The organism is Pseudomonas fluorescens, from assembly GCF_001648775.1.
Classification (GTDB): Bacteria; Pseudomonadota; Gammaproteobacteria; order Pseudomonadales; family Pseudomonadaceae; genus Aquipseudomonas; species Aquipseudomonas fluorescens_M.
Window position 1 is genome coordinate 461,374 of record NZ_LVEJ01000010.1, and the last position, 57,671, is coordinate 519,044.

45 protein-coding genes and 1 pseudogene (2 of these 46 only partly in view) are annotated in these 57,671 nt (G+C 60.5%); 35 read left to right on the plus strand and 11 right to left on the minus strand.

The window, feature by feature from the left end:
* Together zapE and A8O26_RS12140 are read right to left on the minus strand one after the other, a co-directional pair.
* On the minus strand, nucleotides 1–1,042 hold the 5' portion of the coding sequence (gene zapE / locus A8O26_RS12135; RefSeq protein ID WP_064118210.1) for a cell division protein ZapE. Its footprint begins 77 nt before the window's first position; 1,042 of the gene's 1,119 nt are visible here — the first part of the coding sequence; its start codon is at nucleotides 1,040–1,042; its stop codon lies beyond the left edge, outside the window.
* Nucleotides 1,043–1,064: 22 nt separating this feature from the next.
* Nucleotides 1,065–1,403, minus strand: a pseudogene (locus A8O26_RS12140) (nuclear transport factor 2 family protein).
* Between the two features lie 148 nt (nucleotides 1,404–1,551).
* On the opposite strand from A8O26_RS12140, the gene A8O26_RS12145 reads away from it, so the two are divergent.
* Nucleotides 1,552–2,604 (plus strand): aldo/keto reductase, encoded by a 1,053-nt coding sequence (locus A8O26_RS12145; RefSeq protein WP_064118211.1) that lies wholly within the window; start codon nucleotides 1,552–1,554, stop codon nucleotides 2,602–2,604.
* Between the two features lie 154 nt (nucleotides 2,605–2,758).
* On the opposite strand, the gene speB is transcribed toward A8O26_RS12145, so the two are convergent.
* Nucleotides 2,759–3,718 carry an agmatinase gene (gene speB, locus A8O26_RS12150; RefSeq protein ID WP_064118212.1) on the minus strand — a complete coding sequence of 320 codons (960 nt, stop codon included), beginning with the start codon at nucleotides 3,716–3,718 and terminating at the stop codon, nucleotides 2,759–2,761.
* A gap of 36 nt (nucleotides 3,719–3,754) precedes the next feature.
* Nucleotides 3,755–4,846, minus strand: a complete 1,092-nt coding sequence (locus A8O26_RS12155; protein WP_064118213.1) for a polyamine ABC transporter substrate-binding protein — start codon at nucleotides 4,844–4,846, stop codon at nucleotides 3,755–3,757.
* Nucleotides 4,847–4,945: 99 nt separating this feature from the next.
* Here A8O26_RS12155 and A8O26_RS12160 point away from each other — a divergent pair, with 99 nt between their 5' ends.
* The 4 genes from A8O26_RS12160 (at nucleotide 4,946) to A8O26_RS12175 (ending at nucleotide 8,587) form a co-directional block, all read left to right on the plus strand.
* Nucleotides 4,946–5,839: a LysR family transcriptional regulator gene (locus A8O26_RS12160; protein WP_064118214.1), complete on the plus strand. Its 894-nt coding sequence runs from the start codon at nucleotides 4,946–4,948 to the stop codon at nucleotides 5,837–5,839.
* 132 nt (nucleotides 5,840–5,971) lie between these two features.
* Nucleotides 5,972–7,438, plus strand: a complete 1,467-nt coding sequence (locus A8O26_RS12165; RefSeq protein ID WP_064118215.1) for a nucleobase:cation symporter-2 family protein — start codon at nucleotides 5,972–5,974, stop codon at nucleotides 7,436–7,438.
* Nucleotides 7,439–7,505: 67 nt separating this feature from the next.
* On the plus strand, nucleotides 7,506–7,979 hold the full coding sequence (locus tag A8O26_RS12170; protein ID WP_064118216.1) for an LEA type 2 family protein: 474 nt from the start codon (nucleotides 7,506–7,508) through the stop codon (nucleotides 7,977–7,979).
* Between the two features lie 56 nt (nucleotides 7,980–8,035).
* Nucleotides 8,036–8,587: a GNAT family N-acetyltransferase gene (locus A8O26_RS12175; RefSeq protein ID WP_064118217.1), complete on the plus strand. Its 552-nt coding sequence runs from the start codon at nucleotides 8,036–8,038 to the stop codon at nucleotides 8,585–8,587.
* Between the two features lie 126 nt (nucleotides 8,588–8,713).
* Here A8O26_RS12175 and A8O26_RS12180 read toward each other — a convergent pair whose 3' ends face one another.
* Nucleotides 8,714–9,637 carry a carbon-nitrogen hydrolase family protein gene (locus A8O26_RS12180; RefSeq protein WP_064118218.1) on the minus strand — a complete coding sequence of 308 codons (924 nt, stop codon included), beginning with the start codon at nucleotides 9,635–9,637 and terminating at the stop codon, nucleotides 8,714–8,716.
* A gap of 84 nt (nucleotides 9,638–9,721) precedes the next feature.
* Here A8O26_RS12180 and A8O26_RS12185 point away from each other — a divergent pair, with 84 nt between their 5' ends.
* On the plus strand, nucleotides 9,722–10,630 hold the full coding sequence (locus A8O26_RS12185) for a LysR family transcriptional regulator (protein ID WP_064118219.1): 909 nt from the start codon (nucleotides 9,722–9,724) through the stop codon (nucleotides 10,628–10,630).
* A 4-nt stretch (nucleotides 10,631–10,634) separates the two neighbouring features.
* Here the strand turns inward: A8O26_RS12185 and A8O26_RS12190 are convergent, their stop codons facing one another.
* Nucleotides 10,635–10,889, minus strand: a complete 255-nt coding sequence (locus A8O26_RS12190) for a hypothetical protein (RefSeq protein ID WP_038363082.1) — start codon at nucleotides 10,887–10,889, stop codon at nucleotides 10,635–10,637.
* A gap of 154 nt (nucleotides 10,890–11,043) precedes the next feature.
* On the opposite strand from A8O26_RS12190, the gene A8O26_RS12195 reads away from it, so the two are divergent.
* Complete coding sequence (locus A8O26_RS12195; protein WP_016982860.1) at nucleotides 11,044–11,361, plus strand: DUF883 family protein; 318 nt, start codon at nucleotides 11,044–11,046, stop codon at nucleotides 11,359–11,361.
* A gap of 182 nt (nucleotides 11,362–11,543) precedes the next feature.
* Here the strand turns inward: A8O26_RS12195 and A8O26_RS12200 are convergent, their stop codons facing one another.
* Entirely contained in the window at nucleotides 11,544–12,584 is a 1,041-nt protein-coding gene (locus tag A8O26_RS12200; protein WP_064118220.1) for an Ldh family oxidoreductase, read from the minus strand.
* A gap of 228 nt (nucleotides 12,585–12,812) precedes the next feature.
* Between A8O26_RS12200 and A8O26_RS12205 the strand changes: the two genes are divergently transcribed.
* Nucleotides 12,813–17,630 (plus strand): dermonecrotic toxin domain-containing protein, encoded by a 4,818-nt coding sequence (locus tag A8O26_RS12205; protein WP_064118221.1) that lies wholly within the window; start codon nucleotides 12,813–12,815, stop codon nucleotides 17,628–17,630.
* 56 nt (nucleotides 17,631–17,686) lie between these two features.
* Here A8O26_RS12205 and A8O26_RS12210 read toward each other — a convergent pair whose 3' ends face one another.
* Nucleotides 17,687–17,956 carry a PepSY domain-containing protein gene (locus A8O26_RS12210; protein WP_064118222.1) on the minus strand — a complete coding sequence of 90 codons (270 nt, stop codon included), beginning with the start codon at nucleotides 17,954–17,956 and terminating at the stop codon, nucleotides 17,687–17,689.
* Nucleotides 17,957–18,108: 152 nt separating this feature from the next.
* On the opposite strand from A8O26_RS12210, the gene A8O26_RS12215 reads away from it, so the two are divergent.
* Nucleotides 18,109–19,110, plus strand: coding sequence for a FecR family protein (locus A8O26_RS12215; RefSeq protein ID WP_064118223.1), 1,002 nt, complete (start codon nucleotides 18,109–18,111; stop codon nucleotides 19,108–19,110).
* Between the two features lie 53 nt (nucleotides 19,111–19,163).
* Here the strand turns inward: A8O26_RS12215 and pvdQ are convergent, their stop codons facing one another.
* Nucleotides 19,164–21,509: a bifunctional acylase PvdQ gene (gene pvdQ / locus A8O26_RS12220; protein ID WP_064118224.1), complete on the minus strand. Its 2,346-nt coding sequence runs from the start codon at nucleotides 21,507–21,509 to the stop codon at nucleotides 19,164–19,166.
* Between the two features lie 244 nt (nucleotides 21,510–21,753).
* On the opposite strand from pvdQ, the gene A8O26_RS12225 reads away from it, so the two are divergent.
* On the plus strand, nucleotides 21,754–22,131 hold the full coding sequence (locus A8O26_RS12225) for a hypothetical protein (RefSeq protein WP_064118225.1): 378 nt from the start codon (nucleotides 21,754–21,756) through the stop codon (nucleotides 22,129–22,131).
* Between the two features lie 18 nt (nucleotides 22,132–22,149).
* Here the strand turns inward: A8O26_RS12225 and A8O26_RS12230 are convergent, their stop codons facing one another.
* Nucleotides 22,150–22,338: a hypothetical protein gene (locus A8O26_RS12230; RefSeq protein ID WP_064118226.1), complete on the minus strand. Its 189-nt coding sequence runs from the start codon at nucleotides 22,336–22,338 to the stop codon at nucleotides 22,150–22,152.
* Nucleotides 22,339–22,495: 157 nt separating this feature from the next.
* On the opposite strand from A8O26_RS12230, the gene A8O26_RS29940 reads away from it, so the two are divergent.
* The 6 genes from A8O26_RS29940 to A8O26_RS12255 all read left to right on the plus strand — a co-directional run bounded on the left by A8O26_RS29940 (nucleotide 22,496) and on the right by A8O26_RS12255 (nucleotide 29,967).
* Nucleotides 22,496–22,636 (plus strand): hypothetical protein, encoded by a 141-nt coding sequence (locus A8O26_RS29940; protein WP_007918111.1) that lies wholly within the window; start codon nucleotides 22,496–22,498, stop codon nucleotides 22,634–22,636.
* 273 nt (nucleotides 22,637–22,909) lie between these two features.
* Nucleotides 22,910–24,157, plus strand: a complete 1,248-nt coding sequence (locus tag A8O26_RS12235; RefSeq protein WP_064118227.1) for an MdfA family multidrug efflux MFS transporter — start codon at nucleotides 22,910–22,912, stop codon at nucleotides 24,155–24,157.
* 11 nt (nucleotides 24,158–24,168) lie between these two features.
* The gene (locus tag A8O26_RS12240; RefSeq protein WP_064118228.1) at nucleotides 24,169–25,299 is read left to right on the plus strand and encodes an acyl-protein synthase; all 1,131 of its coding nucleotides are present in this window, start codon (nucleotides 24,169–24,171) and stop codon (nucleotides 25,297–25,299) included.
* 1 nt (nucleotide 25,300) lies between these two features.
* Nucleotides 25,301–27,697: an acyl-CoA reductase gene (locus A8O26_RS12245; RefSeq protein ID WP_064118229.1), complete on the plus strand. Its 2,397-nt coding sequence runs from the start codon at nucleotides 25,301–25,303 to the stop codon at nucleotides 27,695–27,697.
* A 42-nt stretch (nucleotides 27,698–27,739) separates the two neighbouring features.
* Nucleotides 27,740–29,041, plus strand: a complete 1,302-nt coding sequence (locus A8O26_RS12250) for a phenylacetate--CoA ligase family protein (RefSeq protein WP_064118230.1) — start codon at nucleotides 27,740–27,742, stop codon at nucleotides 29,039–29,041.
* Nucleotides 29,029–29,967, plus strand: coding sequence for a GNAT family N-acetyltransferase (locus A8O26_RS12255; protein WP_064118376.1), 939 nt, complete (start codon nucleotides 29,029–29,031; stop codon nucleotides 29,965–29,967). Before A8O26_RS12250 ends, A8O26_RS12255 begins: the two co-directional genes overlap by 13 nt.
* Before the next feature lie 50 nt (nucleotides 29,968–30,017).
* Here the strand turns inward: A8O26_RS12255 and A8O26_RS12260 are convergent, their stop codons facing one another.
* Nucleotides 30,018–30,545 carry a hypothetical protein gene (locus A8O26_RS12260; RefSeq protein WP_064118231.1) on the minus strand — a complete coding sequence of 176 codons (528 nt, stop codon included), beginning with the start codon at nucleotides 30,543–30,545 and terminating at the stop codon, nucleotides 30,018–30,020.
* A 382-nt stretch (nucleotides 30,546–30,927) separates the two neighbouring features.
* On the opposite strand from A8O26_RS12260, the gene A8O26_RS12265 reads away from it, so the two are divergent.
* The 19 genes from A8O26_RS12265 to A8O26_RS12355 form a co-directional block, all read left to right on the plus strand.
* Nucleotides 30,928–32,919, plus strand: coding sequence for a methyl-accepting chemotaxis protein (locus A8O26_RS12265; RefSeq protein WP_064118232.1), 1,992 nt, complete (start codon nucleotides 30,928–30,930; stop codon nucleotides 32,917–32,919).
* 231 nt (nucleotides 32,920–33,150) lie between these two features.
* Nucleotides 33,151–33,597 (plus strand): DUF411 domain-containing protein, encoded by a 447-nt coding sequence (locus A8O26_RS12270; RefSeq protein ID WP_064118233.1) that lies wholly within the window; start codon nucleotides 33,151–33,153, stop codon nucleotides 33,595–33,597.
* Nucleotides 33,597–34,031: a YqaA family protein gene (locus tag A8O26_RS12275; protein WP_064118377.1), complete on the plus strand. Its 435-nt coding sequence runs from the start codon at nucleotides 33,597–33,599 to the stop codon at nucleotides 34,029–34,031. The genes A8O26_RS12270 and A8O26_RS12275 overlap by 1 nt, the downstream gene beginning before the upstream one ends.
* Before the next feature lie 87 nt (nucleotides 34,032–34,118).
* Nucleotides 34,119–35,168, plus strand: a complete 1,050-nt coding sequence (locus A8O26_RS12280) for an alpha/beta fold hydrolase (protein ID WP_064118234.1) — start codon at nucleotides 34,119–34,121, stop codon at nucleotides 35,166–35,168.
* 13 nt (nucleotides 35,169–35,181) lie between these two features.
* Nucleotides 35,182–36,135, plus strand: a complete 954-nt coding sequence (locus A8O26_RS12285; RefSeq protein ID WP_064118235.1) for a D-2-hydroxyacid dehydrogenase family protein — start codon at nucleotides 35,182–35,184, stop codon at nucleotides 36,133–36,135.
* A 620-nt stretch (nucleotides 36,136–36,755) separates the two neighbouring features.
* Nucleotides 36,756–38,342 carry a glycogen synthase GlgA gene (gene glgA / locus A8O26_RS12290; RefSeq protein ID WP_064118236.1) on the plus strand — a complete coding sequence of 529 codons (1,587 nt, stop codon included), beginning with the start codon at nucleotides 36,756–36,758 and terminating at the stop codon, nucleotides 38,340–38,342.
* Between the two features lie 18 nt (nucleotides 38,343–38,360).
* Nucleotides 38,361–40,163 carry a malto-oligosyltrehalose trehalohydrolase gene (gene treZ / locus A8O26_RS12295; RefSeq protein ID WP_064118237.1) on the plus strand — a complete coding sequence of 601 codons (1,803 nt, stop codon included), beginning with the start codon at nucleotides 38,361–38,363 and terminating at the stop codon, nucleotides 40,161–40,163.
* Complete coding sequence (gene malQ, locus A8O26_RS12300; protein ID WP_064118238.1) at nucleotides 40,160–42,238, plus strand: 4-alpha-glucanotransferase; 2,079 nt, start codon at nucleotides 40,160–40,162, stop codon at nucleotides 42,236–42,238. The genes treZ and malQ overlap by 4 nt, the downstream gene beginning before the upstream one ends.
* Nucleotides 42,235–45,003, plus strand: a complete 2,769-nt coding sequence (locus A8O26_RS12305) for a malto-oligosyltrehalose synthase (protein ID WP_064118239.1) — start codon at nucleotides 42,235–42,237, stop codon at nucleotides 45,001–45,003. The genes malQ and A8O26_RS12305 overlap by 4 nt, the downstream gene beginning before the upstream one ends.
* Before the next feature lie 27 nt (nucleotides 45,004–45,030).
* Entirely contained in the window at nucleotides 45,031–45,345 is a 315-nt protein-coding gene (locus tag A8O26_RS12310; protein ID WP_064118240.1) for a DUF2934 domain-containing protein, read from the plus strand.
* Between the two features lie 227 nt (nucleotides 45,346–45,572).
* Nucleotides 45,573–47,732, plus strand: a complete 2,160-nt coding sequence (gene glgX, locus A8O26_RS12315) for a glycogen debranching protein GlgX (RefSeq protein WP_064118241.1) — start codon at nucleotides 45,573–45,575, stop codon at nucleotides 47,730–47,732.
* A gap of 1 nt (nucleotide 47,733) precedes the next feature.
* Complete coding sequence (locus A8O26_RS12320) at nucleotides 47,734–48,732, plus strand: hypothetical protein (protein WP_064118242.1); 999 nt, start codon at nucleotides 47,734–47,736, stop codon at nucleotides 48,730–48,732.
* Nucleotides 48,729–49,487, plus strand: coding sequence for a PIG-L deacetylase family protein (locus A8O26_RS12325; RefSeq protein WP_064118243.1), 759 nt, complete (start codon nucleotides 48,729–48,731; stop codon nucleotides 49,485–49,487). Before A8O26_RS12320 ends, A8O26_RS12325 begins: the two co-directional genes overlap by 4 nt.
* On the plus strand, nucleotides 49,484–50,083 hold the full coding sequence (locus A8O26_RS12330) for an SAM-dependent methyltransferase (protein WP_064118244.1): 600 nt from the start codon (nucleotides 49,484–49,486) through the stop codon (nucleotides 50,081–50,083). Before A8O26_RS12325 ends, A8O26_RS12330 begins: the two co-directional genes overlap by 4 nt.
* The gene (locus A8O26_RS12335) at nucleotides 50,080–50,739 is read left to right on the plus strand and encodes a glycosyltransferase (RefSeq protein ID WP_064118245.1); all 660 of its coding nucleotides are present in this window, start codon (nucleotides 50,080–50,082) and stop codon (nucleotides 50,737–50,739) included. The genes A8O26_RS12330 and A8O26_RS12335 overlap by 4 nt, the downstream gene beginning before the upstream one ends.
* Nucleotides 50,740–50,920: 181 nt before the next feature.
* Entirely contained in the window at nucleotides 50,921–51,679 is a 759-nt protein-coding gene (locus tag A8O26_RS12340) for a PIG-L deacetylase family protein (RefSeq protein ID WP_064118246.1), read from the plus strand.
* A 214-nt stretch (nucleotides 51,680–51,893) separates the two neighbouring features.
* Nucleotides 51,894–54,848 (plus strand): hypothetical protein, encoded by a 2,955-nt coding sequence (locus A8O26_RS30065; RefSeq protein ID WP_216637707.1) that lies wholly within the window; start codon nucleotides 51,894–51,896, stop codon nucleotides 54,846–54,848.
* Between the two features lie 657 nt (nucleotides 54,849–55,505).
* Nucleotides 55,506–55,865 carry a DUF6124 family protein gene (locus A8O26_RS12350; protein ID WP_064118248.1) on the plus strand — a complete coding sequence of 120 codons (360 nt, stop codon included), beginning with the start codon at nucleotides 55,506–55,508 and terminating at the stop codon, nucleotides 55,863–55,865.
* Nucleotides 55,866–56,208: 343 nt separating this feature from the next.
* A protein-coding gene (locus A8O26_RS12355; protein WP_064118249.1) for a hypothetical protein crosses the window boundary here: on the plus strand, nucleotides 56,209–57,671 show its 5' portion. It continues 757 nt past the right edge of the window; the window shows 1,463 of its 2,220 coding nt (coding positions 1–1,463); the start codon lies at nucleotides 56,209–56,211; the stop codon falls past the right edge of the window.

A 57,671-nucleotide genomic window follows, 5' to 3' on the forward strand; every position in this document is an offset into this window, starting at 1 on the left:
CCTCGGTGTACAGCGCGTCCATCGGCACCTGCGCCTCGACATACAGCGGCACCTTGCGGTCGTAGCACTCGTCGACCAAGGCAATGAAACGCCGCACCCCGTCGTCGTGAACGGACAACTGCGGCAACTCACGATCCCCCGCCACCACGCGTTCGGCGCCATCTTCGGTTCCGCGCGCGATGCGCCCTTCGCGCTTCTGTGCGCTGAGGTTGGGGACGTCGCTCAACAGAATAGCGCGGTAGGTGTCGCACAGCGTGATGAAGTCCATCGCGGCGAAAGGTTGCTCGCAGAGATCGGCGTAGCGACACCACAACACCGTTTCGCTGGCCTGCACCACGTGCAATTGTCGATGGCCGACCGACACCGCTTCAGCGTGAGCCGATTGTCCCGCCGTCAGCGTTTCAAAGACTTGCTGTAACGCGCTGGCCGAGCCCGCTGTGGCAACAAAGTAGCGTTGTTCCAGCGCGCCCGGATGCAGCCGATGATCCTCGGCGCCGTTCACCGCGACCACTTGCATGTGCGCCTTGATCGCGGCAATCGCCGGGACAAACCGGTCACGGTTGAAGCCATCGGCATACAAATCATCCGGCGGCAGGTTGGAGGTGCAAACGATCACCACGCCTTCATCGAACATCACCTGAAACAGGCGACCGAGAATGATCGCGTCACCGATGTCGTTGACGAACAGTTCATCGAAACACAGCACCCGCACTTCGCTGGCGAGTTCTTTAGCCAGTGCGCGCAACGGGTCGGCAATCCCGCTGAGCTGAAACGAGCGCTGGTGCACCCAGCCCATGAAATGGTGGAAATGCTGCCGTCGCGCCGGCACCCGCAGGCTCTGATAGAACTGGTCCATCAGCCAGGTCTTGCCGCGTCCGACCGACCCCCATAGATAAACGCCGGCGACCGATCGGGCACCGGCGTGCAGGGCTTCATGGCATTTTTGCAACGCCCAGACTGCGTGTTCCTGGGCTTCATCCTGGATGAAGCCCTTGTGCTGAACGGCGTGTTGCCAGGCGCTGAGAGGAGAGTCGAAAGTCATGCGCGGCAGTATGCCACGATGCCTACAGAGAAATATCCAGCCGGGCGATTTTGCCTTGGTTGTTGAGGCGCAACGTGTAGCGCAATTGCGCCGGGCTGCCGGGAAACGTCCCGCTGATCAGGCCGTGCACCAGCACTTTGCCGGTGCGCTGCTACACGTCGAGCACTTCGACCCGCAGTTGATAGCGTTGCGCGGTGTCTTGCATCCATTGCGCAATGGCTTGCGGGCCGATCTGATCCTGGCCTTCATCGAACACGTTGGCATCCTCGGCAAAAAAACTGCCGACGCGACGGGTATCACGCGCGTTGGCCGCGTCAAGGTACGCAGCGATCGCCGGGGCCAGTGCAGAGCCTGGTGTCAGAAAATGGCAGGAGTCTGGCGCCGGTGATGAGCAGGTTTGACCGTTGAGCGGCAAGCGTCTTGACAGCGAATATTATCGGCATAATCTTGGCGAAATATTTCGACCGTAATTTTATCAAACCAGACGAATTTCCATTGAGGACGTTGCCATGCATTACAAGGTTTTCGGCCGCAAAACCGGTCTGCGTGTTTCTGAACTGGCGCTCGGCGCCGGCAACTTCGGCACCGGTTGGGGCCACGGCGCCGAACGTGACGAAGCCAAACGCATCTTTGATGGCTTCCTCGAGGCCGGCGGTAATTTCATTGATACCGCCAATGGCTATCAAGGCGGGCAGTCGGAATCGATGCTCAGCGAATTCATCGCCCCGGAACGTGATCGCCTGGTGATTGCCACCAAATACAGCATGGGCACAACCCCGGCCGACGGCATTTCCCACACTGGCAACAGCCGTAAAAACATGATTCGCGCGGTTGAGGAAAGCCTTAAACGCCTGAACACCGATCACATTGATTTGTTCTGGGCGCACGTGACCGATGGCGTGACGCCGATGGAAGAAATCCTGCGTGGTTTTGATGACCTGGTGCGCGCCGGCAAGATCCACTACGCCGGTTTGTCGAACTTCCCGGCGTGGCGCGTTTCCCGCGCTGACGTGTTGGCAGAACTGCGTGGCTTTGCGCCGATTGCAGCGATTCAAGTCGAATACAGCCTCGCCGAGCGCACTGCCGAGCGCGAATTGCTACCGATGGCTGAAGCACTTGGCCTGGCGGCAACCCTGTGGTCACCTTTGGCCGGCGGCTTCCTCACGGGCAAATATCGCGGCGGCGATGACAACAATCGTGCGAGCAAACTCGGCATGTTGGTGCATGCGGAAAAAAGCGCCCGCGAAACCGCCCTGCTCGATACGTTGCTGGCCGTAGCCGCAGAAATCGACGCCAGCCCGACCCATGTCGCCATCGCCTGGCTTCGCGAAAAAGCCCGACGCTCGACTACCGCGCTGATTCCGATCCTCGGCTCGCGCACCCGCGAACAACTCGACGCCACCCTCGGCGCACTCGAGGTGCAACTGAGCGAACAACACATGGCGCGCCTTGAAGACAGCAGCAGCGTGCCGGCCGGTGTACCGCACGAGACGATTGCCAGTGCCACACCGCGCTTTACCGGCCCGCAAACGCTGGACCTGCCGATCATCCCGGCCGCCTGAATCGAGGCCTTCGAAAGCGGGCTCCTGCAAGGGATCGAGGACCCCATGTGGGAGCGAGCCTGCTCGCGAAAGCGGTCTGTCATTCAACAGCGATGGCGCCTGAATTGACGCCTTCGCGAGCAGGCTCGCTCCCACAGGGGTTATGTTGTGCTGATTAAATATCGACCTTGTGTCTGGCGGCGTACAGGCAGAGCATTTCCATCGCCAGGGTGGCCGCTGCCAGCGAGGTGACGTCGGCGTGGTCGTAGGCCGGGGCGACTTCCACCACGTCCATGCCCACCAGGTTGATTCCGCGCAAACCACCAAGAATCTCCAGCGCTTGCACAGTGCTCAAGCCACCGCAGACAGGCGTGCCGGTGCCGGGCGCGAAAGCCGGATCGAGACAGTCAATGTCGAACGTCAGGTACACCGGGTTATCGCCGACCCGCGCACGAATCGCTTCGACAATCGCGTCGCAGCCGCGCCGATGCACTTGCCGGGCATCGAGCACCTGAAAGCCCATATGATCGTCGTTGGTGGTGCGCAAACCGATCTGCACCGAACGCGCCGGATCGACCAGGCCTTCGCGCGCTGCGTGCCAGAACATGGTGCCGTGATCGACCCGCTGGCCCGCCTCGTCCGGCCAGGTGTCGCTGTGCGCGTCGAAGTGGATCAGCGACAGCGTGCCATGTTTGCGCGCATGGGCCTTGAGCAGCGGGTAGCTGATGAAATGATCGCCACCGAAGGTCAGCATCGCGCTGCCGGCGTTGAGAATGTGCTCGGCATGCGCTTCGATGCTTTGCGGGATGCTCTGCGGCGAGCCGTAATCGAAATCGCAGTCGCCGTAATCGATCACCGCCAGATGATCGAACGGGTCAAACGTCCATGGCCAGTGGCGTTCCCAGGCGATCCCGGTGGACGCGGCGCGAATCCCGCGAGGCCCGAAGCGTGCGCCCGGGCGATTGCTGGTCGCGGTGTCGAACGGCACGCCGCTGACCGCGACATCAACGCCGCGCAAGTCGCGGCTGTAACGCCGGCGCATGAAACTGGTGATCCCGGCGTAGGTGCTTTCAGCGGCGGTGCCGTAAAGGCTGTCGCGGGTCATGGCCTGGTCGTTTTGCATTGGCACGTCCATCGGTGTGCTCCTGTTGTTATTAGCGGTTATTGGCGGTTATTGGCGGCTACGGAAAGTGGTCCACAAACGAGTGCGCTGACGCATGTCCTTGAGGCTCATGCTGCGATCGGCATACAGCCGCTCACGCACCTCGGCCGGCGGATAGATGTCCGGATCGGTGCGCACCGCTTCATCCACCAACGGCGTCGCTGCCTGATTGGCGGTGGCGAAAAACAGCGTGTTGGTCAATTCGGCGACCGAGTCCGGGCGCAGCATGAATTCGATGAACGCCCGCGCGGCTTCGGGGTGCGGCGCGTCTTTGGGGATGGCCAGATTGTCCTGCCAGATCAATGTGCCTTCGCGGGGGATGCGGTACGCCACTTCAAACGGCTTGTTGGCCTTGCGCGCCTGATCGGCGGCCATGCTCGCGTCGCCGTTATAGGTCAGCGCCAGGCACACATTGCCGCTGGCCAGGTCGTTGATCTGCCGCCCGGTGGCGACGTACAGCACCGAGGGCTGCAGTTTCTGCAACAACGCCTCGGCAGCGGCCAGATCATTCTTGTCAGTGCTGTAGGGATCTTTACCGAGGTAATGCAGGGCCAGACCGATGACTTCCTGCGGCGAATCCAGAATCGCGATGCCGCAATCCTTGAGCTTGCTGGCGTATTCGGGCTTGAACAGCACATCCAGACTGTTCAGCGCAACGCCGGGCAAGCGCTGTTGCACCGCTTCGACGTTCATGCCCAGGCCCAGCGTGCCCCACGTGTAAGGCACGCCATATCGGTTACCGGGGTCGACCGCCGCGAGCTTCTCCAGCAAGTCCGGATCAAGATTGGCGTAGCCCTTGAGCCCTTCGTGCGGAATGTCTTTCAAGGCGCCGGCCGCCAGGCCACGGGCCAACACGCTGGAGGACGGCACCACCACGTCATAGCCACTGCCGCCGGTGAGCAGTTTGGTTTCCAGCACCTCGGAGGTGTCGAACGTGTCGTAACGCACGTGGATGCCGGTCTCCTGCTCGAAACGCTGCAGGGTTTGCGGCGGCACATAATCGGCCCAACTGTAGAGGTTGAGGGTTTTGTCCTCGGCCTGGGCCTGGAGAGCCACCGACAACAACAGCGCGGGGAAACACAGCTTGAACACGGGAGCCATGACGAACACCTGACCGGAGGAAGTGGTTGCAGGATGCGCCGTCGGATACAGTAGAAAAATACCTTAATTTTTATCCTGACTTTATCGCGGAGTAATGTGATGTTGGGTCAACTCCACGACATCGATTTGCAGTTGTTGCGCCTGTTTGTGCGGGTGGTCGAGTGCGGTGGGTTCAGTGCGGCCCAAGGGGATCTAGGCCTGAGCCAGTCGAGCATCAGCCAGCAGATGGCCAAGCTGGAAACCCGATTGGGTTACCGATTGTGCAGCCGCGGCAAGGCCGGTTTCAGCGTCACGCCCAAGGGTGAGCAGTTGCTGATCGCGGTGCGCTCGCTGTTTGAATCGATCGAAACCTTTCGCCATCAATCCAACGGCGTCGCCGGGCGTCTGATCGGCGAAGTGCGTTTGGGCATTTCCGAGGCGGTCGATCAATCGGTGCTGCAACGCGTCGCTGAGGCGATCCGGCGCTTTCGCGAGCGCGACGAATCGGTGCGCATTGAGCTGATCAGCGCAATGCCCGGGGAAATGGAACGCCTGCTGCTGCAACAGCGCCTGGATCTGGCGATCGGTTATTTCTCGCAAGTGCAAAGCGCGTTCGACTACCGCCAGTTATTCAGCGAAACCCAACATTTGTACTGTGCGCCGGGCCATCCTCTGTTCACTGATGAGACGCCCAGCGATGCGGCGCTGGAGGCGTGTGACCGGGTCGATCATCCGTACCGGTTCTTACGCAGTGACGAGCCGTTTCAGGGCAAGGTCTGTTCGGCGCGGTCGGAACAGGTTGAAGGCACCCTCACCTTTATTTTGTCCGGCAAACATGTCGGTTATCTGCCCGATCACTATGCGCGTAGCTGGCAGGACAAAGGTTTGCTGCGAACGGTGCGTGAGGGTGTGTTGAGTTTTGAGGTGGCGTTTCATCTGGCCCGACACCGGGCGCAGGTGCCGGGGGATGCGCAGAAAGCGTTTGAAGAAGATCTGCTCAGCGCATTTGCATGAATCGATTTAGCGCCCGACACCTGAAAAACCTGACCTTTCAGGCAATTATTGCTCGTTGCCCTCGCCGCCCTCTTCCGGCATCCTGCGCCTCCATTTTCTGACCCGGCCCCGCCTCGCGGCACGCAAACCACCATGACCGCCTCTGAAAAAGCCCCGCGCAACAACGACCTGATCTACGGCCTCAACGACCGTCCGCATCTCACCGCCACCGTATTCGCCGCGCTGCAACACGTGCTGGCAAGCTTCGTCGGCATCATCACCCCGACCCTGATCATGGGTGGCGCCCTCGGCCTGCAAAGCGAAATTCCGTACCTGATCAGCATGGCGCTGTTCGTCTCCGGCCTCGGCACTTTCGTTCAGGCCAAGCGTTTCGGCCCGGTCGGTTCGGGACTGCTGTGCCTGCAAGGCACCAGTTTTTCCTTTATCAGCGTGATTCTCAGCGCCGGTTTCATGGTCAAGGCGCGCGGTGGCGGCACCGATGAAATTCTCTCGACGATCTTCGGCGTGTGCTTTTTCGCCGCTTTCATCGAAGTGGTACTGAGCCAGTTCATTGGCAAATTGCGCATGCTGATCACCCCGGTGGTGACCGGCACGATCATCACGTTGATGGGCCTGTCGCTGATCAAAGTGGCGATGACCGACATCGCCGGCGGTTTCGGCGCGCCTGATCTGGGGGCTGCCAGCCACGTGTTTCTGGCGGCACTGGTGATCGGCACCATCGTGGTGCTGAACCGCGTCGACGTGCCGTTCCTGCGCCTTGGCGCGATTGTCATCGGTCTGACCCTCGGCTACGTGGTGGCATGGTTGATGGGCACGGTGGATTTCGCCTCCATGCCTGAGGTGCCGCTGGTCAGCGTGCCAGTGCCGTTCAAGTACGGCTTCAACTTCGATTGGGTGGCATTCGTGCCGGTGGCGGTGATTTTCCTCGTCTCGCCGCTGGAAGCTGCCGGTGATCTGACCGCCAACTCGATGATTTCGCGGCAACCGGTCAAAGGCCCGCTGTACATTCGCCGGATCAAATCCGGGCTGCTTGCCGACGGCCTCAACTCGGCAATGGCGGCAGTGTTCAACAGTATGCCGATGGTGACTTTCGCGCAGAACAACGGCGTGATTCAGCTGACCGGCGTGGCCAGCCGCTACGTCGCCTTCTTCATCGCCGGTTTGCTGGTGCTGCTGGGCTTGTTCCCGATGATCGGCGCGGTGCTGCAACTGATGCCGAAACCGGTGCTCGGTGGCGCCGAGCTGGTGATGTTCGGCACCGTCGCCGTGGCCGGGATCAAGATCCTCGCCGAAGCCGGCCTGCATCGGCGCAACATGCTGATCGTGGCGATTTCGCTGGGCATGGGCCTGGGCATCGCTGCCGTGCCGGAAGTCCTGCGCGAGCTGCCGCAAGCGTTGCGCAACATCTTCGAGTCGCCGATCACCGTCGGTGCGTTGTGCGCTATCGTGCTGAACATCTTTCTGCCGGAAGAATTCATCGAGCTGGAAGAAGACGACTTCGACCCGGAAGCTTCTATTCTTCAAGTCATGGAAAACCCGGATATGCCGGCCAAAGGTGAACCTGCCCAAGCGACGGCTGTCGCACAGTTGAACCGCTAACGTCTGGCCTTTAATAGAAAGGGCTGAGCCGGCAACGGTTCAGCCCTTTTTTGTTGAGAGACTGTTTATGCGCCGTGTCCAAGCCGTCATTCTGTCGTTACTGCTGTTGTCGCTCAGCGCCTGCGCGCTGTTTCCCAACCGTGATCCGGTGAACATCAACGTGGTCGGCCTCGAACCTTTGCCGAGCCAGGACCTGGAAGTGCGTTTCGCGATCAAGTTGCGCGTGCAGAATCCCAACGAAACCGCCATCGATTACAACGGCATCGCCCTGGATCTGGAAGTCAACGGCCATTCGCTGGCGTCGGGTGTCAGCGACCAGAGCGGCTCGATCCCGCGTTTTTCCGAAAGCATCGTCAGCGTGCCGGTGAGCATCTCGGCGTTCTCGGTCCTGCGCCAGACCCTCGGCCTGAGCCAGACGCAAACCCTCGACAACCTGCCCTACGTGTTGCGCGGCAAACTCGCCGGTGGCCTGTTCGGCACCATGCGTTTTGTCGACAGCGGCAAGCTCAGCCTGCCCAAGGCCAGTGCCGCCACCTGGTAAAAATCCGTTAGTCTGCCTCGTTCCTTAAAGACATTCATGAGGGAAGCTGCAGGTTTATGGAAGACACACCGACGCTGTACACCGAACGACTGATCCTGCGCCCGATGCAACTGGCCGATGCCGAAGCCGTGCAGCAACTTTTTCCGTACTGGGAAGTGGTGCGATATTTGAACGCTGCCGTGCCATGGCCGTACCCGGACGATGGCGCCCTCACCTACTTGCGCGACATTGCCTTGCCGGCCCTGGCGGCGGGCAAGGAATGGCACTGGTCGATTCGCCTGAAGAGCGCACCTGAGCAACTGATCGGCAATATCAGCCTCATGGATCAACCGGACAACCACCGGGGATTCTGGCTGGCACCGGCATGGCAAGGTCAGGGTTTGATGAGCGAAGCAGCAGCGGCGGTGAGCGATTACTGGTTCAACGTGCTTGATCGCCCGCTGATGCGCGTACCGAAAGCGGCGCCGAACACCGCCTCGCGCAAACTCTCGGAGCGAGCCGGGATGCGTTTGATTCGAACCGATGAGGACAATTTCGTCAGCGGCCGCTTCCCACGGGAAATCTGGGAAATCACCCGCGAAGAATGGCTGCAACAACACAAAACTTAAGCTTGTGACGAACCCCTGTGGGAGCGAGCTTGCTCGCGAAAGCGGCATATCAGTCAACACAAATGTTGAATGTGATGACGCCTTCGCGAGCAAGCTCGCTCCCACAGGTTCTCTATCAGGCTTGAGTCATGTGTTGAAACGCACTCCCGGCTTGGCGCGCTCATCTACTGACAGCTCAAACACGTCCGGTCGCGCATAGTGGCCGACCACATCGTAGTCATACCGCGCACGCACCAGCTCATCGGTATCGATTTCTGCCGTCAGCAACCCCGCCTCACCGCGCAACGGTCCCGCCAGCACATCGCCCATCGGCCCGACGATCACGCTGCCGCCGGCAATCAGCGGCCGATCCGCCGGCCAATTGGCAATCTCCACACCCAGCTCATTCGGCGAAGCCTGCACCTGGCAGGCACTGACCACAAAGCAACGACCCTCATGGGCGATATGGCGCATGCTGACCTGCCACATCTCGCGTTCATCCACGGTCGGCGCGCACCAGACTTCGATGCCCTTGGCGTACATCGCCGTGCGCAGCAGCGGCATCATGTTTTCCCAGCACACCACCGCGCCCAGCTTGCCGACCTGGGTCTCCAGCACCGGCAGTGTCGAGCCGTCGCCCTTGCCCCAGATCAACCGCTCGGTGCCGGTCGGCATCAACTTGCGGTGCTTGGCGAGCAGCCCGGCCTGCGGATCGAAATACAACGCTGTGCAATACAAAGTGCTGCCAGCACGTTCGATCACGCCGATGACCAGATTGGCCCCGGTGCGCGCCGACAAACCGGCCAGCGCTTCGGTTTCTGCGCCCGGCACATCAATCGCATTGGCGAAATAACGCGCATAGGCCTCACGTCCCTCGGGCAAGCGATAACCCAGCTGTGTGCCGAAACCCTCGCCTTTCGGGTAGCCACCGAGCAAGGCCTCCGGCATCACCACCAGCGCGGCCGCGGATTCACGGATAGCGTTCTCCCAACTCAGAATCTGTTCCAGGGTTTCGCCCTTACCACCGGGCAAGGCGCCGATCTGCAGCGCAGCAACAATTGATTTAGGCATCACGTTCACTCCATCAGATTCCGGTGTTGCTGATTCTCCGGCGCCACGCGATCATGAATAAAGCCCCGAACGCTGCTGAATGATATGAGCCAAATGAATATCGCAACCGTCGACCTCAACCTGCTGAAAGTCTTTGAAGCGCTGCATGAAGAATCCAGCGCCAGCCGCGCCGCCCTGCGCCTGGGCGTCACGCAATCAGCGGTGAGCGCGGCGTTGCGTCGTTTGCGTGAGGTCTATGGCGATCAACTGTTCGTGCGCACCGGGCGCGGACTGGCGCCGACGCTTAAAGCCAATCAGTTGAAACCGGTGGTCAGCGAGGCGCTGAACAAATGCCGGCAGAGTCTGGCCATGGTCGATCCGTCCACCCAGCACTACGACGGTCGCTCGGTGACGATCGGGCTCTCCGACGACTTCGAAATCGCCTATGGCCGGCGCTTGATTGAGGAAATCGCCCACCGTGCGCCGAAACTGCGGCTGATCTTCCGCCAGACCCACAGCCAGATCGTCGCGCGGGCATTGATGGAGCGCAGCATCGATCTGGCAATCACCGCTGGTGGCTTTGCCGAGCGTTTGCTCAGCCGTCAGGTGTTGGGCGAAGGCGGATATGCGTGTTTGCTCGACCCGGCGAGCCTGGCGCCCGGACAACAACAGATCAGTCTGGAAGAATTTGTCGCCCGCGAGCACCTGCTGGTGTCGTCCGGCGGTTTTATCGGCATCACCGATGAAGGTCTGGCGGCGCTGGGTTTGAGTCGGCGGGTGTGTGCGTCAACCAGCCATTTTGCCGCGTTGCCCTACCTGCTCAAGGGCAGTGCGGCGGTGGCGACAATTCCGGCGCATGCCGCCGAAAGCATCGCGGCCCTCAGCGGCCTGGCGCTGCTGCCCTGCCCGCTGCAATTGCCGCGTTATCCCATCGAGCTGGGCTGGCGCACCAGCGCGCCGATCGATCCGCTGGTGGTCAAGGTCCGCGAGGCGATTGCCGCGACGTTCAGCTGAGGCGTTACTTGTTGGCGGCCATCAGCCGATTGACTTCACTGCGCACCATGTTGGCGAATTCCGGCGGCGACATGCCGTCCAGCTCGGCACGAACCCATTCCGCCCATTTGCCCTTGCGCTTGGCGCGCTCGCCGAACAACCGCGCGGCTTCGCCTTTGGCTTTGCCCAGATTGTTCTGCCAGAGTTCGAACAGACGGGATTTCTCGTCTTCCAGCGCGGCGCGCTCTGCGAGGGATTTGTCGGCCAGATTGAAACTCATGGGGAATTATCCTGCTGCGTAAAATGGCGACATCTTACACGCTCGGGGTAAATCTCCGGCGCAGGTTTTTCTTTCTGGCCTAAATTCAGTGCAACTTTTCAGCAAGCGTCACACTCCATTGTTCACTGTCCATTCAACTGCAAGGAGTCACCCAATGGCCCGGAAATCCGCCGTGCAAGCCGCCGAAGACCAAATCAAGGATCAAGCCTTCAGCGAACTTCAGGCTCTGATCGAAGAGTCGGACAAACTGCTCAAGAGCAGCGCCTCACTGGTCGGTGAGGAAGCGGAAACCTTGCGCGGACAAATCGCCCTGAAACTGCAACAGGCGCTGGACTCGGTGTCGAGCGTACGCGATCGCACCAAACCGGCGGTTGATGCGACCGAAAGCTACATCGGCGGCCACCCGTGGCAGACCGTGGCGATCTCGGCCGGTTTCGGTCTGGTGGTCGGCTTGTTGCTCGGCCGTCGCTGAGTCAGGCGCGCACAAAAAAGGCGAACCCAACGGGTTCGCCTTTTTCATGCCTGCAAGGTTCGAACAGCTTAGTGCTTTCAAACCTCAGTTCAGCTCAATCTTTGACGTTGGCGCACCTCGTCCATTCACCTCAATCAGTCCCCTCTCCCTCCGGGAGAGGGTCAGGGTGAGGGGCTTTTAATTCATACACCCGCGAGCTCACGCAAACTCGCCAGTGTCGCCGCATCCAGCACAATCCCTTCAGCCAGCGATCTGGCGCGCTGCCAATGGCGACGATCCCCCGGCAGCCGCTTGAGCCCGACCCCGTGCATCTGCCGCACCAGCTCTTCGCTGCGTTCGGCGAAACTCTGCCCGGCGGCCTTGCTCGGATCGATCACGATCAGCAACTGCCCGGTCCACGGGGTTTTTGCGCCAGGATGATTCGACCAGTCAAACTCGAACGAGAAATTGCCACCGGTCAGCGCCGCTGCCAACAACTCCACCATCATCGACAACGCCGACCCCTTATGCCCGCCAAACGGCAACAGTGCGCCACCTTCCAGAATGGCTTTCGGGTCCTGGGTCGGCTGACCGAGGCTGTCGACGCCCATCCCCGCCGGCAGTCGTTCACCCTTGCGCGCGGCGATTTGCACATCGCCATGGGCAATGGCACTGGTCGCCAGATCGAACACGATCGGCGCGGCGCCGGCCCGCGGCGCGGCAAAGGCAATCGGGTTGGTGCCGAACAGCGGCCGGTCGGCGCCATGCGGCACCACACAAGTCATGCTGTTGACGACACTGAGCGCCACCAGCCCTTCCTCGGCGAACGGTTCGACGTCCGGCCACAGGGCCGCGAAATGGTGTGAGTTGCGAATCGCCAACACGGCGATGCCGGCGTTGCGCGCCTTCTCCACCAGCAATGGCCGGGCAGCAGCCAATGCCGGCTGGGCGAAACCGTTACCGGCATCGACACGGACAAAACCCGCCGCGACATCTTCGACCTGCGGCACGGCGTGGCCATTGACCCAGCCGCTTTTCAGGGTGGACACGTAACCGGGAATGCGAAAGACACCGTGGCTGTGAGCGCCATCGCGCTCGGCGTTGGCGCAATTGGCCGCCAGCACCTGAGCCACTTCGCTGGAAGTGCCGTGGCGCAGAAAAATCGTTTCGAGCAATTGCTTCAGCGCGTCGAGCGACAGCGCCGGCGAGACAGCAGCAGAGACATGATCGTGAGGCGCAGACATCTGAAGCTCCAGAATGATTATTGGAGGGAACAACAGCGTACGAACAAACGGCAAACCGATTAACCATGCCCGACCCGCCGGCTGTCAACCTTTCGATGTTGCCGGGAGCGCCACGCCTCTGCGCTTTGCAGGACGCGTGCGGTAACTATCTACCACCTGCGTCGCCCTCTCGCACCCTAGCCTTGCGTCTTATTTCTCGCGCCGGAACGCGCCTACCGAGACTCGAAGATGCCTGAGCCTATTGCGCCACTGCTGTTTCCCGAAACGCTGAATTTCCCCGGCCTGTGGAAGGCGCTGGGTAAAGCCCACAACCTCAACGACAGCGATTTCGACTGGCTGACCAACGTCACACTGGCCACCCACGCGCTGCGCATCGAGCAAACCCCGCCGATGCTCGCGCAAGCGATCTGGATCAACGCCGGCAGCCAGCCCCCCATCAACCTGGCCGGCAGTTTTGTCCTGTGCGGCGACAGCGACGATAAAGCCGCTTTCCTCTACACGCCCTACGACGGCATCAAAAAATACGAAAGCTTCGACACCCTGAAAACACTGTTTGAGGTGCGCTTGAGCAAAGCCGAGGAAGACGACGATCTGTTAGCGTTTCTCGCGCTGTCGCAGCGCAGGCAGGTCGCTGAGCAAAGCGCCCTGTCGCTGACGTACGAAACCCTTGAAGGGGATATTTTCGATAGCCAAACGGCTGCGATTCGCGCGTGTCAGCAATTGAATGCCGAAGCGCTGCTCGCCGAGCTCAAGCAATTGCCGGCGCTGACAGCCCTGTTGGAAAAACTGCTGGATGACGCTTTGAACAGCGCTTTTACCAACCTGCACCAAGCGCAAACCCGCATCAGCTTTTACACACCGGATGCGGACTCGACGCTGAGCCGCCAATGGCACGATTCAAAAAGCCTCAGTGAGGGATTGTTGATGCTTTACCGCCATCGAAACTGGCCGGTTAAACAGTTACACGAGTTTTCTAATCCCGCACATGTCCCCACCGCGGGTGACCAGCAGATCTGGGCAGAGGCACTCAAGCAGGTGTCGGACAAACTGTTGGTGTTGTTGTTCAGCGAAATGGAACGTTACTGGAACGCGCCCTGCGCGGCAGGATCGCCACGGCGCGTGTTTTTTGCCGAAGTGTTGCTGGAGCAGGCGCGCGCCGAACTGATGCTCAAGCGCGAAGCCGAGATCATCGACGCCCGCCAGTTCGCCACGCTGCATCAAATGATTCGCCCGGCGGCGTTGTCCAGCCGCCGGCCAACCATCGAAAACGTGCGCCTGTGGGAATATCAGGCCAACTATGTCGAACTGGCGGGTTCGTTGATGATCAGCCATGCCGATGCCTGTCTTTACACCCCGAGCCACGGCCTGCAAGTGCTCAAGGACTACAACGACCTGAAAGCCACTGTGTTGAGCAAATTCAAGGCGGCCGGCCATCAGGACGAATTTTATGCTTTGTTGAATCTCGAAGAGCGCAAACGCTTTATTGGTTTTGACCGACCCCATGTCACCGGCGAAAGCCTGGGCGGCGAGATCTTCAAAGTACTGTTCGAAGCCATCATCACCAAACAGCGGCAGAACATCGAATACGCCTTGCAGATGTTCCGGCACAGCGACGGCGCGGTCGATATCCATGCGATGTTCGACAAGGCCCTGGATATTCGCGCCATGGTCCATGAGCGGTTGATGGCACTGGATGCCGGTGAGCGCTGGTCGACGCGGCCAGTGCTGGCGGGCGTGCAACAGCCCTCGGCAGTGCTGGCGCATAAAGCACAAGAGGTCGAACGTTCCTGCAAGGGCATCGACGCGTTACTGACCGGTTCATTCCGCAGCCAGCCAACCACCCGGGCCAGCGAGCAGCGCAGTTTCCTTGAGAACATGAAGTCACGGCTGGCCCATTCTCTCTTTGTCGGTGTCACCCAGGAAGCCGCGTTGCGCGTCCTCAGTGGTTCACTCAACGCCGCTGAGCGGGCGATCGTCAACACGGTGTTTCATCCTGAGCAATCCAGTCGTGACAATCGCGGCTCGCTCAACGGTTTTCGCCCCGATGCCTGGTCACTCACACTGCAAAACCCTGGCACCCCCCCCCCCTTGCCGTTGGCCCACTGCGTCTTGCTCACCGAACGCGGTGGCCTCGACGACACTCACTCGGGCAAGGCCATCCTGTGGAGTCCTGCGCGGGGCCTCGAGGTATTTGCCAGCATTAACGCTGCGCGGCGGGCGCTCGAGCGGCGGCTCGAGGACAGTGTCGGACGCCTGTCGCTGGTCGAAAATCTGCTGCCCAGTGACCATCAGCCGCACCAGCAATACACCTTGGGCGCGCTGCGTCTGATTGAAGAGAATGTGCTGCACGAACGCATGCAGTCGGCCATCGAACATTTTCTCGCCCGCTGCGACACACTTCGCCAGCGTTTTCAAGGCCACCCCGGGCTGACCTCAGCACTGGCGACCAGCAAAAGAGCCACGGTGGATACCAACCTGCTGCGCAGCATCAATTTTGCGCAAGCCCTGCAGCAACAACAGTCGCTCCCGGCCTGGCTGGGCATGGCCCCGGTGGCGGAACAGCAACTGCATCTGGAACTGCTTGAGCAGTGGCGCCATAGCGTGGTCGAGCACAAAGACTATTTGAGTGATCTGCCCTCGCTCGCCGAGCACGTCAGCCAGACGCTGAAGTCGTTGCTTGGCGCTCGATTCAAGGGCAGTGATCTTGATCCCGAAGACATCCAGATCACGCCTGATCTGGCGCTGGCCGGCCCGGCTCGGACGCTGCCGGAATTTGCCCTGAACCATATCAATATCGCTCAGGGCACGGGGTTCTCTGTCGCCTCAAAGACCCGTAAAAAACTACCGACGGGGCTGGATCAAGGCGCCGTCCGGCAACTGTTGCTGTCATTGGCAATCCCGACGACGTTCGCGCAAAAAATCGTCGCGGCACTCTCTGATGGCTCATCACAGGCCATAGCGCGCAAGCAACGGTTTATTCGCCAGTTGCCTTGGCAACTGCTGCAACACGCGCATGGATTGAAGCTGCAGCAGAAACTTTCGGGCAGCGCCTTCGATTTCCTCAGTCAGGTGCTGGACATCCCCGATGGCATCGCCCGCGCGACGGTCGCTGGCGCACATGCCATTGCTTATCCGTTGTCGTTGATCAAGACCGCAGGCTCGACGGCAGTGGAAACGTTGGGCTTGTATTTGATTGGCCCGGGCAGTGGTCATCACGGCCCACTGACTTTGTACGCACCGTATGCCGAGCAGATTTTTCGCGAGTTCGCCGACGAAGCGAGCGTGATTGCGGCGGTGAACACACCGGGCAGTTTTCAGGATCTGGTCATCCGGCGCTTACCGCTGGACCAGCAGTCAGTGTTCCGTGGCTTGTTTCAGTCGACCGCAGGCGAGCGCAGTGAAATGACCCTGGCCGGCAACGCGATCACCGGCAATCTGTTGCAGCGTTTCTTCAGTGACAACCTCAAACTGCTCCCGCAATTATTGGGCTGCCAGTTGCAAAGCAGCGCTCAAGCCGATTGGGAGGCGGCAAAAAACCTCTTCAGCCATGGCGCCAATCTGATCGCCGGCCTGCTGCCCGGCAAAATTTCCTACGTCACGTTTCTTTGGCAGGCTTACAAGGACTTCAAGAATTCGGCGGAAAACCTGCAGGATCATCACTGGTCGCAAGCGCTGAAAACCTTTATCGCCGGTGCCGTGCAAATGATCAGTCTGGGCAGACTGGCAAACCAGGCAATCACCGAGCAAACCCTGCAAACAACAGCAACCCCTACGGTCACGATTGAAGAAAGCGACGCGATGCCAGCGTCCTCTGCATTGGTTGCTCCAAGCTGGTCACAGATTCGCCCGACCTCACCGCTGCGCACCGAGTTGCAGGGCCTTGAAGCAACGGACGTGGCCCTTGAGAACTTCAAGCGCGACGCCAGAACCGGCACTTATGAGGATCCGCTCAACAAGCGCAGCTATGCCGCCATTGCCGGCAAGGTCCACCGCGTCGAACAACCGGGGGCCGTGTGGCAGATCGTCAAGGACGAACAACCCGGCCCGTCACTCCGGCAAAACGGTTCGCGGCTGGTGCTGGCGCCCGACCGACATGCCGTGCACCACGGCAAAGCCGTGTCGAAACTGTATCGGCGCTACAGCGTCGAGCAGGATCGCCGGACGCTGTTGAACATCGAGGCAACGGGCATGGCGCAAATACGCCAGATGCACCCCGCCAAGGCGCAGATGATTCAGCACTCCATCGACCTTGCGCGCCTCTACGCTTTCAACAGCCTGCACAACCTCGCACAACTCAAGGCCAACGTGCCCGGCACACGTCTGGATGGTTTTCTGCGGGTGTTTTTCGGAGTGGATAGTGTTGAAACCGGTTTATTGAGCAAGCTCAAAGAAGTGATCGTACCGATCTGCAAAGCACTGGTGGATCCCGACGATGATCTGATGAACACCGAACGTTTCGTGGTCGGCTCCAACATTTTCGCGTCATCTATCATTGCGTTCGTGCTGATGAATGATCATCGGAAAATGGTGCATTTCACCGAACACTTTTTCGATCCCCAACTGGATGTGTACAAAGGGATGCTCGCTGAACCCTTCGACGTTGATGGTCATGCCCGCGCAGCGACACTGATCCACGAGTTCGCCCACCAGTTTGCCAACGCTGAAGATTTTGCTTCGCTGGAGTCGCGGCGGCCGTTTGCCGACCTGATCACCACCCTCACGTTGTATGGGGTGAGTATTCAGCACGATCTGCAACGTTTTCAGTCCGCGGCGCTGTCGCTGACGACTCCGCGCCAGGAACTGTTTGCGCGCTGGATCAGCAAGAAACACGCCTATGTCAGCCTGGAGAAGATTTCCGGGGCGAAAGACCTCAGCAAACAAATTCTGTCACTGACCCGCAGCCCGACCATGGAAGACGCCCGCGACGCCTTTCTCGATCCGGATAGAGCCGACGCGCGCATCGAGGTGATTTTGCGCAATGCCGACTCCATCGCTCGCCTCATCTGCGAGATGGGCCGACAACTGGATCCGGTGCCGGCGCCCTGAATCCAGGCAAAAAAAAGCGCAGGTCTGAACCTGCGCCTTGCGCGTGTCATGGGTGATCAGTCTTTCTGATCCCGCAGCACGTTGCCCGAAGCGCCATCGATGCGGAACTCGTAGACAACGCCATCGGCCTTGCGCCCCTCGCCTTTCCAGTAACCGTTGTTGTCCGCTTCGATCTCGTAGACTTCGGTGTAACCGGCCTTGGTCTTGACGATTTCGATGGCTTTTTCGATGGTGATCCAGCCCGCGCCCGGCTTGTCCGCCATGGCTGTACCGGCGCTGAGCAAACCGGCTGAGATAATCAGCGCGGTGAAGGTCTTTTTGATCATTTTTTCACTCCATTTATGGATAGTAGTCATTCGCGTCCTGTTTTTTGGGCGCCAACGGAGAAAATAAGTTCCACTTTGATGGGTAATTGCCATGACACAGGTTCTCGGCAACTTCCTGCAAAGGTTAGAATGTGCGAAATCAGGACGAGTCAATGACCCAAGACACTCTCTCGGAAGCCGAATACGATGCGATTACCGATGCCGCCGCGCATTGGTGCATGCGTCTGCACGCCGTCGATTGTACGGATCAAGAGCGTCGCGACTTCCAACAGTGGCACGACGCGCATCCCCTGCATGCCTTCGAATATGAAGCGATGCTGGAAATCTGGGACGTTGCCGAGCACCTGCCACGGCCTGAAGCCGCCAATGTCGTGCCGATCCGGCCACCTTCGCGTGCATGGCGGCAATACGCCCTAGCCGCTGGTGTCTGCGCCCTGGCGTTACCACTGGCGGCAGTCGCCGGCTGGAATCTTGGCTGGTTGCCCAACAGCTATCAGCATTTCGCCGCCACCGACAATGTCCGTCAGGTGACCCTGAGTGACGGCAGCCAACTCGAACTGAACCTCAATACTGATCTGACCTTCAGCAACTACAAGGACGAACGCCGCGTCACGCTGAAAAAGGGCGAAGCCTTCTTCACCGTCAGCCATGACATGACGCACCCGTTTGTGGTGCGCGCCGGCGAAGGCAAGATCCGCGTCACCGGTACCCGATTCAATGTCTGGCTGTATGAAGATCAGGTGCGGGTCAACCTGATCGAAGGCTCGGTGCTGGTCAGCAGCAATACGGCACTGCCCGGCGACGGCTTGCGTCTCGGGCCATCCATGCAGGCCCGCTACAAGCAAGGCGACTACATGCCGCAAATCAGCCAGACCTACCCGGGCGACAACGCGCTGGCCTGGCGCAACGGCAAACTGGTGCTGGATAACCTCGCGCTCAACGACGCCCTGCCATTGATCAACCGCTACCTCGACACACCGTTGATGCTCGCCGACAGCAGCACCGGCTCGATCCGTTTGGGTGGCATCTACAACATCAAAGAGTTGAACAACCTGCCCAGCGCTCTGCCCAAAGTGTTGCCGGTCTACCTGACGCGCAACAAGGAAGGTAACCCGGTGATCAACTCGCTGCCGCAGCAACCGCCAAAAAGCTGAAGGCCGCGCTCTTTGAGGAGCGCGGCCTTCGTTTTACCCGGCAACTTCAGCCCTTACTGCACGGCCACTTTACCGCTCTTGTCCAACGCTTCGCCGACGGTCTGAACCTGATACTGCGGATCAGCCTTGATCTGCTGTTCGGTGAATGGCAGCACGCTCCATTGCTTCTTCGAGAACGCCTCGGTCTGATCACGCGAATACTTCGACTGAGGATCGCTGGACAGCGAGAACGCCAGCAGACCTTGAGCATGCGGCCCCTTCTCGTCGAACGTCACGACTTGCAGGTAACTGGTGCCGCTGACCACTTCCAGTTTGCCGTCCTCGCGCGGCACACTTTGAATCGCGTTGTAGATGCCCAAGGTCCCCGGCCCGCCGTGAATCGGCGTCTGCTGGCCACCGCTGCTGACCACCTGGATATCGCCCCAACGCGTGCCTGGCTTGAGGCCCATTTTGGCAGTCGTGGCCACCGAGGCCAGCATCGCTTCACGCACGGCCTTGGCGACCGCAGGCTGCTCGACCGCCAACCCGCGCGGAGTGTGTTGCGCATCTTTTGGATCGAAGGCGACGCGCCAGATATCGGCAGATTCCTGTAACGCCTGCATGACGTTCTGGAAGTGCACCAGGCCCAGACCCGAATCGAGATTGGCCCGACCGTCCCACGCCTTGAGGCTGGCGCACAGCGGTTTCAGTGCTTGCGCATCGCTGCCGAGGTCACCGGCACAGAACTTCAGCAGGTCCGGCACCACCTGGGTCGCCAGATACACCTGATCGTCCATGACCATCTGTTGCAGATCCTTCACTGCCAGCGGACCTTTTTTGCTCAGGCTGCCCAGGCGATCCAGCGCAAACCGTGAGCGCAAGCCCAGCGGCTGGCCGTCCTGACTGATCAGCGGGGAGAAACCGGTCAGCGGTTGCGCCGGGTTGGCCAGCCACGCGGAATCGTTGGAGTGCTGCACGAAATCCTTGCGCAGCAGTTGCGGCAGTTGGCTGGAGGCGTAAATGCCCTTCTGCGCAGCCTTCGGGTCGATGTCCCAGGCGCAGGCACTGTGGGCGCCGTCGAGGACGATCATTTGCGTGCCGACGCGCGGATCGCTGCACTTGGCCAGTTTGTCCGCGCTGACGTTCGGCACCACCGACAGGTTCATGTACAGCGTCTGCCCCTGATCATCGACAGCCAGGGTGTTGACCCACGGAATGCCCTGAATCTTGTGCACCGAATCCTGCAGTTGCTCAAGCGTGGTGGCCTGATTCATCGCATACCACTGCTGCAGCACCCGATCATTGTCGAGGTTGGCATCGCGCAGGCTATAAGCGTATTGCTTGTCCCAGTCGAGCTTGCCCGGCCATTGCACGATCGGCCCGAATTGCGAACTGTAGAGGTCACGCGCAACCGCCACTAACTGGCCGTCCGGCTGTTTGACCTGCACCGTCACGGTCTGCTTGTGCATCGGCAGCGATTGGCCATCGAGCAGGTAGCGCGTTGAATCCTTCGGGTCCAGTTGCAGGCGATACAGGGTGAAGTGCTTCGACGAATCGACGGTGTGGGTCCAGGCCAGGTGCTGGTTGAAACCGATGTTGATCATCGGCAGGCCCGGCAACGCGGCGCCCATCACGTCGAGCTTGCCGGGAATGGTCAGGTGCATTTGATAAAAACGCATGCCGCCGACCCACGGAAAGTGCGGATTGGCCAATAACATGCCGCGACCATTGAACGAGCGCTCGCTGCCCACCGCCACGGCGTTGCTGCCACGATCCAGGGCAAAGCGTTGCTGCCGTGCATCCGCCAAACGGTAGGCCTGCGCACCCGGTTCAATAGCAGCGGTTGCCTGTGGCGGTGTCGCGCCGGCCAACGCTTCGGCGAACTGGCCAACGCCCCCTTCAACCAGCAGACGGCGCGTGAGCTTGACCAGATCCTGCGGGGCAATGTCCCGCACCCACTCGCCCTGGCATTGCTGGGGCAAACCCTGCTGACGGCGCTCGGCGAGATAACGGTTGTAACCCGCGGTGTAGCCCTCGATCAGATCGCGCACCGGGGCCGGCTGCGCTTGCCAGAACGCGGTCACCGCCTCAGGGGTATTGAGCCAGGTGAAGAACACATCGCTGACGCGGTTCTCGCGCTCCTCGACCGTCAATTGCTCCGGACCGAAATAGCGCGAGCGCTCGCCGTTGACGGTCACTATTTCGTTGGCCAACAGGCACAGGTTGTCCTGTGCATAGGCATAGCCAATGCCAAAACCCAGTCCACGTTCGTTTTCTGCACGAATGTGCGGCACGCCAAAAGCAGTGCGGCGAATATCGGCGCTGGCCGAGGTGGACGGCGCAAGCGCATGGGCCGACAGACTCAGCCCGAGAAACATGCTGGCAACGGCCAGTCCGGTTAATTGCCTGGAAATAGTCACGCCCGCTCCTGATCGAAATGCGAAGAACGCCCACGCGTCGCACGCGATGAGCCTGATCAAGAAACGAAGTCGAAGAAAATAATTTAGCCGACGAAGTTGCCAGCCTGAGCCCGGATGACAAGGAAAAGACGAATTGCCGACAAATTTTCTACATTTTTTCTTTCATGATTTGTCGTGCTGATACGTCTTGTTTAGAGAGAGCAAAATAACCTTTCCTGATCAGGCTCTGAAAAGGAGTAATCGCATGTACAACTCGCAACTACCAACGGACGGTAGCCAGGCGCCAAAAGGAGCTTCGATGAGCCCCCACGCGAGCGATTTCGAGCAACGCGTCGAGCGTCACGGTAACGAACGCATCCGGCTGCTGCTGAAAAGTTTCGGGCTGCGCACCAGCCTGATTCGTCTGAAGGTCATTGATGCCCTGCTCCTTGCAGCGCAAACCGACCGCCGGCTGGGTGTGCGCGGTGTCCACAGCCAATTGCTGGATCTGGACATTCCGCTGTCGTTTCTCAGCGTGCGCGAAGTGCTCAAACGGCTGTGCGCCGAAGGTGTCATCACCTTCAACGCAGACAAGAGCTACAGCCTGCATCCACAGGCTGCGGCCGTCCTCAACAACGATTGAAGTGTGCAGCGATCGCCGTCAAGGCTTGACCTTGCGGCGCATCACGCCGTTGATCACTACCACCACCACTGCCACCCCGATGGCGATGTACTGGAAGGTCTTTTCGTCGATCTTCCCGGCGTTCTGCAGCCAGGACAGGCCCAGCATGATGGCCAGGACCGACACGGCGATCAGAATCGAATATATCAAGCGTTGCTTGTGGGTCATTGCGGTTTCCTGAATCTTTGGAATGTATCCGGTTTGTATCCGATTGCATGCCATGCGCTTACCCTTTTACGGGGATGCGGCGCGGCAAACGGGGTCTCATGTTACAGCCGATGAAGAGTTTTGGCTTCATGACGGCGTAACCATGAGGATTTTTGAAATGCTGCGTCGAATCACCTGGCTGATTCCCGTTCTTGCCCTGCTGACCCTGAGTGGCTGCATCATCTTCCCCCACGGTGGCTGGCACGACGACCACCACCGTTACTATCAGGGTGGCCCGGGTTATTACCAACATCGATAGAACCGGATTGTTCACCCCGTCCACCGGCCAATGAACGGATCGAAGAGGACACTCACAAATCCGATCAACTTAAAACAAAGCCCGCCCTGTTGCGGGCTTTTCTGTTTTTGCCGCCCGTGGGCACTACGCCGCTGTAAATGTATCGCGCAGGAACTGCCATCAGTAAACAAGTTGCAAGCATTTGAAATCTAATGTCGCAGCAAAACCGTAGGTCAGGTGAAGTTATACAACTAGTCTCTGGGAACTTTCCTTAACTCACCAACAAGGACGTTTATGCAGAGAACCCTTATAAACATCGGACCACGACAGGTATTCGGATTTTGTTTTTTTATCAGTGCTTTTGAACTAGTGACGTACATGGCCAGTGATTTGATCATGCCGGCGATGTTGAGCGTCACCACAGAACTTCAGGCCGACGTGCGGCATGTTCCCAACGCCTTCAATCTTTATTTGCTGGGGGGTGTCTGCCTGCAATGGCTGATTGGGCCGTTGTCCGATCAATGGGGGCGCCGGCGCATATTGTTGATCGGCTGCGCAGTGTTTGCCGTGGCTTGCACAGGCGCCTTCGCCACGCAAAGCATCGAAGCCTTCAACCTGCTGCGATGGGTGCAAGGCATGGGCCTGGGTTTCGTGATCGCAGTCAGCTATCCAGCGCTGCAAGAGGTGTTCTGCGAGGCCGATGCCGTGCGCCTGATGGCACTGCTCGGCAACATAGCCCTGTTGTCGCCGCTCATTGGGCCGCTATTGGGCATTGTGTTGTTGCAGTGGCTGTCCTGGCGCGAATTGTTTCTGGGCCTGGGCCTTCTCGCATCGCTGGTCTGGCTGGGGCTGTTGCTGTGCATGCCGGAAACGATCGGCGTCGTCCGTCGCGATGGGCATCGACAAAATGCGCTGCGCTTTTCCTTGCGCCAGACCGGACAGCGCTACCGTCACCTGTTTGGCAATGGCCAGTTTCTCGCCGCCAGCTTCGCCCTGGGGCTGATGAGTTTGCCGCTGATCGCCTGGATCGGCCTGTCACCGCTGCTGCTGATCCAGTTGCTGGGGCTGACACCGCTGGAATATGCGCTGTGGCAGATTCCGATCTTCGCTGCAGTCATTGTCGGCAATTTGCTGCTCGACCGTTTGCTGCCCACCCATGCCTTGCCGCAACTGATTCGCCTGGCGCTTTGGCCCTTCTGCCTGGGTCTGGTGGCGCTGATCGTTTGCGCGCTGTCCGGCGCCAGCCTCGGCGCGGTGGTGGCGAGCCTGGCGCTATCCGCTGTCGGGCTGGGCATGAGCAACGCCGCGCTATATCGCCTGGCACTGTTTGCCAGCGATGACAGCAAAGGCCTGGTCTCGGCGCTGATCGGGATGATTTCAATTGCTGTAATGAGCCTCGGCGGCTCGCTTATCGCCTTCATCGGCGGAGGCACACGCCTAGAACTGTTCTCTCTCTTCGCTGCCGTCAGCGGCCTGATGTGCCTGCCGCTGTTAACGGGATTATTGCAAGGCAACCATCCCGATGGCGTTTCTACTCAATAAAGGATTATTGAATGAACCACTTCCCCGCCAGCGATGCGCTCTGCGCGTTGCCGCACCCCTATTGCCCGGCTTCCGTGCCAGCGGGCCTGTTTGATCAGGCCATGGCCGAGATCAGCCGGTTTCATTGTCAGCACACCCCTGGCTATGAACATTGGCTTGGCGCCAACGGTATTGACAGGCAGGACCTCGACAGTCTCGATGACTGGTCTTGTCTGCCGCCCATTCTGGCCAATTTTTTCAAACAGCAACCGTTGCTCAGTCCCACCGCAGAAAACGCCCTGGAGCTGACATCGTCCGGCACCAGCGGGCAGAAAAGCCGCATGCGCTATGACGCTGGCAGTCTGTCGCGCGCAAAATTCATGGTCGAACGAATCTTTTGCCACTATGGCTGGAATACACCGGACACGCCCTGCAACTACTTGTTGCTGAGCTACGAACCGAAGGGTGCAATCAGCCTGGCAACGTCTTACACCGACCAATTCCTTTGCCGTTTCGCCCCCGTCAACCGCGTCGCTTACGCGTTGCGCAGTAACGGCGACGGCCATCAGTTCGATGTGTTCGGGGTCATCGCAGCCCTGCAATCGTTCGCCGAGGAAGGCCTGCCTGTGCGCATTTTCGGCTTCCCGGCGTTCCTCTGGCAGACGTTGCAGCATATGCAGGCCACCGGTGTGCCTGCGCTGAAGCTGCCAAGTGATTCGCTGGTGTTCTTCGGCGGCGGCTGGAAAGCCCGGGCCAGCGAGGAGGTGCCCAAACAACAACTGTACGAGCGCATCACCCGGCAATTGGCTATCGAGCCATCGCGTTGCCGAGACGGTTATGGTGCGGTCGAGCATGCCGTGCCCTACATCGAATGTGCCCACCATCATTTTCATGTCCCGGTTTACGCCAAGGCCTATGTGCGCAACCCACTCGATTTCTCAATCCAGCCCTACGGCCAGCAAGGTTTGTTGGGGTTCGTCTCGCCCTATATTTCGTCCAGTCCGGCACACGCGGTGGTCATGAGCGATCTGGCAACGCTGCATCCCGGCGCAAGTTGCGGTTGTGGCCTTGCCGCTGACTGGTTCGAACTGCACGGCCGCGCAGGCACCGCCGTCGGCAGGAGCTGTGCGATGGCGGCGGCCGAATTACTCGGGAGCCATTGATATGTACCTGATCAATGGAGAGCTGCACACCGACTTCGACCTCGACCGTGCCCTGACGCTGCTGCAACAGACGTTGCCGCAACACCTGAACGCCGCGCTGGACAGCGCCACCGTGCTGATCGCTGTCGGCAACTTTGCCCGGCAGTTGCACAGCGTTGAACTGCCGCTGGATCAGGCGCAGCGCCAGGCACTCATCGACTTCTGCCAGCCGCACGCCCTGCAAAACAAGCTTGAACGTGAGTTGGGCAATCAAGCCGAATCGCTGCGGCGCATCGACTATCGACAATCGCGCTTCGAACGCTGGAGCCCGCTGGGTCTGGTTGTCCATGTCACACCGGCGAATGCGCCGCTGCTCGCCTGCTGCGCAGTGATCGAAAGCCTGCTGGCCGGCAACATCAATTGGCTACGCCCGAGCCGCAGTGACCAGGGGCTGACTGCGCGCCTGCTGCACACCTTGTTGCAGTGTGATCCCAGCGCCCAACTGCGCCATTACGTTGCCGTGTTACCGGTGGCGACGGCGCAGATCGGCCGCTTATGCAAAATGGCCAACGGGGTTTCAGCGTGGGGCGGCGTAGCAGCGCTGCAAGCCATCCGGCAACAACTGCCACCCGGCTGTCGCTGGATCGATTGGGGCCACCGTGTCAGCTTTGCCTACCTGACTGCAGAGGCGGCCTCGCCGCAGGCGCTCGACGCGATCGTCGATGAAGTCTGCCGACTGGATCAACAGGCCTGCTCCAGCCCGCAATGGTTACTGGTCGACAGCAATGAGCCAGCCGTTCTCAAGACAATCGGCGCAGCGTTGGCCGAAGCGTTCGAGCGCCGCAGCGGGCAATGGCCGGCGCTGCTGCCGAACGTTCAGGAGGCCAGCGAAATCACCACCCAGTGCCAGATGGCAAATCTGGGCAAGAGTTTTTCCGGCAAGACCGCGCAAGTCTGGAGCGCGCCGGGCTGGCGGGTGATCTGGAGCCATGATCAGCAGCTGGCGCCCTCCCCGCTGTTTCGCACGTTGTTGCTCAAACCGCTGCCGCGCGCGAGTTTGGTGCAGACCCTGCTGCCATGGCGCAACGTGTTGCAGAGCTGTGCGCTGGTGTGCGCCGACTCACAGATCGCTGAGCTGTCGCGTACGCTGATTGCGGCGGGCGTCAGTCGAATTACGCCGATCAACGCGATTCATGACGGTTACGACGGTGAACCGCACGACGGCGTCTATGCACTGCAACGTCTGAGCCGGCGGGTATCGGTCAGCGTCTCAGCGACGCAGTTGCCCACCCACATGACCCTTGATCGCACCGCTTGCCCGCTGACACTGGAAAGCCTGCCGATCACCGACAAAGCGGCGTTTATTGCACGACCGACAACGGCGGCGGCGCAATTGTTTTTCCGTTCCAGTGGCAGCAGCGGCACACCGGCGCTGGCGGGATTCAGCTACCGCGATTTTCACCGGCAAATGCAGGCGACGGCTGACGGACTGTTCGCGGCGGGCCTCGATCCGAGCCGCGACAAGGTGATGAACCTGTTCATCACTGGCAGCCTGTGTGGCAGTTTCTTCAGTTTTGCCAAAGTGCTGGAACTGTTGGGCGCCACCCATCTACCGATGGGCGCACCGAGCGATGACGACTACAGCGACATCGCGCAACTGATCATCGAGCAGCGCGTCACAGTCCTGATTGGCATGCCCAGCATCGTGCATCGCTTGTTCCTCAACGAACAGTCGCGTCTGAGCCGTTACGGCGCGATTGAAAAAGTCTTTCTCGGTGGTGAGCACATCAGCGATCAGTGCCGCGAATTGTTGCAGCGCTGCGGCGTCACCCAGATTCGCTCGGCGGTTTATGGCAGTGTCGATGCCGGGGTATTTGGGCATGCCTGCGCCGCAACCGGCGATGGCGTGTTTCATTTGCTGGACGCTATCCAGCACCTGGAAATCGTTGCCCTGGAGCAGGACGTACCGGTCGTTGACGATGAAGTCGGCCGTTTGCTGTTCACCTCGAAAAAACGCGAAGGTCAGCAGGTACAACGTTATGAGGTCGGCGACACGGGGCGTTGGCTACCCGGCCAATGCGCGTGCGGACTGGACTCGCCACGCTTCGAACTGCTGCAACGGCACGGCAGCTTGCTGCGAATCGGCAGCGATTTCATTTGCCTGAACGAACTCGGCCGCCACCTGCAAGCGCCCTTTCAGTTACACCTTGATCACGCGCCTGACGGCCTCGAACGCCTGCTGATTCGCAGCCCCGGCGAGCCTGCAGACATCCTCGACCGGCTGCAAGGCTACTCGAGGCTGGCCAACCTGGAGCGAACCGCGCTAGTCACCGTGCACGCGCAAACCTGTGAGCCGCTGAAGTTCGAAAAAAACCGACACAGCCAAAAGATGCCGCGCGTGATCGATGCACGCCGCTAGAGCCCAACACTGGCCGCGGCCAGAACAACTAAAGAGCACACCATGAATACAACACTTGAGCTGAACAAGTTGATCGCCTTCGCCCGCGAACATTCAAAGTTTTACGCCAGGCACCTGCAACAGGTTGCGCCACAGACAACTGCACTCGACCAACTTCCAGTGATAGACCCATCACAGTACTGGGCCAATAGCGAGAACTTCGAGCAATGGCCAGTACTGACTTCGACAGTGCAACGCGCCGTGGTGTTCAGAACAGGTGGAACCACCAGCGGCGGTAAACTTTCAGTATTTACCCGCGAAGAATGGCAGGCACTTGTGCGCACATTTGGCCGTCATCTCAGCCAGCAACTCAATCCGGGAGATCGGGTCGCAAATCTGTTCTATGCCGGCGATCTGTATGCCAGTTTTATCTTTATGCACGATGCCCTTGCACACGAAACAGCGGGGATCACCGAATACCCTTTTACCGGCAACGTCGAGCCGGCGGTACTGGCTGAGGCGATCGGCAAGTACCGGATCAACGTGTTGGCCGGTATGCCCGCGCAACTACTGGCTATCGCCGGCGTACTGCAGCGCCTGGGGCAAACCCTGAGGGAGGTCGAGACCGTGCTTTATGGCGGCGAAAGCCTGTTCGCGGGACAATTGCAGCTGTTGCATCGGGTGTTCCCCAACGCGCGGATCGCCTCCGCCGGCTACGCCAGTGTCGACGCGGGCTTCATCGGTGCCGCGAGCCGCGACTGCGCCTTGGGCGAACACCGGAGGCTGGACGGCCACAGCGTGTTGGAAATTATCGATGAACACACGGGGCAAGTGATTGATCACTGCGACCGTCCCGGGCGGCTGGTAATCACCCACCTGAGCCGTCGGCTGATGCCGTTGATTCGCTACCCCGTGGGCGACCTCGCCTGCTGGCGAGAGCCCGCCACGGCGCCAATGCGCAAGTTCGCCCTGATGGGGCGCAGCGCTAGCAGCCAGCGCGTGCGGGTGAGCAATCTGACCCTGCTGATCGAAGACATCGCCAGGATCGTCCAGTGCGTCACCGCCAGCGACGACTGGCAACTGCTGATCAGCCAATCGGCCAACGTCGATATCGTGTGCCTGAAGTGGGCGCCTGATGTGCTCGCGCCCGAAACCGCTGACGCTAACACTGCGTTGCACAGTGCCTTGATCAAGCATTACCCGCTAGTCAGCCGATTGCGCGCCGAGGGTCAGCTGGATTTACAGGTTGTCCCTTGCACGACCGATGCACTCGCTCGGCATCCGCGTTCCGGCAAACGTCAACGAGTCGTCGACCTGCGCATCTACGACCATCAGCGCCCGGAGCAACGCCCATGGATAACGTGACGCTGCGTCGCTATCGCCGCGCCGACGCCGCGGCTGTCAGCCATCTGTTCCGGGAAATCTACGGCGACCACTACGTCCAGCCGCACGTGTATTTGCCAGTGATGATCAACCAGAACCATGGCGATGGGCGTTGGCATTCATGGGTGGCGCAAGCAGACAATAAAATCTTCGGCCACGCCACGTTGTGCAGAACCAGCGGATCGCACGTGGCGGAACTGGCATTGAGCGTGGTCCATCCGTCGAATCGCAAGCAGGACATTGCTACGCGGTTGGCCACTCGGCTATTGATCCGTGCACAGGCGCTGGGTTGCCATGGCGTAACCATCAAACAGGTGACGCAGCACGTCTACAGCCAACGCATGGCTGACAGACTGGGCTTTTGCTGCAGCGGCTTGTTGCCCGACTACGTGCCCTCGCCGTTTGGCCTGACGCTGCCGGAGTCCATCGTCATCGGCTATATCCCGGTCGAAGGCCACCGCCGGCCGCTTCCGGCACTGCCATGGCCACAAAGCTGTCGCGAACTCATGGAGCATTTGTGCGGGGTCTACGGAACACAGAACGAGGAGACGCCCTGGATCGGGCCGCCGATCCAGGTTGAGCCTTGCATCGGGCGCTATGACGTGATGCTGGAAAAACTCGATAGCGGCCTGCTCAAGCAGCTGCAACAACTGCCTGCACACTGGATGATCTCAATCAGGCTCAAACTTGCAGTGGGCTTTGCCAGCGCCGTGGATAACCTGGCAGCGATGGGATTCATCTTCACCGGGATTGCCCCGAATGAACGTTGCGCGGGTTGGCTGGCGTTGTTTCATCGCGGCTACCGCCCGCGCTCGCTGACGCTGCATTGCCCGCACATGCAGCGTCTGCATGATCAGGCGCAACAGCACATCGCCGTGCACCCGCAAGCGGCATTACCGCCCTACTGAGCCAATCGGTGTCGCCCGTTCCAGCCTGGGGCGGGCGACAACCGCTGATTTTACGCCTTGGAGCTGACACCTTGGTCGGCCGGTTTGGCCATGTTGCCTTCGCCATAGGTCTTCAGGTTCTGCAGGACGTAGATCGCTTTCTTGAACTCGGGAATCAGGTTTTTACCGTAGGCGTTGCCATTCAGACCATTGTTCTGGATAGCATCGAGCTGGGTCGCAAAATATTCCAAAGCGTTGAATTTGGCGTCGATGTCTTTGGTCACGCCAAAACGGTCGAACTTGTCCCCGGCCGCTTTCAACGTGAAGGACGTGACCTCGGAGATCAACCCACGACTGCGCAGCATCTCGCTGAGATTGCCTAATTGCTTGACCGAGACATTCGACGGGTCGAAGCCCTTCATCGCCTTGCGCAACCCCTGCTTGTCCATTTCGGCAGTATTCAGCGCGGTGGGGTTGGTACCGACCAGGGTGAGCATCTGCTGCACTTTGACACTCTGGGACACCTGTTTCTTGGCACCGGTGTCGCGAACCATTACCCCGGCCTTACTCTCCCAGCCGCCGACAATACCGATCGTCATGAACAGACTCCCTGTGAAATGAGCATAAAAATATCCGTGTTGAGCACCAATAATGGGCGCGAGTATCAGCGGGCGAACTGATGGCACCAACCTCTTTCTGCACTTTTTTACAATTCTTGTACATTCTCGATACAAAAGCGCTAGCCCCCGTAATCCCTGATCCAGACTGTCATGCCAATGAAATGCAAATGACTTTTTCGGACGATCCAGCACCGGACCGCAGTGCATGTATCAAAGCCGATACCGACCAGTCATCGGCGCCGCTGCTTTTTAGAACGTCAGTACCTAAAGCTTCCCGCCGCAACGACGATACGCTGTGGATACCCGCACTGTTTTACCCCTGCCCTCCCTAATAAGAATCGCAGCTCAAGGACCGGTCTCCATGCCCGCATTCCGCACCATTCAGGCTCGCTACACGTTGTTTCTGGTTCTGTTCATCCTGCTGCTGTCGGTACTGACGGTGGTCGGTATCAGCCAACTGGTTGCACCCAAGCTGCGTCAGACCGAAGAACAGGTCGTCCTCAATCGCATCGCCGAAGTCGCCGAACAGATTCAGGGCGAACTGAACAAGGTTCAGGCGCAACAGCGCAGCATCACCCAGACCATCCCGCTGCTCGACAGCGCGGCCATCGACACGGTGTTGCCGGGGCTGGTGGATCAATACGGCGAACTGAAGGTATTCGGCGGCGGGATCTGGCCATTGCCGGGGCAACGTGAAGCCGGGCGCAACAAATTCAGTACCTTCTGGCACCGTGACGCCTCGGGCAAACTGGCGGTGAACACGTTCTGGAACAGCGACGCAGCGCCCAACTATTACGACCAGAGCTGGTACAAGGGCGGCATGGCCACCCCGCGCGGTCAGTGCGCCTGGGCAGCCGCTTATAAGGATGACGCCAGCGCCGAACCGCGCACCAACTGCGCCATGGCGATCCAGAAAAACGGTGCCGCGTGGGGCGTGTCGACCATCGACGTGACCCTGGGCTTCTTCAATGATCTGGTGGCGCGCAAGGAAAAAGACCTCAGCGCCGAAATGCTCATCGTCGAAGCGGACGGCAAGATCATCAGCAACAGCTCGCGCATCAGCGGCCCGATCGTGCTGAAAAACATCAGCGATCTGGCCGGCAACTCGACGTTCGCCCGTCAGGTCAAGGCCGGCCTGCAAAACCGCGAGCAGGCGCAGCGCGTCGAATTCGACAACAACGGTGAGGACAGCACCTTCTTCATGCGTCCGATCGAGGGCACACCGTGGTTTCTGGCAACTGCCCTGCCGACCAAAATGCTCACCGCGCAACGCGACGACGTCCTCAGCAGCCTGAGCCTGTTGCAGATTCCGTTGGTGATCCTGCTGGTGCTGTTGCAGGTCTATGCGATCCGTCAATTGGTGCAGCGCATGAAAGCGCTGAAAGCCAACATTGACTTGCTGTCCAGCGGCGATGCCGACCTGACGCGCCGCATCACCATCCGCGCCGAAGACGAATTGGGCGCGATCGGCCATTCGGTCAACACCTTTATCGCCTACCTGCAAAACATGATCGGTGAAGTGACGCAGGCCACCGGCGCCATGGCTTCGAGCCTGGATAACCTGCAACGAACCTCGGCGCATACCAGCCAGATTCTGTTGCGGCATGCTTCGGAAACCGATCAGACCGTCACCGCCATCACCGAAATGAGCTCGACGGCCGAAAGCGTTGCGCAAAACGCCGCTGAAACCGCCGCGTTCACCCAGCGTGCCAATGAAAACGCCGACCGTTCGCGGGTAGTGGTGGGCGAAGCGACCAGCAGCGTGGTGGCACTGATCGATGAAGTGGCCAGCGCCACCCACAAAGTTGAAAACATGCAGCAGGACGCCCAGCGCATCACCGAGATTCTTGGGGTGATCGGCGCGATCGCCGGCCAGACCAACCTGCTGGCGCTCAATGCTGCCATTGAAGCCGCGCGTGCCGGCGAACAGGGTCGCGGTTTTGCCGTGGTGGCTGACGAAGTGCGCGCCCTCGCCGCCCGCACCCAGGCCAGCACCTCGGAAATCAACGAGATGTTGAGCCGCCTGACTCAAGGCGTGAGTTCATCGGTCAGCGCCATGGAAAACACCCAGGCCAGTTGCCAGTCCGCCGCCGATGCTACGGCCCGGGTCAATTCGGGGCTGGATGAAATGGCCGGTTCGGTCAGCCATATCAATAGCCTCAGCACCCAGATCGCCACCGCCGCCGAGCAGCAAAGTGCGGTGACCGAAGAAATCAACCGCAGCATGGTGCAGATCCGCCACATGGTCGATGAACTGGTGCAGAGCGGCAAAGCCAGCGAACTCAACACCCACCAGTTGCTCGAAGCCAACAGCCGTGTCAGTGCGATCATGGGGCGCTTCAAAGTGCGCTGATTCACCGGGGATTTCTGCCCTGCACATACCCCCTGTGGGAGCGAGCTTGCTCGCGAATGCGGTCGTTCAGTCACTGCACCCGGTGCCTGACACCCGGCCTTCGCGAGCAGGCTCGCTCCCACAGGTGGGTGCTACGCCTTGCAACAACTGGAAACATTGCGTTGATGCCAAGCAGCAAAAACCGGTCAAAATGCGTTCTTTTCTGATCGTCACCCGAGCCGAGAATCCATTATGCGAACCCACCTGCGTCTGGTCGCCCTCAGCGCCCTGTTCATCTCCTCTCTGGCGCAAGCCGCCGACCTGATCCCGATCGAAGTGCATCGCGACGCCAATTGCGGTTGCTGCAAGAAATGGATCAGTCACCTGCAAGCCAACGGTTTCAAAGTCGAAGACCATGTCGAAAGCGACATGAGCAGCTTCAAGCAACAACACGGCGTGCCACCGCGCCTGGCCTCCTGCCACACCGCAATCATCAACGGCAAATTCGTCGAAGGCCACGTTCCGGCAGAGCAAGTGCTGGCGCTCAGCAAGCGCGACGACCTGCTCGGTGTTGCCGCGCCGGGCATGCCGATGGGTTCGCCGGGGATGGAAATGGACGGCATGAGCGATGCCTATCAGGTCATCGGCCTGAAAAAGGACGGTGCTGACGTAGTCGTGGCGGATTACCCGGCCCATTGATCGGCGCCGCGTACTTCGGGCTGTTCTTCGCCGCGTTCGCTGCCGCGACCTTGTTGCCACTGCAGTCCGAGGCCTTGCTGGTCGGCTTGATCGTCAGCGAGCATTACTGGTTGTGGGGGCTGCTCGCCGTGGCGACGCTGGGCAACGTGCTCGGTTCGCTGGTCAACTGGTGGCTGGGGCGTGGCATCGAACGGTTTCAGGAGCGGCGCTGGTTCCCGGTCAGCCCCAAACATATGGCCAAGGCGCGCAAGCACTATGAGCGTTACGGTCATTGGTCACTGTTGCTCAGTTGGTTGCCGGTGATTGGCGATCCGCTGACCCTGATCGCCGGTGTCATGCGCGAGCCGCTCGGGCGCTTCCTGCTGATCGTCACCCTCGCCAAAGGTGCGCGTTACGCGGTGTTGGCCATACTGACGCTGGGTTGGCTCGGTTGAACGATCAGCTCAGTTGAGTGCCTGTGTTTAACGTCGCCCTAATCCAGCCGTTCCAGGATCGGCCGATTTCAAACGGAGTTTGACCCTATGTCTGTCATGTTTTCCCGTTGGCTACCCGGCCTGTTTCTTTGCGCCGCCCTGCCCCTGTCGGCACAGGCCGCAACGCCAGGCGACGCCGCGCCGGAAGGCCCGGCCTACGGCCCGGAGTTGCAAGGCTTCGAATACCCTTACACGCTTAAACACTTCGCCTTCCAGTCCCAGGGCAAACCCCTGCAAATGGGCTACATGGACGTCGCCGCCCACGGCAAGGCGAACGGCCGCACCGTGGTGCTGATGCACGGCAAGAACTTTTGCGCCGCGACCTGGGACAGTTCGATCAAAGCCTTGAGCGAGGCCGGTTACCGCGTGGTTGCGCCGGATCAGATCGGCTTCTGCACATCGAGCAAACCGGACAACTATCAGTACAGCTTCCAGCAACTGGCGACCAACACCCAGCAATTGCTCAAAGCCCTGGGCATCCAGAAAGCCACGCTGCTGGGTCACTCCACCGGCGGCATGCTCGCCACCCGTTATGCCTTGCTGTTCCCCGAGCAAGTCGAGCAACTGGCACTGGTCAACCCGATCGGCCTGGAAGACTGGAAAGCCCTCGGCGTGCCCTATCGCACCGTCGATCAGTGGTATCAGCGCGAACTGAAAGTCAGTGCCCAAGGCATCCGCGAGTACGAACGCACCACCTATTACGATGGCCGCTGGAAGCCCGAGTTCGACCGCTGGGTCGACATGCTCGCCGGCCTCAGCAAAGGCCCGGGCAAGACGCAAGTCGCCTGGAACTCGGCACTGATCTACGACATGATTTTCACCCAGCCGGTGTACTACGAGTTCAAAGACCTGAAGATGCCGACCCTGCTGCTGATCGGCACCGCCGACACCACCGCCATCGGCAAGGATCTCGCGTCACCTGAAGTCAAAGCCAGGATCGGCCACTACGACGTGCTCGGCAAACAAGTGGCCAAGCTGATCCCACACGCCACGCTGGTCGAATTCCCCGGCATGGGCCACGCGCCGCAAATGGAAGAACCCGCGCAGTTCCACAAGGCACTGCTCGGCTGGCTGAACACACCCAATCCCGTTCGTTGATGAGGTAAGGCTGATGGCGGTGCAGATTGCAGTGATTGATGACTGGCAGGACGTGGCTCGCGACGTGGTCGACTGGTCGGTGCTCGACAGCATCGGTGAAGTGACCTTCGAACATGCCTACCCGGCGGACAACGCCACGCTGGCCGAACGTCTCGGCCGCTACCAGGTGATCTGCGTGATGCGCGAGCGCACGCGGTTCGACGAAGACCTGCTCAAGCGCCTGCCCAACCTCAAACTGCTGGTCACCGGCGGCATGCGCAACGCGGCGCTGGACATGCCGGCGGCGGCGAAACTGGGGATCAAGGTCTGCGGCACCGACAGTTACAAACACGCCGCGCCGGAACTGACTTGGGCGCTGATCATGGCGGCCACGCGCAATCTGGTGAATGAAGCCAATGCCCTGCGCGCCGGTGATTGGCAGCAAGGTCTGGGCGGCGACCTGCACGGCAAGACCCTGGGCATTCTCGGTCTGGGCAGCATCGGCCAGCGGGTTGCGCAGTTCGGCCAGGTGTTCGGCATGAAGGTGATTGCCTGGAGCGAAAACCTCACCGCCGAACGAGCAGAACAGCTTGGCGTGACTTACGTGAGCAAACAGGCCCTGTTCGAGCAAGCTGACGTGCTCTCGGTGCACCTGGTGCTGAGCGAGCGCAGTCGTGGCCTGGTCGATGCGCAAGCGTTGAGCTGGATGAAGCCTGCGGCGCTGCTGGTCAACACCGCGCGCGGGCCGATTGTCGATGAAGCGGCGCTGATCAAGGCGCTGCAGAAACAACAGATCGCCGGCGCGGCGCTGGACGTGTACGAGCAGGAACCGCTGCCCGCGCTGCACCCGTTTCGGACGCTGGACAATGTGCTGGCGACGCCGCATGTCGGGTATGTCAGCCGGCAGAACTATGAACAGTTCTTTTCGCAGATGATCGAGGATATTCAGGCTTGGTCTGCTGGGGAGCCGGTTCGCCTGCTGAACTGAGAACTCCCAGCATTGCGCTGGTGTAGCGACCACCGCCTTCGCGAGCAAGCTCGCTCCCACATTGGATCTGTGCCAGGAACAGATTTTCTGTCCACTGAAGATCTCCTGTGGGAGCGAGCTTGCTCGCGAAGGGGCACTCACTGTCCGCTCACCAACAAACTGCCCGCACCACAACAGTGCGAGCGCACTTCCCGCTAGCACGAAACTGTGACCAACCAGTCACCGTTTTGGCCCTTCCCCACAGAAAAACCTGCACTTCGTCGGTGCGTTTCGCCCTTCAGACCCCGGTTTCCGTTAACGGCAAACCGATTGTCGAACAATTTACCCATTTGCTCTGGCCCGCTCTAGGATCTGGCCTAGACTGATTTTCGCAGGGCTCGACCGGTCGGTCACAGGCCGAAAAAAAAGTCGAAACTTTTGCTCTGCGCGACGGGTCATCTGAAAGGCAGGGCCTAAGCGACTGGTGCAATCCTTGCAACGGCCTCACCACCCATTCTGCTTGCGCGTGTTGGGTAGCATTTGCTTACCGATGCGTGGCGCGTTTGCGCCCGGCCACAGGATTTGGCCATGGACATCGCTTGTTCAAGACAAGAATCAGATCAACAACACGGGAGAGTCATATGATCAGTGCGGCATTGGATATTCAGGGAGAGCGTGCTCAGCAGGCTGTTGGTGAAGTGAGCAACGTCAGTGTTCCCGGCAGCCGATCGATCAACGTCCCCGGCACCAAAACGCTGACTCCGGTAGCGAGCCAGAATCCCAACAAGAAGAAAGTGTTGTTCGTGACCTCGGAAATCGCCGACCTGGTGAAGACCGGCGGTCTGGGTGACGTCTCCGCCGCCCTGCCCCGCGCCATGGCGCACCTGCACGATGTGCGCGTGTTGATCCCCGGTTACCCGCAAGTGATGCACAGCGAAAACCCGATCCACATCATCGGCGAACTCGGCGGCCATGCGGCATTGCCACCGTGCAAGATAGGGCGCATGGATATGCCGGACGGCCTGGTGATCTATGTGTTGATCTGCCCGGAACTGTACGAACGCGAAGGTTCGCCCTACGGCGCCAACAACGGTCGCGACTGGCCGGACAACCACATTCGTTTCGCCCGCCTCGGTCTGGCCGCCGCCGACATCGCCGCCAACCTCGCACAAATTCACTGGTGCCCGGATCTGGTGCACGCCCATGACTGGCCGGCTGGCCTGGCCCCGGCTTATATGCACTGGCGCGGTCAGCGCACGCCAACCCTGTTCACCATTCACAACCTTGCCTATCAAGGCGTGACCAGCCTCGGCTCCTGCCCGGAACTGGGCATCCCCAACCACGCCCTGCAACAGGAAGGCATGGAGTTCTACGGCAAGATGTCGTTCCTCAAGGCCGGCATGGCTTATTCCAGCCACATCACCACGGTCAGCGCCACGTACGCGCAGGAAATCACTACCCCGGATTTCGGCTGCGGCCTCGACGGTTTTCTCGCCGCCAAGACCCAGCAAGGTTTGCTCAGCGGTATCCCCAACGGCATCGACGAGAGCTGGGACGCCGCCACCGATCCGCACCTGTTCGCACCGTTCGCCATAGGTGACTGGGAAGGCAAAGCGGTCAACGCCGCCCATGTGCGTGAGCTGTTTGAATTGAATGAGTCAGAAGGCCCGCTGTTCGCTGTGGTGTCGCGACTGGTCTACCAAAAAGGTCTGGACCTGACGATTGCGGTGTCCGAGTACATCGTGCAGAACGGCGGCCAGATCGCGATCATCGGCCGTGGCGAACCGGAAGAAGAACAAGCCATGCGCGAGCTGGCGCTGCGCTTCCCCGGCCAGATCGGCGTGCGCATCGGCTTCAATGAAACCGACGCCCGCCGCATGTTCGCCGGCAGCGACTTCCTGTTGATGCCTTCGCGTTACGAGCCTTGCGGCTTGAGCCAGATGTACGCCCAGCGTTTCGGCTCGCTGCCGGTCGCACGCAACACTGGCGGGCTGGCCGACACCATTGAAAACGGCGTCACCGGTTTCCTCTTCGACGAATCCACTGCCGAAAGTTACCAGGAAGCGCTGAGCCGCGCGTTCAAGGTTTTCGCCTTCCCTGAGCTGCTCAACGCCATGCGTTGCCGGGCAATGGCTGCGCCGTTCAACTGGTGCAAAGCGGTTGAACCGTACGCCGAACTCTACGAGCAACTGGTGGCCAAGGCACTGGGTAAAGCGCACCACAAATAACCAGGGAGATTTTCCACCATGCCGTTACGGTCCTCTGAAACCTGGCCCCACGGCGCGATCATGCAGGATGCCGAACACACGCAATTTTCGCTGTGGGCGCCGGACGCGTTTTACGTCAGTGTCGAGTTGGACAATGGCCAGTCCCTGCCGATGTTGCCGCAGGGCGATGGCTGGTTCGTGATCAAGGCCCGCTGTGCGGCGGGCACGCGTTACCGCTACAACATCGACGGCGAACTGGAGGTGCCCGACCCGGCCTCCAGAGCGCAGGACGGCGATCTCGACCGCCACAGCGTGGTCGTCGATCCGCTGGCCTACACATGGCGCCACAGTGCCTGGCACGGTCGGCCGTGGAGCGAAGCGGTGATCTACGAGTTGCACGTCGGTGCGCTCGGCGGTTTCGCTGAAGTCGAACAACACCTGGCGCGCCTCGCGGGCCTGGGCATCACCGCCATCGAACTGATGCCGCTGGCGCAGTTTCCCGGCGAACGCAACTGGGGTTACGACGGTGTTCTGCCCTACGCGCCGCAAGCCTCCTACGGCACCCCGGAACAGCTCAAGCACTTGATCGACAGCGCCCATGGTCATGGCCTCGCGGTGATTCTCGACGTGGTCTACAACCACTTCGGCCCCGACGGCAATTACCTGCATCGTTACGCCAAAGGCTTCTTCCGCGAGGACAAACACACGCCGTGGGGCGCCGCGATCGATTTCCGCCGCGACGAAGTGCGCGAATTCTTCATCGAAAACGCACTGATGTGGCTGCTCGAATACCGTTTCGATGGTCTGCGCCTTGACGCAGTGCACGCCATCGAAGACCCGGATTTCCTCACCGAGATGGCCCAACGCATCCGCGCGCAGATCGACCCGAGCCGCCATGTCTGGTTGACCGTGGAAAACGAACTGAATCAGTCGAGCCTGCTCGAATACGACTACGACGCGCAGTGGAACGACGACGGCCATAACGCCTTGCACGTTTTGCTCACCGGCGAAACCGACGCCTATTACGCCGATTACGCCGCACAACCCACCGAACAACTGGTGCGCTGCCTCAGTCAGGGCTTTGTCTTCCAGGGCCACATCACCCGCCACGGCGAACCGCGCGGCGAGCCGAGTGAGCATCTGCCTTCGACGGCGTTCGTGTTGTTCCTGCAAAACCACGATCAGATCGGCAACCGCGCGTTCGGCGAGCGCTTGCATCATCTGGCTGATCCGCGTGCCGTGCAGGCAGCCACCGTGCTGTTGCTGCTGTCACCGATGATTCCGCTGATGTTCATGGGCGACGAGTTTGCCGCCGAGCAACCGTTCCTGTTTTTCACCAGCCACCACGGCGAACTGGCGAAACGGGTGCGCGAGGGCCGCCGCAATGAATTCGCCGCGTTCAGCGCTTTCGCCGACCCGCACAAGCGTGAGCAAATTCCCGATCCCAACGCCGAACAGACCTTCCACGCTTCACAGCCAAGGTTGATCGGCACGGGCAGCGCAAAGCAGCAGGAAACCCTCGCGCTGTACCAAAAGCTTCTGCAATTTCGCCATCAATACATCATTCCTCATCTGTCCGGCACACAAGCACTCGGCGCCCATATGCTTGGGTTTGGCGCGGTCAGCGCGCGTTGGCGTCTGGGCAATGGCAGCGAGCTGCGAATTGACCTGAACCTCAGCGACACGCCAGTGGTCAACCCTCCACAGACCGAGACCGTGTGGCTGTTTCAGCAGCCACCCACTGCCGATCTGTCGGAATCGGGCGAACTGCCCGCGTATTGCGCGCTTGTCAGCCTCACGGCCGCAACCCCTTTGCAACCTCTGGATGGAGAGCGCCTATGAGCGATGCGCAACTGGAAATTCTTGCAAGCCGCGCCGGCCTTGCCGTCGACTGGATCGACGCCAACGGCCGTCCGCAAAAAGTCGCCCCGGCGGTGCTGCGCAATGTCCTTATCGGACTCGGCCACCCCGCCAGCACGGCGCAGGAAATCGATGCCAGCCTGTTGGAATTGCAAGCCGTTCAACAAGACCGCCACTTGCCGCCGCTGCTGACCAGCGATGTCGGCGTCGGCGTTGATCTGGCGCGCTATTTCCAGCCAGAAACCCCGTGTGAAATTCATCTTGAAGACGGCTCGCGCCTGAACCTCAAACTGGACAGCGAAGCCATTCTGCCCGGCGTGGTTCCGGTCGGTTATCAGCAAGTGCACATCGCCGATCAGTATTTCACCTTGGCCGTGGCCCCCGAGCGCTGCTTCAGCGTCGGCGATGCGGTCGATAATCCGATTCCCCGCGCCTGGGGCCTGAGCGTGCAACTGTATGGATTGCGCCGCCCCGGCGACGGCGGTTTCGGCGACACCCAGGCACTGGAAGAACTGGCCCGGGTGGCCGGTGAGCGTGGCGCGGAGGCGTTGGCGATCAGCCCGCTGCACGCGATGTTCAGCGCCGACACCGGACGCTACAGCCCTTACTCGCCGTCCAGCCGCTTGTTTCTTAACTCGCTGTATGCCGCGCCCGGCGCGATTCTCGGTGAACGCGCCCTGCGCGATGCCATCGATGCCGCCGGTCTCGCAGAGCAGTTCCAGCAACTGGAAGCGTTGAAACTGATCGACTGGCCCAGCGCGGCCGACGCCAAACAAAAACTGCTGCAAGCCTTGTACGAAGGCTTCATCGCTGGCGATCACCCGTTGCACCCGGACTTCGCCAGTTTCCGCCATGCCGGCGGCGAAGCGCTGGAAAACCACTGCCGCTTCGAAGCCATTCAGGAAATGCGCGCCGCCCGTGGCGAAAGCCTCGACTGGCGGCAATGGCCGGAGCACTGGCACGACCCGCGCGGTGCCGCGCTGGAAGCGTTCGCCGAGGAATACGCCGAGCGCATCGGCTACTTCGCTTTTTGCCAATGGCTGATCCACCGCTGCCTGGAACGTGCGCAAACCGCTGCACGCAGCGCCGGCATGGGCATTGGCCTGATTGCCGACCTCGCCGTCGGGGCCGACGGTGCCGGCAGTCAGGCCTGGAGTTTCCAGGATGAATTACTCGCCTCGCTCACCGTCGGCGCGCCGCCGGACATTCTCAATCGCTCCGGTCAGGGCTGGGGGATTTCCGCGTTCTCCCCGGAAGGCCTGATCCGCAACGGCTTTCGCGCCTTCATCGACATGCTGCGGGCGAACTTCGCCCATGCCGGTGGCCTGCGCATCGACCACGTGATGGGCCTGCAACGCTTGTGGGTGATCCCCAACGGCGCCGCCCCGGCCGATGGCGCGTACCTGTATTACCCGGTGGACGATCTGCTGCGCCTGCTGACGCTGGAATCCCATCGTCATCAAGCCATCGTCCTCGGTGAAGACCTCGGCACCGTGCCCGACGGCCTGCGCGAAAAACTCAGTGCGCGGGCGATGCTCGGCATGCGCGTGCTGCTGTTCGAACAGGACAACACCTATTTCAAACCGATTCTCGACTGGCCGGACAACGCGCTGGCGACCACCAGCACCCACGACCTGCCGACGCTCAACGGCTGGTGGCATGGCCGCGACATCGACTGGAATGCGCGCCTGGGGTTTGTCGATGCCAATGGCGAAATCGAATGGCGCCAGCACCGCCAGCGTGAGCGCGAAGGCTTGCGCAGCGCCTTGAGTCAGGACCCGCAAAACTTTCGCGAGGAATCCCACGAGGCCGATCAAGTGGTCGATGCCAGCGTGCGTTTCCTCGGCCACACCCGCGCACCACTGGTGCTGTTGCCGCTGGAGGATGCGTTGGGCATCAACGAGCAAGCAAATTTTCCTGGCACCATTGATGCCCATCCGAACTGGTCGCGACGTTTGCCCGGCACCAGTGAAGCACTGCTCGATGATGCCGATGCGGCGCGCCGCCTGGAATTACTCGCCTGCGCAAGGCTTCAGGCTGCCGAGCGTGACCAATGAACCAAACGCTCATTCAGCCGCTGCGCGCGACCTTGCGCCTGCAATTTCATAAAGGCTTCACCCTCGAACACGCGGTGCCGCTGGTGCCGTACTTTGCCCGCCTCGGCATCAGCCACATTTATGCCTCGCCGCTGCTCGCGGCGCGGGCCGGATCGATGCACGGCTACGACGTGGTCGACCCGACGCAAGTCAATCCGGAACTCGGTGGTGAAGCGGCGCTGCGGCGTTTGGTCAGCACCCTGCGCCAACACAACATGGGGCTGATCCTCGACATCGTCTCCAACCACATGGCGGTCGGTGGCAAAGACAATCCGTGGTGGCTGGATCTGTTGGAGTGGGGACGCCTGAGCCCTTACGGCGAGTTCTTCGACATTCAGTGGCATTCGCCCGACCCATTGATGGAAGGTCAATTGCTGTTGCCGTTTCTCGGCAGCGATTACGGTGTGGCGTTGCAGGAAGGCACGCTGAAACTGCTGTTCAACGCGCAGACCGGCAGCTTTTACGTCGAACATTACGACCACCACTTCCCGATCTGCCCGAACGATTACGGCGAGTTGCTCAAATCCGAGGAAGCGCTGAAGCCCTTGGCCGATCGCTTCAGCACCCTCAGCTATCAGACCGACGCCCATTCACTGGCGAAGCCGCTGAAAGACGAGTTGCGGCAACTGGCGACTGAAACGGCAATCGCCGAGGCCATCCACAACAACCTCAAGCAATACGACTCGACCACCGAGGCAGGCTTCGCCAAGCTGCATCAGTTGCTCGAACGCCAGAGCTATCGCCTCGCCAGTTGGCGTACGGCGGCGGATGACATCAACTGGCGGCGCTTCTTCGACATCAACGAACTCGGCGGGCTGCGCGTCGAACGCCCGGCGGTGTTCGAAGCCACCCACGGCAAAATCTTCCAGTTGATCAGCGAAGGCCTGGTCGACGGCTTGCGTATCGACCACATCGATGGCCTCGCCGATCCGCGTGGTTATTGCCGCAAACTGCGCCGCCGTGTCGATCTGCTTGCACCGGGCCGGCATCTGCCGATCTACGTCGAGAAGATCCTCGGCGCCGGGGAAACCCTGCACCGCGACTGGGCGGTGGACGGCACCACCGGGTATGAATTCATGAATCAGTTGTCGTTGCTGCAACACGATCCGGCGGGCGAATACGTGCTCGGTGATCTGTGGCAACGGCGCAGCGAACGCCCGGCGGCGTTCATCGAAGAAGCGCAACTGGCGCGCCAGCAGATTCTCAACGGCTCACTGGCCAGCGATTGCGAAAGCGTCGCCCAGGCCCTGCTACAAGTAGCGCGCGATGACTTGATGACCCGCGACCTGACCCTCGGTGCGATCCGCCGAGTGTTGCAGGCGTTGATCGTGCACTTCCCGGTGTATCGCACGTACATCAGCGCCATGGGCCGTTCGGCGCAAGACGAGGTGTTTTTCCAGCAGGCCATGGACGGCGCTCGGCAAACGCTGAGCGAGGCCGATTGGTCAGTGCTCGACTGTGTAGCGGCGTGGCTCGGTGGCACGCCGTGGCGACGCAAGCCGCGCGGGCGCTCACGCAAGATCCTCAAACACGCCTGCGTCCGTTTTCAGCAACTGACCTCGCCGGCCGCCGCCAAAGCCGTGGAAGACACCGCGCTGTATCGCTCGGCGGTGCTGCTGTCGCGTAACGATGTCGGCTACAACACCGAGCAGTTCAGCGCACCGGTCAGCGACTTCCATGCGGTCAATCAACAGCGCCTCAGCGAGTTTCCCGACAACTTGTTGGCCACCGCGACCCACGACCACAAACGCGGCGAAGACACCCGCGCGCGGCTCGCCGTGCTCAGCGAGCGCAGCCATTGGTACGCCGAGCAGATCGAGTTGTGGCGCGCCCTCGCCCGGCCGGTGCGCAGCGACGATCAACAGCCGTCGAGCGGCGATGAGTTGATCCTCTATCAAGCCTTGCTCGGCAGTTGGCCGCTGGATCTGCACGAAGCCGATCAGGCCGGGTTTGCCGACTACGCCAAACGCATTTGGCAGTGGCAACAGAAAGCCCTGCGTGAAGCCAAGCTGCAAAGCAGCTGGAGTGCGCCGAACGAAGCCTATGAAAACGCCGCGCAGGCCTTCACTGAGCGATTGCTCACCGGTGCAGAAGGCGAACTGCTGCGCGCGGCGCTGGCCAAGACCGTCAACAGTATTGCTGCTGCCGGTGCCCTCAATGGTTTGGCGCAAACCTTGCTGCGCATGACCGTGCCGGGGGTGCCGGATCTGTATCAGGGCAATGAGTTCTGGGATTTCAGCCTGGTCGATCCGGACAACCGCCGGCCGGTGGATTACCCCGCTCGCGAGCAGGCCTTGCAGGAGCAACTGCCACCTGTGGAATTGCTGGCGAACTGGCGTGACGGGCGCATCAAGCAAGCTTTGATCAGCGAGGTGCTGAACCTGCGCGTCGAGCATGCCGAATTGTTCCGGCGCGGCACCTATCAGGCGCTGGAGGTGCTCGGCAGTCAGGCGCACAACGTGCTCGCGTTTACCCGTGAGCATGAGGGGAAACAGGCCATCGTGATCGTACCGATCCGTTGCGCCAGCCTGCTGGAAAACGGTGCTGTACCTCAGGTCGATGCGCTGCGCTGGGGCGATACGCGGGTGGTTTTACCGTTCGCCGCCTCTGACACAAACCTGAAGGGACTTTTTTCAAGCGGTGCAGTCACAAAAAACAGGGAGCTGAATATCAGCGACGCGCTGGGGGATGTCCCGGTCAATCTCTTTATCCAACACTTAACGTAAGCATCAGTTCAGTTCAGGAGCATTGCGATGAGTACCGACGATAAACGCATTCGCGAATTCGCCTATCAAATCTGGGAGTCGGAAGGTCAGCCCGAAGGTCAGGAGGCGCGCCACTGGGAGATGGCACGCAAGCTGGCAGAAGCGGAAGCGCTGGCACCGAAGAAGCCACCGAAAGCGGCGGGCAGCAAAACCGCTGGCAAGACCGCTGAGGTCAAGGCCCCGGCCGCCAAACCGAAACCTGCGGCCAAAGCCAAACCGACCAGTGCCGCCAAAGTGATTCCCCCGGGCGAAAAAGCCGCCGAGAAAAAGCCTCGGGCGCCGAAGAAGCCTTCGGCGATCTGACGCTAAACCGATTATTGAACTGAATGAATGTGTGGCGGGCTCGCTCGCCACCGTGGGCTGACTCGCCCTGAAGAAATACACAAATCCCTTGTGGGAGCGAGCTTGCTCGCGAATGCGATCTGCCATTCAACATTGAAGTCGACTGACACTCCGCCTTCGCGAGCAGGCTCGCTCCCACAGGGGAAACAGTGTTAACCGAACTACCCCCGATTTTTGCAGGAGCAATCATGACCCGTCCAAAGAAAGCCGAACCCGCCACGCACGCCGAGCCGTCGAGAATTCGTGAAGGCCTGCCCTTCCCGCTCGGTGCGACCTGGGATGGCCTGGGCGTCAACTTTGCCCTGTTTTCCGCCAACGCCACCAAGGTTGAACTGTGCATCTTCGACGATGCCGGCGAAGTCGAAATCGAACGCATCGAACTGCCCGAATACACCGATGAGATTTACCACGGCTATCTGCCCGATGCGCACCCGGGGCTGATCTACGGCTACCGTGTTTACGGTCCATACGACCCGGCCAACGGTCACCGCTTCAACCACAACAAATTGCTCATCGACCCGTATGCCAAACAATTGGTCGGTCAGCTCAAGTGGTCAGAAGCGCTGTTCGGCTACACCATCGGCCACCCCGACGCCGACCTCAGTTTCGATGAACGTGACAGCGCGCCCTTCGTGCCCAAGTGCAAAGTCATCGACCCGGCGCACACCTGGGGCAACGACCATCGCGTCAGCGTGCCATGGGACAAGACCATCATTTATGAAACCCACGTGCGCGGCATCAGCATGCGTCACCCCTCGGTGCCGGAAAACGTGCGCGGCACTTTCGCCGGTCTGATGGTCGACGATGTGCTCGAACACATCCGCAAACTCGGCGTGTCGACCGTCGAATTGCTGCCGATTCACGCCTTCGTCAACGACCAGCACTTGCTGCACAAAGGCATGACCAATTACTGGGGTTACAACAGCATCGCGTTTTTCGCCCCGGACCCGCGCTATCTGGCCAGCGGCAAGATCGCCGAGTTCAAGGAGATGGTCGCGCACCTGCACGAAGCCAATCTGGAAGTGATCCTCGACGTGGTCTACAACCACACCGCCGAGGGCAACGAGCAAGGCCCGACCCTGTCGATGCGCGGCATCGACAACGCCTCGTACTACCGCTTGATGCCCGACGACAAGCGCTTCTATATCAATGATTCCGGCACCGGCAACACGCTGGACCTGAGTCACCCGTGCGTGCTGCAAATGGTCACCGACTCGCTGCGGTACTGGGCCAGTGAAATGCACGTCGACGGTTTCCGCTTCGATCTGGCGACCATTCTCGGGCGCTATCACGATGGCTTCGATGAGCGTCACAGCTTCCTCGTCGCCTGTCGTCAGGACCCGGTGCTGCGTCAGGTGAAAATGATCGCCGAGCCGTGGGACTGCGGCCCCGGCGGCTATCAGGTCGGCAACTTCCCGCCGGGCTGGGTCGAGTGGAACGACAAGTTCCGCGACACCGTGCGCGCGTTCTGGAAAGGTGACGACGGCCAGGTCGCCGACTTCGCCAGCCGCATGACTGCCTCGGGCGAAATGTTCAATCAGCGCGGACGGCGGCCGTATTCGTCGGTGAACTTCATCACCGCCCACGACGGCTTCACCCTCAACGATCTGGTCTCGTACAACGACAAGCACAACGAAGCCAACGACGAAAACAATCAGGACGGCAGCAACAACAACCTGTCTTGGAACCACGGCGTCGAAGGCCCGACTGACGATCCCGAAATCAACGCGCTGCGCCATCGGCAGATGCGCAACTTCTTCGCCACGCTGCTGCTGGCCCAAGGTACACCGATGATCGTCGCCGGCGACGAATTCGCCCGTACCCAGGACGGCAACAACAACGCCTACTGTCAGGACAGCGACATCGGTTGGGTCAACTGGGACCTCAGCGAGGACGGCAAGGCGCTGCTGAAATTCGTCAAACGCCTGATCAAGCTGCGTCTGGCCTATCCGATCCTGCGTCGCGGGCGTTTTCTGGTCGGCGAGTACAACGAAGACATCGGCGTCAAGGACGTCACCTGGCTCGCCCCGGATGCCACCGAGATGACCACCGAACACTGGCATGACGCGCACAACCGTTGCCTCGGCATGCTGCTCGATGGCCGCGCGCAGGAAACCGGGATTCGCCGCAAGGGTGGCGACGCGACGCTGCTGCTGGTGGTCAACGCCCATCACGACATCGTCAATTTCAAACTGCCGGAAGTGCCGGATGGCGGTTTCTGGACCTGCATGATCGACACCAATCAACCGTCGATTCGTGGTCAGGAGCGCTTCGACTTCGGCCATGAATATTCCGTTACCGGTCGTTCGCTGCTGCTGTTTGAACTGCAACGTGATGAAGAAGATTGATATGGATCTGCACAGTTATCTGGCCCGCCGCCCAACGGATTATCCCGACACCGTAGCCCTCGGCGGGTGCCTGCGGGCATTGGTCGAGGCCGGCCTCGATCGTTTGCCGTTGCCGGGCAGCGGCCACACGCTGGAGCGTTTCCAGCGTCTGGCCGACGTCGCCGGGCATGATCTGGGCTTGTGCAAACTCTACGAAGGCCACACCGATGCACTGGCGATCATCGAACAGCTCGGTGGCTCGCCAACCCCGGGAAGTACCTGGGGCATGTGGGCCGCCGAGCCGCCGCAAGCGCGGGTGAAAGTCAGCCCGAACGGGCACATGGTCACGTTGAACGGGCGCAAGGCCTGGTGTTCTGGCGCAGCGGTGCTCAGCCATGCGTTGCTCACGGCGTGGGACGCCCATGACCAGCAGCAACTGGTCGCCGTGGCACTCGACCAACCCGGCGTGAGCGTCACCGATCAAGGCTGGCAAGCCGTGGGCATGGCCGCCACCGGCAGCGTCGAGGTGTTATTTGAAGGCGCCGAAGCTCAGGCCATCGGCAATCCCGGCGATTACTTGCAGCGGCCGGGTTTCTGGCAAGGCGGGATCGGCATTGCGGCGTGCTGGTACGGCGTCGCGCAACAGATCGCCGCACGCTTGCGCCAACACTCGGCGCAGCGGGAAGAGCCGCACGCCCTCGCCCACCTCGGCGCCGTCGACAGTGCGTTGCAGGCCGCCGCCGATGTGCTGCGGTTCAGCGCTTTGCAAATCGATGCGCACCCCGATGACAACGCCGAATTGCTCGCCCGCCGTGCCCGCGCGGTGGTCGAGCAGTCTGTGGAGCAGGTGATCCGCGAAGTCGGTCGCGCACTCGGCGCCGGCCCTTACTGCAAGGACCGCCATTTCGCGCAACTGGTCGCCGACCTGCCGGTATTCCTGCGGCAAAGTCATGCCGAGCGCGATCTGGCCGCGCTCGGCCAATTGATCGCGCAACAACCCGCCGAGGTCTGGTCGCTATGAGAAGCAATCCAATCGTCGGCCAAGGCACGTCGTTGCATCAGTGGCAAGCCTCGCGGCATCTGGCCGAGGTGCCCAACATCGACATTCTTGAACTGGTGCCGCCCGGTTCGCGCGCGGTGATCGTCGCCCCACACCCGGACGACGAGGTGCTCGGCTGCGGTGGCTTGCTGCAATTGCTGGCGAACGCCGGCCGGGATTTACAGCTGATTTCGGTCACTGACGGCAGCGCCAGCCACCCCGGTTCCGCGCGCTGGCCGGTCGAGCGGCTCAGCGTGGTGCGCCCGCAGGAATCCGCCGAAGCGCTGCGCCGCCTCGGCCTGCCGATGCATCGGTTGAAATGGCTGCGGGGCGGTTTCAGCGACACGCAGGTCGCCGCGCAGGAACACGCGCTGAGCGACTTCATCGAAAGTCATCTGCGCCCCGGCGACGTCGTGTTTACCACATGGTGCGAGGACGGCCATGGCGATCACGAAGCCGTGGGCCGCGCCAGTCTTGCGGCGGCTCGGCGGATCGGCGCGACCTGCCATGAACTGCCTGTGTGGACCTGGCACTGGGCCGCTCCCGAAGACGCCGGCGTGCCGTGGCACCGGGCGCGCAAGATTGCCCTGACGCCGGCGCAAGTCGCGCGCAAACGCCACGCGGTGCACGCCTTCGCCAGCCAACTGGAAGGCGACCCCGACGCCGGGCTCGCGCCGGTACTGGCGCCTTACGTGATCGATCGCCTGCTGCAACCCTTCGAAGTGGTGTTTCTATGAGTGTCGACGATCGTTACTTCGAAGGCCTGTTCGCCGGCAACGACGACCCATGGGCGTTTCGCCAACGCTGGTACGAGCAACGCAAACGCGCAATCACCCTCGCCGCCCTGCCGCGTGCACGCTATCGGGCGATCTTCGAACCGGGCTGTGCCAATGGCGAGTTAAGCGCGGAACTGGCGGCGCGCTGTGACCGCCTGTTGTGTTGCGACACCGCAAGCGCGGCGGTCAATCTGGCGCGCACCCGTTTGAGCCTGTTCGACCACGCCGAAGTCCGGCAAAACCGACTTCCCGGCGACTGGCCGGAGGAAAAATTCGATCTGATTGTATTTAGCGAGATCGGCTACTACCTCGATGGCAAAGATCTGACAGAAGTGGTGCGCCGCATCAGTGATTCCCTGAGCGCAGACGGCCAATTACTGGCCTGTCACTGGCGCCCGCCCATCGAAGATTGCCCGTTGAACGCCCGGCAGGTGCATGACCTGATCCATGAACAATTACACCTGCCGCGCCTGGTTTTGCATCAGGAAGCGGACTTCATCCTTGAGGTATGGAGCCGCGAACCGCGCTCCGTGGCGGCACTGGAGGGCTTGCGATGATCGGCATTCTGATTCCCGCGCATAACGAAGAAGACCTGCTCGATGAGTGCCTTACCGCCGCGCTGCGGGCCAGTAAACACGGGCTACTCGCCGGCGAGCCGGTCGAAGTGCTGGTGGTGCTCGACAGCTGCACCGACCGCTCGGCGCAGATTGTCAGCGGCTATCCGGTGCTGAGTCTGAGCATCGACGCGCGCAACGTCGGCCAGGCGCGCGCCGCCGGAGCGCGGCTGTTGCTCGAGCGTGGCGCGCGCTGGATCTCCTGCTCGGACGCCGACAGCCGCGTGGCCGATGACTGGCTGGTGGCACAACTGGGGCTTGGCGCCGACGCGGTTTGTGGCACAGTGACCGTCGAACACTGGCATGAGTCGTTTGATCAGGCCGCGCAGATTCGTTATCACCGCCACTATCAGGCCCGCGATGGCCATCGGCATATTCACGGGGCAAACCTGGGCATCAGCGCTGACGCCTATCGTTGGGCCGGCGGCTTTAAACCGCTGGTGTGCGACGAAGATGTGCAGTTAGTGCGCGAACTGGAGCTGTCCGGGGCCAACATCGCCTGGAGCCACCGTCCGCAGGTTCACACCAGCGCGCGTCTGGACGCCCGCGCACGTGGCGGGTTTGGCGACTATTTGCGACAACTGGCACAGATGGAATAAAAAAAACCGGCGCAGATTGATCTGTGACGCGACGAATTCAGGTTCATCAGCAATACTCTGCTGCGCGGCAATCCAGGGTTCGGAGCGTCGCAAGGCAATCAACCCGCCTTCAAGGGTCGGCGCCCGGCAATCTCTGCCCTGCCTCCGACTGAGGGCCAGATACAACAAGGACGTCGCACCCATGAAACCGTTATCCCTCAGCGAAAACAGCCTGCCGGCGCAAATCTGGAACAGCGCCCGACAAATCGACAACATCCCCGTCATCAACACCCGCAGCCTGGTCCCCGACGGCGCTCGCGCGGTGGTCATCGCCCCGCATCCGGGTGATGAAGTGGTGACCTGCGGCGGCCTCCTGCAATTACTCTCCAGCCTCGGCCACCCCCTGCAACTGCTCTCCATCACCGATGGCAGCGCCAGCCACCCCGGCTCCCGGCAATGGTCGGAAAAACGCCTGAGCGTGTTCCGCCCGCAAGAAAGCGTCGAAGCCCTGCGCCGCCTCGGCTTGCCCATGCACAGCCTGAAATGGGTGCGCGGCGGCTTCACCGACAACGCCTTGAGCGATCAGGCCGATCAACTCACCGAATTCATCAGCCGCTACCTGCGCCCCGGCGACGTGGTCTTCAGCACCTGGCGCGGCGACGGCAACGACGACCATGAAGCGGTCGGCCGCGCCAGCGCCAGAGCCGCAGAACTGACCGGCGCCACCTTCCACGACGTGCCGGTCTGGGCCTGGCACTGGCCGGAGCGCGAACACACACTGATCCCTTGGGAACGCGCCCGCAAACTGCGCCTCGACACCTGGACCGTCGCGCGCAAAAGCCACGCCACCCATGCCTACGCCAGTCAGCTTAAGGGCGAACCGGCGATCGGCATTGCGCCGATGTTGCCGCCGGTGCTTCTGGAGCGGATGCGGTTGCCTTACGAAATCGTTTTTGTCTGAGTCTCTGCAGCAGCGCAGCACCCTGTGGGAGCGAGCCTGCTCGCGAAGGCTGACTTACAGGCAACACCTGCCATCAGATCGAACAAACCGCCGCCCCTTTAGCTAGGACGGCGGTTTTTGTCGTTCTCAGGCTTCGACATCCATGACCATTCATCTGGAAACGGCCCTCACCTGTCAGATCTGACAGTAGGCAACCACTGCATCCTGATGTGTGATGAACCTCGTCCGCAAGGGCTCAAGGCTCATTACCCACCAGGAGAAAATGATGGACATCCAGTCTTCCGAGTTAAACCAATTGTTTACGTTGTACCCGGTGATCATTCCGGGCTGGGTGACCCCGGTGCAACCGGACGGCATCGCCGATGGCGGCATCCCCAAAGCACTCTACGACTATCAGACTCAAGGCCTGGAAATTCTGGTAGATCCGCCGACAGAGATGCTGTTGCGATCCTGGACCATGGCCGCCGATGATCGAGTAGACCTGTACGTCAACGACGATCCGACACCGGCGACCGGCAAGACCGTTGCCGCCGGCGAAGAGCATCTGCGCATTCGCCTCTACCTGCCCCATGGACGCCTGGACCAAGGCAAGAATCGTCTGTATTACAAGGTCACCCGTCCGAGCGGTAACGTCGAACCCTCGCGGGATTTGTTTGTGCTGTATTACCTGCGCATCGCGGAGGGACTGGACTTGGTGATTCCGCCCGACGTCCTCACGAATGGCGTCGATGCTGCACGCGCAGCGCAGGGCGTGGAGTTTGGGTTTACCTTTTCCAATCGTCGCGACTACAGTCGCATCGAGTTTCTGCTGGGTGATACGACGATCCGCTTCAACGCCGCCGACTTACCCACGCCCATCGTGCAAAAACTCTTCACCGATGCCTTTCAGAAAGCCGGCGACAATCCGAGTGCAGTGGCCGAGTTTTACGTGATCGATCAGTTGGGTAACCGCAGCAAGTCGCCGGAAAAAAGGCTGGGTATCCATCTGAGCCAATTGACCCTGTTACCGCCTACTGTGCGGGGCCAATCCGGTAACAATTTCAGCCCGACCCAACCGGAAATCCGGGTGCTGGTGCCGCAAGGGCCACTGCTCCCTCCTGACAAGTTAAGCGTGACCTGGGCTGGGGCGATTGCGGTGCCGGCAGCGTCTTACACCAGCCCTCAGCGCCTGGTCAGCGCCGGGCTGGAAATTGCCGTGCCGCGCTCGGTGCTCGCTTACAGTCTGGGCAAGACGGTCACCGTCACTTATGTGATTGAGCGCGACGGCGTACCCACCACGTCACCACCACTGACTTTGAACATTTTGCCGCTGCCAGCGACGGCCCTGAACCCACCGAAAATCATCGAAGCCGATGCGAGTAACGTCCTCGACATCATCGCGCTGGGTACTAAAAACGCCACCATTCATGCCTTGCTGCATACTTTGATGGAAGCGGGTCAACATTGCTGGCTGAGTCTGCTCGGCAAAAAAGCCGACGGTACGGCGCATAATCTGACGCTTTGGTCCGGCTACCCGGCCAAGGTCAATGACACCTGGGTCAGTCAGGGTTTCTGGCCTGCGGCGCTGGCCAACAATTATCTCAAGCAACTGGGACACGGCACAACGTTGACCATCAAATACAAAGTGGCGCTGGACAAGAGCAACCTTGAAGCCAATGCGGTGGTGTTTCCGGATCGGGTTTACACCATCAAGGCTGTGGAACTGGTGGCACCGACGCTGACCTCCGTCAAGGGCTCGCCGAGCGGCACAGAGATTCCGCAGAACGGAACCACGGTAGAAACCGCCGTCACGCTCTCCGGGGTCGCCGCCAAAGGTCAGGAAGTCGAAATATTCGATGGGGCCACCTCCAAAGGCCGAGCGCCGGCCAATGCCACCACCGGCGTGTGGACGTTGCCGGTGTCAGACCTGACGGTCGCCGCGCACAGCTTCAAGGCCAAGGCCTTGTACGGCACAGGTGCCGAATCGGCGGTCAGGACGTTGACCGTGACGGCGGCCACCGCGCCTACGCTCACCTCCGTGAAAGGCTCGCCGAGCGGCACAGAGATCCCGCAGAACGGAACCACGATAGAAACCGCCGTCACGCTGTCCGGGGCCGCCGCCAAAGGCCAGGAAGTCGAGATATTCGATGGCGCCACCTCCAAAGGTCGAGCGCCGGTCAATGCCACAACAGGCGTCTGGACGCTATTGGTGTCAGGCCTGACGGTCGCCGCTCACAGCTTCAAGGCCAGGGCCTTGTACGGCACAGGTGCCGAGTCGGCGGTCAGAACGCTGACCGTGACGGCCGCCACCGCGCCTACGCTCACCTCCGTGAAAGGCTCGCCGAGCGGCACAGAGATTCCGCAGAACGGAACCACGATAGAAACCGCCGTCACGCTGTCCGGGATCGCCGCCAATGGCCAGGAAGTCGAGATATTCGATGGCGCCACCTCCAAAGGTCGAGCGCCGGCCCATGCCACCACCGGCGTGTGGACGTTGTCGGTGTCAGGCCTGACTGTCGCTGCACACAACTTCAAGGCCAGGGCCTTGTATGGCACGGGTGCCGAATCGGCGGTCAGGACGTTAACCGTGACGGCCGCAGTGGCCCCCACCATCACGACCGTCAAAGGCTCGCCGAGCGGAGCCAATATTCCTCCAGGCGGAACGACTCGCGATACCACGGTGATCCTTACCGGCACCGCCGCCAAAGGACAAAAAGTCGATGTACTCGACGGCACAACGTCCAAAGGCCAGCCCTTCGCCGACGCGGCGACAGGAATCTGGTCCCAGACGGTACCAAATCTACGCGTTGGGAATCACAGTTTTACAGTCAAAGCCTTATACGGCTCGGGGGCTGCTTCGCAGGTTTGGACTGTGATTGTGCCGATTGCTCCGAGAATTACGTCGGTTTTTAATGCAAACACTGGATTGCCCATTCCGAGTGGAACAACTGTATATGCAGGAGGGGGTGATTATATATTTAATATTATTGGTTGGGCTGGTCCAGCCGGAACAGTTATTCTGAACAGACTTCCACAAGAAGGCGGTACCGGAATTACTATTGCTGCAAACTCGACGAACTGGATTGTTAAATCTTCGTTTTACAACTTGAAGGGCCGTGCCAATTTCGTATTAACGGACAATCGGACACGCCTATCGTCGGACGCTTGGATTATTAACTTTGTCTGGTAATTAACGGGGCGGATAATAGGGATACCAGGGACGGTTTTATTTCCCCCTTTTGTTTCATCTATGACTGATCGTTCCCACGCGCTGCATCACTAGTGTCCGGTAAAACCTGTGTCATAGCAGAAGGCAGTCTTGAGCTGCCTTCTGCTCCGTTCGCTTCTGCCTTCGGTGCTCAAGATGTTCGATGCTTGATGGACGTTCGAACAACGTGTGGGCTAGCCGAATAACAAAGCTGGAAATAGACCCGGAGCCACCTGACCGGCACTGATAAAGGGGGATTCCTCAAGGACAGACCACGTTTCCCCCAGATCTTCGCCCGACTTTTTGCCTTTTAAACTTGAATGTTTAAAAGACACCTCCAGACACGCCTTCAAGGCTACAAATTCTTGCGCCATTGCCTACAGCTACGCCAGAATCCGCCGGCTTGTGCGCCTTGGGGACGGGTTCTATTGTGGTGCGGTCGCTGACGAATCAGCGATCGGGTTTAGCAGCTCGGCAAATTTCAAGGCACGCGAGTATCGCCATTACGTTATGGCGGCTTTGCGTGGGGCACTTCGGTGCGCCGGGATCCTTGAGCCTGGTCTGCTAACCCGCGTACAGCCGCCACCCTATCCGTTTAGCAGCAATGGATGACGGCTCCACATCTCAAGGAGCTTCACCATGATCAAACCAACACCCAACCCACCCGAAACCGACGCCACCTCGCCCTACGAATCCCTCAACTCAAAAAAACTCCACGAAGCCGCCGACCGCGCCCTCGACCACTACCTCTGCCCGCCCGGCTCCCCTCCGATTCAACGCAAAACCCGTTCGATGTACGCCGTGACCGCCGACTTCAAAAACGAAGAACTGCTGGCCAACGCTTGCGAAACACTCGCCTCAGCCCGAACCATCGCCAATGACTTCGCCAATCTCATACCAGCGTCGCAGCGCCGGACGCTGTTGGGGATTGCGCAGTTGATTATGCTCGGGGAGCTGGCGGTGAATCGCGCGCTGGATAATCTGGAGTTGCCGCGGTGATTCAGGTGTGAATAGTCGCTGAGTAATCTGGAGCCAGTGCTGGCCTCTTCGCGAGCAGGCTCGCTCCCACAGGGATCTGTGCCGCTCATAAATCTCTGTTACACCACCGGACGTGTGGGAGCGAGCCTGCTCGCGAAGGCTGACTTACAGGCAACGCCTGTCGTCAGCCAGAAAAAAACCGCCGCCCCTTTATTCAGGACGGCGGTTTTTGTCGTTTCAGCTTTGATCTCCATAACCACTCATCCGAAACCCGTATTCACCTGTCAGATCTGACAGGTGACGCCACCCCCATTCGCGCATTAGATGTCTCCAAGGCCTTACCTCCTTCAGCCCGGAGATACCCATGAACAGCACCCGCACGATCCAAGCCTTTTCTCTCTCGCTGCCTAATGCACCCAAGATGATCGAACTGGTTCCCGCCGATTTAACCGCTCATGGCGGGTTGGGCATCAAAGATGCCAATGAAGCGGATGGTTTTCTGGTGTTGATGCTGGCGTATCTGGACCAAGCGGAACACGACCGGCTAGAACTTTGGCTGAATGACGACTTCATCACCAGCACCACCATCGCCAAAGGCAAGGAACAAGACGACACGCCCCTGCGCATCCCGCCGGGTCTCTTTCAAAAGGCCTTGAATCGCATCAAATTCACCATTCGACGCACTTCTGGCAACGATGACTCCACCAAAGACCTCATCCTCCTGCACCGCACCTCGCCACCCGGCGACACCCCGCCCGTACTGAACCTTAGCGTCAGCCACAAAAACATCGGCCCCGTTGAGGCAGACAAGGTCGCCGTCACGCTGAGCTACCAGAACATGCAGTGGTATGACCTGATCATCGTCAGTTGCAACGGCGTGCAAATCCGCCACACCTTGCAGCCGGACAGCACGGCGCCACTGCCCCCGCTCCCGCAAAATGTAGTCATCCCGATCCCGCGATCCGTGCTGGAACAGGGTGGCGACGATCCGACTTTCGAGTTCAAGTTTCGCGTGGCCGATTACCTGAGCAATCCCTCCGGCCCACCGACCTGGTCGAACTCGGTATTCGTCGATGTGCACCTCAATCGTCTGACCTTGCCAGTGGCGGTCCTGCGCGAAATCCCCACCGAAAACAACGACGACCCAGCCATCGTCGACCTCGCAAAAATGAAGGGCGGCCCGCTGTGGGCCCTGGTGCATCTGGTGGAAACGCTGTGGAGTGTCGGGGATTCCATCTACCTTAAATTCACCGCCGAACTTGATGGCAACCCAGTCGCCAGTCATGAGCAAACACTGCCGGTGACGCAGGTGGGCACGCAACTGGCCTGGGACATTCCCAATGCCAAAGTCGTGGCCAACAGCAGCGTGAGGATGACCTATGCATTGATCCGGAATGGCGCCACCATCGCCACTTCGACGCCGGCCATCGCTGAGGTGGTTGGCGCCTCGACCATCGAACTGTTACCGCCGTTTCTGGTGTCCCCGGCCGTTACTCCGATTGATGTGCTGGCGAGTGCTGCTGGAGTTACCGTCAGGTTTGAACATTTAGCGGCACGGACGGAGGACAGAGGGCGGTTGTGGGAGGAGGATGCGCTACCAGGTTCGCCACCGTTTCCGCTGGTTCAGTTCAATAGCAACAAGCGGGTGAATACGTTGTTGAGTCAGGCGTATCTGGCGGCGCGGCATGGGAAGACGATTGAACTGCGGTGGAATTTGAATCGGGACGGTGGGCGGGTTGGGCAGTCTCCGCCGATGACGTTTAGCGTGCTGAGAATTGCGGATGGCGATTCGCGGCTGCCAATACCCAATATTGCTGGAGAAACCGG

Coding starts and splice junctions, on each gene's coding strand:
- A8O26_RS12145 (WP_064118211.1), top strand. CDS start 1,552: ATGCATTACAAGGTTTTCGGCCGCAAAACCGGTCTGCGTGTTTCTGAA.
- speB (WP_064118212.1), bottom strand. CDS start 3,718: ATGGACGTGCCAATGCAAAACGACCAGGCCATGACCCGCGACAGCCTT.
- A8O26_RS12155 (WP_064118213.1), bottom strand. CDS start 4,846: ATGGCTCCCGTGTTCAAGCTGTGTTTCCCCGCGCTGTTGTTGTCGGTG.
- A8O26_RS12160 (WP_064118214.1), top strand. CDS start 4,946: ATGTTGGGTCAACTCCACGACATCGATTTGCAGTTGTTGCGCCTGTTT.
- A8O26_RS12165 (WP_064118215.1), top strand. CDS start 5,972: ATGACCGCCTCTGAAAAAGCCCCGCGCAACAACGACCTGATCTACGGC.
- A8O26_RS12170 (WP_064118216.1), top strand. CDS start 7,506: ATGCGCCGTGTCCAAGCCGTCATTCTGTCGTTACTGCTGTTGTCGCTC.
- A8O26_RS12175 (WP_064118217.1), top strand. CDS start 8,036: ATGGAAGACACACCGACGCTGTACACCGAACGACTGATCCTGCGCCCG.
- A8O26_RS12180 (WP_064118218.1), bottom strand. CDS start 9,637: ATGCCTAAATCAATTGTTGCTGCGCTGCAGATCGGCGCCTTGCCCGGT.
- A8O26_RS12185 (WP_064118219.1), top strand. CDS start 9,722: ATGAGCCAAATGAATATCGCAACCGTCGACCTCAACCTGCTGAAAGTC.
- A8O26_RS12190 (WP_038363082.1), bottom strand. CDS start 10,889: ATGAGTTTCAATCTGGCCGACAAATCCCTCGCAGAGCGCGCCGCGCTG.
- A8O26_RS12195 (WP_016982860.1), top strand. CDS start 11,044: ATGGCCCGGAAATCCGCCGTGCAAGCCGCCGAAGACCAAATCAAGGAT.
- A8O26_RS12200 (WP_064118220.1), bottom strand. CDS start 12,584: ATGTCTGCGCCTCACGATCATGTCTCTGCTGCTGTCTCGCCGGCGCTG.
- A8O26_RS12205 (WP_064118221.1), top strand. CDS start 12,813: ATGCCTGAGCCTATTGCGCCACTGCTGTTTCCCGAAACGCTGAATTTC.
- A8O26_RS12210 (WP_064118222.1), bottom strand. CDS start 17,956: ATGATCAAAAAGACCTTCACCGCGCTGATTATCTCAGCCGGTTTGCTC.
- A8O26_RS12215 (WP_064118223.1), top strand. CDS start 18,109: ATGACCCAAGACACTCTCTCGGAAGCCGAATACGATGCGATTACCGAT.
- A8O26_RS12225 (WP_064118225.1), top strand. CDS start 21,754: ATGTACAACTCGCAACTACCAACGGACGGTAGCCAGGCGCCAAAAGGA.
- A8O26_RS12230 (WP_064118226.1), bottom strand. CDS start 22,338: ATGACCCACAAGCAACGCTTGATATATTCGATTCTGATCGCCGTGTCG.
- A8O26_RS29940 (WP_007918111.1), top strand. CDS start 22,496: ATGCTGCGTCGAATCACCTGGCTGATTCCCGTTCTTGCCCTGCTGACC.
- A8O26_RS12235 (WP_064118227.1), top strand. CDS start 22,910: ATGCAGAGAACCCTTATAAACATCGGACCACGACAGGTATTCGGATTT.
- A8O26_RS12240 (WP_064118228.1), top strand. CDS start 24,169: ATGAACCACTTCCCCGCCAGCGATGCGCTCTGCGCGTTGCCGCACCCC.
- A8O26_RS12245 (WP_064118229.1), top strand. CDS start 25,301: ATGTACCTGATCAATGGAGAGCTGCACACCGACTTCGACCTCGACCGT.
- A8O26_RS12250 (WP_064118230.1), top strand. CDS start 27,740: ATGAATACAACACTTGAGCTGAACAAGTTGATCGCCTTCGCCCGCGAA.
- A8O26_RS12255 (WP_064118376.1), top strand. CDS start 29,029: ATGGATAACGTGACGCTGCGTCGCTATCGCCGCGCCGACGCCGCGGCT.
- A8O26_RS12260 (WP_064118231.1), bottom strand. CDS start 30,545: ATGACGATCGGTATTGTCGGCGGCTGGGAGAGTAAGGCCGGGGTAATG.
- A8O26_RS12265 (WP_064118232.1), top strand. CDS start 30,928: ATGCCCGCATTCCGCACCATTCAGGCTCGCTACACGTTGTTTCTGGTT.
- A8O26_RS12270 (WP_064118233.1), top strand. CDS start 33,151: ATGCGAACCCACCTGCGTCTGGTCGCCCTCAGCGCCCTGTTCATCTCC.
- A8O26_RS12280 (WP_064118234.1), top strand. CDS start 34,119: ATGTCTGTCATGTTTTCCCGTTGGCTACCCGGCCTGTTTCTTTGCGCC.
- A8O26_RS12285 (WP_064118235.1), top strand. CDS start 35,182: ATGGCGGTGCAGATTGCAGTGATTGATGACTGGCAGGACGTGGCTCGC.
- glgA (WP_064118236.1), top strand. CDS start 36,756: ATGATCAGTGCGGCATTGGATATTCAGGGAGAGCGTGCTCAGCAGGCT.
- treZ (WP_064118237.1), top strand. CDS start 38,361: ATGCCGTTACGGTCCTCTGAAACCTGGCCCCACGGCGCGATCATGCAG.
- malQ (WP_064118238.1), top strand. CDS start 40,160: ATGAGCGATGCGCAACTGGAAATTCTTGCAAGCCGCGCCGGCCTTGCC.
- A8O26_RS12305 (WP_064118239.1), top strand. CDS start 42,235: ATGAACCAAACGCTCATTCAGCCGCTGCGCGCGACCTTGCGCCTGCAA.
- A8O26_RS12310 (WP_064118240.1), top strand. CDS start 45,031: ATGAGTACCGACGATAAACGCATTCGCGAATTCGCCTATCAAATCTGG.
- glgX (WP_064118241.1), top strand. CDS start 45,573: ATGACCCGTCCAAAGAAAGCCGAACCCGCCACGCACGCCGAGCCGTCG.
- A8O26_RS12320 (WP_064118242.1), top strand. CDS start 47,734: ATGGATCTGCACAGTTATCTGGCCCGCCGCCCAACGGATTATCCCGAC.
- A8O26_RS12325 (WP_064118243.1), top strand. CDS start 48,729: ATGAGAAGCAATCCAATCGTCGGCCAAGGCACGTCGTTGCATCAGTGG.
- A8O26_RS12330 (WP_064118244.1), top strand. CDS start 49,484: ATGAGTGTCGACGATCGTTACTTCGAAGGCCTGTTCGCCGGCAACGAC.
- A8O26_RS12335 (WP_064118245.1), top strand. CDS start 50,080: ATGATCGGCATTCTGATTCCCGCGCATAACGAAGAAGACCTGCTCGAT.
- A8O26_RS12340 (WP_064118246.1), top strand. CDS start 50,921: ATGAAACCGTTATCCCTCAGCGAAAACAGCCTGCCGGCGCAAATCTGG.
- A8O26_RS30065 (WP_216637707.1), top strand. CDS start 51,894: ATGAACCTCGTCCGCAAGGGCTCAAGGCTCATTACCCACCAGGAGAAA.
- A8O26_RS12350 (WP_064118248.1), top strand. CDS start 55,506: ATGATCAAACCAACACCCAACCCACCCGAAACCGACGCCACCTCGCCC.